This is a genomic window from Mycobacterium sp. ACS1612 (assembly GCF_001667505.1).
Taxonomy (GTDB): Bacteria; Actinomycetota; Actinomycetes; order Mycobacteriales; family Mycobacteriaceae; genus Mycobacterium.
Genome location: NZ_LZHZ01000025.1, coordinates 1 through 56,004 on the forward strand (window position 1 = coordinate 1; position 56,004 = coordinate 56,004).

The window sequence follows — 56,004 nt, forward strand, 5'->3', positions numbered from 1 at the left end:
GGGTTGGGCGGCGCTGGGGTCATCGGGCCTCTCGGGCTCGTCGGCGCTCGCCGCCGCGAGGGAGGGCGCCCCAGTAGGGACGGGGCCTTCGGTATAGGTGCCGTTGGTGCTTCCGAGCACCACGTTCGTCTTGTTGTCGGTGATCGTGTTGTTGACGATGGTGTAGTTCACGGTCTTCGCGTCGGTCCAGATGCCATAGCGCTTGTTGCCCGTGATGGTGTTCTCGCGGATGGTGGCGGAGTCGACGCGGTACAGCCGGATGCCGTCTCTGGTGTTGTCCTGCAGTCTGTTTCGTTCGATGAACAGGTTCTTCAGCGGCGCGAGGTCGGTTTGGATCCCGGTGTAGACGTTGTGGTGGAAGTAGTTGTCCTGGATGTAGGTGTTGTTGGTGTTGTTCATGGTTCGCAGGCCGTACGTGCAGTTGTAGACCTCATTGTGGTGCACCCAGTTGTTGGGTCCGGAGTTGTCGTGTGCGGTGGTCGTGCCAATGCGGCCGCTGTACTCGCCGAGTTCGATGCCGCCGCCGTTGGGGCTGACGTAGGTGCCGTTTCGGACGCAGTCTTTGACGGTGTTGTAGCGGATCTCGTTGCTGTATTCGTCCTCGCCGTGGAGGTCGATGGCGCCGGACACCGCGCCGGTGACCGTGTTCTTCTCGAGCAGATTGTGGTTGGCGCTGTACTGGATGAGGAGGCCGTGGCGAATGACCGGACCGAGGGTGTTGTTGCGCACCCAGTTGTTCGTGGACCGACTCTGGTCGATGATGACGCCGTAGCCAGAGCCGCCACCGCCCAGTGCACTGGCGTTCTTGATCGTATTGCCGTCCACCAGAACGTGATACGCGTTCTGCAGCAGGATGCCGAAGCGTTGGTGCTTCTCGATGAGCATGCCGGTGACAGCGATGCGGGACGTCAGCGGCCCGCTGCCTTGTTTCCCGAGTCGGACACCGGCCTGGTATTTGTACCCTGAGGAGTACTTGATTCGGCAGTTGGACAAGGTGAGGTTGGTGACGCCGGGGGCCGCGTACAGCACGGCGTGGGGCGCCCAGCTGTATCGTCCTGCCAGCACAGCGTTTTGCGACTGGCAGCGCACCGACACACCGCTCTTCAGATCGATACTGGCCTTGCCGCGCAGGTCGTATGTGCCGTCGGGAATGAAGACTTCGTCGCCTGCGACGGCGGCGTTTATTGCCTTCTGGATAGCGGTCACGTCGTTGTTGGACGAATTATTCGGCGTGGCACCGTAATCGAGGACGTTGATCGTCTTCCCGGTGGGAGGTGCGGGGTTCTCGAATGTGTCGGATAGGCCGGCGTCGATGGCCGCGGCGGCTTTTGGTGGTGCCACTATCGGCGCGGTGGCGAGGGTAAGGGTCAGTGCGCAGGCAAGTGCCGTGAGTCGAATCTTCGCGTTCATCGTCATCTCTACTCGTCGGCTGGGGTGATCGCTGGTGAAGTGACGCGCTGGCAATCACGGCGTCATTCGCGGCATGCGTGACGGCATCGGCGCCGCAAGTGGGGGTGCGGCTCGGTCCTTTCTAGGTGACGGCAGCCAGGGTGCTGAGAGCTTCCTGTGACGATAGTGACTGACGTGGTCAGCGTTATCGCTGAGACTGCTGAAGCGACACGGTTCCGTGACCGTGTCGTAGCCGAATCGAAGCGGTGGAGCCCGACCGGGCGATCTTAGAAGCTGTCCCGCACTGCCGGGGACCGGTAGCGGGGCAACGCGACTACAGGTTTGCTCGCGGCGCGGTCGGCGATCAGGCCGCGGGTCTGGCCGATATCAGTGCTCAGGTGTCGAGCATTACGCCGATGCGTGTTCTCTACGATCAGGCGAGGCCCCCATAGCCCAATTGGCAGAGGCAGCGGACTTAAAATCCGCCAAGTGTCGGTTCGAGTCCGACTGGGGGCACGCGAAAGGGCGGCTCATGATGACTCGAGTTGACCGGAGTTATCGCGGAAAACCTAGACTCCAGCCGCGGTAGATCCAGCCAGACCCCACATGGGGGCTCGGCAGAATCTGGATGTTGTGCCCGTCGCCGTACCCGCGCTTGAGTCCTTGGACGCCGCCGGAGATATACGTCCCATCACCACGGGCAATGTCAATGTGAGCGCCGTACGGGCTCTTGCTGAAGACGAGCGCTCCCCGCGGCGGATTCATGTCGGTGTGTATCTGGCCTTGCCGAAGAAGTGTTTGATACATGGTTTCCGCGGCGCCGTCCCAGCCGTACTGGGCCTGCGACACGCCGTAGGCCCAGGCCACGAAAGCCTCGCATCCGTATGGGCCGAACTGGTCTGACCCGAGCGCGCTTTCGGCCTTCGCGATCGCGTCCTCCGCTCCGGGAATCGTCTCAGCCGAGGCACTAGGTGCGAATAGAAGTGCCGCGGCAAGCAGGGTGGCGGAAAGCAACAGATAGGTTCGGGCGTTCAACTTGTGGCTCCGTTTCCGGCGTGCATCCTTGGGCGCGTGATCCGCACCGGCTTGTGCGAGATTTCAAATCCTTCCAGCATTCTTCAGGTGGTGCTCAACGTACCCACCGCGCGGTAGTCAAAACTGCTGAACAATTGGACCTCAACCCTCAGAAGTTCACGCCCGATGGACGGTGATGGACACGTTAGAGTCGGCGCGTGAGCGTTTCGATCCCGGCGCCTTTCGCCGATGTCATTCGGGTCGGAACGGTTCCAATCGCCGAGCCCGCCCATCGCTGACGAGTGACCGCGGTGACGACCGCCTGCCCGGTACTCCCGATCGATTCGAGCGGGGTCCGCGAACGAGGTATCTTCCGCTCCATGGCAGCATCGCCGACACCCCTGACGATCATGTTCTGGCCGGAATCGGCGTACGGGCCGACGAACCAGTGCATCGGACTTGCCGCGATCCTTCGCGATCGCGGGCACACCATCGTGTTCGCCGCCGAGAGTTCGTGGGCGGGCAAGCTGGCCCCGTTCGGCTTCATCGAGGAACTCGTCGACCTGGCTGAACCGCCGGCGGACGCGGACGAGCAGGACGCGGGCGCGTTCTGGACCGACTTCATCACCGAGACTGCTCCGGAGTTTCGCAAGCCGACCATCGAACAGCTCGGGTCGTTCATCCAGCCCACGTATCAGGCGCTCATCGACGGCGCCAAATTCTGCGAGCCCCGACTGCGCGAGATCATCGCCACTCACCGACCCGATGTCCTCGTCGAGGACAATGTGGTGCTCTTCCCGGCGCTCACCACTTCGGGCGCGCCGTTCGTGCGCATCGTGTCCTGCAGTCCGTTGGAGATCAGTGGGCCCGATGTGCCGCCGCCGTTCTCGGGACTGCCCAGCGCCGATCGGTCCCAATGGGACGCCTACCGAGCCGAATTCGAGCGCACCCACCGCGCGATGTGGAGCGACTTCAACTCCTGGGTGCAGGCGCAGGGTGCCGCCGCGCTGCCCGATCTCGAGTTCATGCCTCGCGGTGGAGCGTCCAATCCCGCCGCCAACCTCTACGTCTATCCGGCCGAGGCCGACTATCTCGAGGCGCGCCCGCTCGACGACAGCTGGGTGAGAATGGATTCCAGCGTGCGCGAGACCGACGAGGACTACGTCATCCCGCCAGCGCTGGCCGACCGACCTGACGACAGTGCCCTGATATACCTGTCGCTGGGCTCGCTCGGCGGCGCCGACGTCGAACTCATGCAGCGCCTGGTCGACATCCTCGGCACCACCCGGCACCGGTTCATCGTCAGCAAGGGTCCGCAGGCGGATCGGATCACGCTGACGGACAACATGATTGGCGCGCAGATGGTTCCGCAGACGAAGGTCATTCCGCAGGTCGACCTGGTGATCTCGCACGGCGGCAACAACACCGTGACCGAGACTCTGCACTTCGGCAAGCCTTTGATCGTGCTGCCATTGTTCTGGGACCAGTACGAGAACGCGCAGCGGATCGACGAACTCGGCTTCGGCGTGCGGTTGAACACGTATGGGTTCGCCGACGCCGAATTGACCGATGCCGTCGAGCGGCTGCTCAGCGATACCGCGCTGCGCACCCGGTTGGCCGAGCAGGGCGAAGCGATCCGCGCCCGCGACGGCTTGCGGGTCGGGGCCGACGTCATCGAGCAGGTCGGTGCAAAGTACCGGGCATCGCTTGACTGACGCTGACGACGTCATCGACGCGTTGGAACTTGCTGAGGGCAAACGGCTTTCGGTGCTCTCAAACCAGGCTGCCGTCCCGATGGTTCGCGATGGCTCGGGGCGGTGGCGGCGCGCTCATCCCGGCGACGGCGCCGCCGAGGCGTTGTTGGCCCTTCTGTCCACGGTCGACGAGAGTCGCATCGGTGACTTCTCCGTGCGCTCGTGGGTGCGGTGCGGGGCCGTCGCCGAGCGCTCCGTCGGTGTAGACCAGACCAACGAGTCCGTCATCGTCGGCGACGCCGCCGTGGTCAAGTGGGCGACCCACTTGCAGCAGGGACCGCATCCTGCGCCGCACCGGATCAGCGTGCTGCGCGACGCCGGATTCGATGGGATGCCCGCGCCCTGGGGAGTGGTCACCTGGCGAGCGCCCGACGGTACGGAGACGTTGGTCGCCAACGTGGACGAGTATCTACCCGACGCCGTCGACGGCTGGACCTGGGCCGTCGATCTGCTCACCCAAGCGGCTCGCGAACATCGCCCCCAAACGGCCACCGACACCATTCGCCAGCTCGGTCGTCTGATCGCCGACATGCACGACCACCTGAGCGCGACGACCACAACCGCCTCCGCGGAGGACGCGGACCGGTGGCGTGAGTCCGCGATCCACACCCTCGAAATCGTCTGCGCACTCGATGATTCAGCCTGCGTCGAGTTGACGCGCAGCCGCCGCGACGACATTGCATCCGCATTCGAGGGCCTCGGCGAATTCGCGGGCACTCCCGTCATCGAGGGCCACGGCGACCTGCACGTCGGTCAGGTCCTGCGCAGCGGCGAGCGCCTCTTGGTCACCGACTTCGACGGCAACCCCGTACTGCCTGCCTCGCAACGGGCGTTGCCGATCCCCGCAGCACTCGACGTGGCCGGCATGACCCAGTCGCTGGCGCACGCGGCGATCGTCGCCGCCAGATACACCGAACTCGACCCCGCGGCGCTTGCCGCGGTCGACGCCGTGGTGCGGGAGACGTTCTTAGGCGCTTACGCCTCGACCCTGCACCATCCCGAGTTGTACGACCCGGAACTGCTCAGGCCCTTCCGGCTGCAGCAGGTACTTCGGGAGATTGTCTATGCCGCACGCCATCTTCCTCGCTGGATGTATGTGCCTGATGCCGCCTTACCCGCACTGCTGGGGGACGCCATATGAAGCCCGATGGGTTCGCAACCGACCTCCAGCGCAAGCCCGAGGTGTTGCGGCGACTCGCCGCGACGCTGGAGTCGGGCAACCCGTGGGCGCAGGTTGTTCCGCGCGACGTCGAACGGGTGGTGCTGATCGGGATGGGGTCGTCGGCCTACGCCGGTGGGGTAGCTGCGGCGAGGATGCGGGCGGCCGGGCTGGTCGCCACGTCCGAATTGGCTTCGTCGCAACTGCTTCCGGCCTGGGACACCCGCACGCTGATCGTCGCCACGTCGGCCAGTGGCGGATCCGCCGAGACCTTGGATGCGCTGGGCCGGTTACCCGCACGAGTTCATGCCGTCGCCTTGACGAATACGCCGGGGTCGCCGGTCGCCGAGCATTGCGACGCGACCGTCATGCTCGACGCCGAACCGGAAGTCGGTGGCGTGGCGTGCCGCAGCTATCAGCACACGCTCGCGTTGCTCATGGCGTTGGAGTGTCAGCTCCGCGGCGCGAGTACCGGCCATCTAGCGAGTGTGATCGCGGCGGCGGCGGAAGCGTCCGCGCACCTCATCGCCACCGAATCCGATTGGCGCCAACGAGCTTCAGAGCCATTGCTCGGCCCGGACGGTACTCATTTGGCCGCCCCGGCACACCGACTGTGCTCCGCCCAACAAGGCGCGCTGATGCTCCGGGAAGGACCTCGCCGCCCCGCTGTCGCCTGCGAAACCGGCGATTGGAGCCATGTCGACGTCTATCTCACCAAGACCACGGATTACCGGCTTCTCGTCTTCGCGGGTTCCGAATGGGAGCCGCAACTGGCCGATTGGACGCAGGCGCGTGGCAGCACTGTCGTCGCGGTTGGCGGCGCTGTGCGCGGCGCGCAGTACGAGATCCGCTATGCCGGTGACACCCATGACGACGTCAGACTGCTCACCGAGGTTCTGGTGCCCGAACTGGTCGCGGCCGCTGCATGGCGGTCGACCGTCGACGAAAGCTAGACGACGCCTTGTCTTTCGGTGCTACCCAGGCGGTTTGAACCTCGGATGACTCGGTGGCGCTGTTGCAGGACCTGACCATGGGGCAGATGGCCGATGTCGTGGTGAACTCGGCCGGACGTGGATCCGGAGCGCAATGGGTCTCGTGTCTAGGAGAAGAGGCCTGGTCGCGAAGCGGTGTTCACTCGATCAGGTCAACGATGGCTGGCGTGATCTGGACCGGGGAAGCGTTGTGCGAGCGGTCGTCTCGATGTGATCAGCGGTGCAGGAAGTAGACCACGAGGCGTGGTGGGCCGTCGAGCGTCGAGACACGAAACCAACACCTCGGAACGCAACCCGACGACCCAGCTGAGCACGGCTTCGCACATACGTTGGGCCGAAAGCCCATGGTGTGTATCGGTGCACTGGCATGAAAAGCACTGACCCACAACGGAACCCACCGCGGCGGCGGTGACTTCGCAGGTCAGGCGGTGTAACCTGAAGGTCTGCTACTTATACAGAACTGGCGGCCGAGACAACCCGACAACTGGGAACGGCGCACTGAACGGCCGCCATGCGTGTTGTTCAACGGGATCGAACTCGACAGTTGAAATACCCGACGCTTCCTTTTCGTTTGAACCAAAGACCGAACAATTCCCATTGTCCGCGCGTCATGCGCGAGCAGTCAAACCCGTAGCTCTTGAAGCGCGCTGCAGGAGGTAACGCATGAATGACATGGGATCGCCCCCACCGCTGACCATCGTTCGGCCTGGCGAAGGCAGGGCAGGCAATCTAGGCCCGATCGGTGCGGTGTTCAAGCTGTGGGGCGAGGACACCGGCGGCGCGGTGGCTATCGTGGAGCACCCGTTCCCTGTGGGTGCGCTCGTTCCACCGCACCTACATACCCGGGAAGATGAATACTCGATCGTCATGGAGGGCGAAATCGGTTTTCGCTCAGGTGATCGTGAGGTCGTGCTCGGCGCAGGCGGCTACATCACGAAGCCGCGAGGCGAACTGCACACGATGTGGAACGCGGGTTCCACCCCTGCGCGCATGATCGAGGTGATCAGCCCAGCCGGCTTCGAAAAGTTTTTCCGCGACCTCACTGACCTGACGGTCGAGGGTGCCCCACCCTTCGAGGCAATCGCGACACTTGCCGAGGCTTACGGACTGCAGTTCGGCGAGCCCCCGTGGCTACCCGACATCATCGCCCGATACAACCTCACCCCGCCGTGACGGTGGGTACGCCCGCGCTTCAATCACTAAACGCGCCACCCGTCGCTGAAGCTACATTTATCAGGCGATCTCGATAGCTGACACCGCATCGGCCGGTGAAGACCGCGGGCACTTCAAGGTCACGAGGACGGCCGTCGCGGCCGCGAGTGTCGGAATTCGTCGGGATCTACCGGGCGTTTCTTCTTGGGAAGCCCTTCGACGACAAGCAGGTACGACTCGGTGACCAGATTGTCGACAAGTCGTGGTTCGATGCCGCCACCGGGATGAAGCGTGATCCAGTGCTCCTTGTTCATGTGGTACCCCGCGGTGATCTGCTCGTGGGCTTCGCGCAGGAACTTCGCATCGGCGGGATCAGCCTTCAGGATGACGACTGGTTCCCCGGGCATCGCGGTGTGCAGCATGAACACCTTGCCGCCAACCTTCCACAGGTCCCAGTCGCCGGAGGCCTGATGAGTACGCTCCGCGCCGGGGAGCTCGTCAGCACGGGTGGCCGACCGCGCCTGCAGCCGCGTGTCATGTTCCATTGTGATGCTCCTGGTGGTCGCGCCGCGGAGGCTCACGAGGCCGAGCCGACACGGCGCCGGGGTCCTAAAGGAAGGTGAACAGACGGTCGGGGTTCAACCTTGAGATCTGGGTCGTATAGGCCTTCTCCTGATGCGGGTAGCCCAGCCCCATGAGAAGCGTTGTCGTGTAACCAGTCCCGACAATTCCGAACGCCTCATCGACGCTGTCCCGGTCGAAGCCCTCGAAAGGTGTCGCCTCGACACCGAGCGCGGCGGCGGCCATCATCGTCATTCCGACAGCCATGTAGGTCTGCTTCTCCATCCAGTGGTCCAAATCCTTGAACTTCGAGGATCGAATGTTGAGGAAGTCTCGGGTCATGAATTCCCATAGCTCCTGCTTCGCCAGGTCGGGGAAGCGGCCGTCGGCCCGCTCTTTGGCAAAAACCGCATCCATGTGCTCGTCGGGCAGGTCGGTCAGCGTAGTAACGATGATGTCGTGCGACGCGTTCTGGACTTTCTCACCGTTGTCGCTGAAGCGTTCGCCCAAGTTGTTCGCGAGCTTCTCCTTGGCCTCCGGCGTTGCGAGAACGTAGAAATGGTTGGGCTGCACGTTGACCGACGTCGGAGCCGAACGCAGAAAACACAACAGCTGCTGCAACGTCTCTTCCGGGATGGTTCTCGTCGGGTCGAAATACCGGGTGAGGTGCTTGTCCATCAGCTTTGTGAGGTCCATGGGCTTCCTACTTTCTTCGTGAAACGGGTTTGGGTTATAGGCGGGGCGAGATCGTCAGTTCACCGGCTCCGCGAGGCCGCAGCGGTGTAAGCCAGTCATTCGCGCTATCTGTGGCACTCCTTGTTTTGTTTATCGACGGGTGCGAGCGTGATCGCCGATGTAACAGAGCGGCATCGCACTGGCGGCCCGGCGAGGATATCACGAAATGGACTAAAAGGTCCTTTCAATGCGTTCATTCCCGACCTCTCTGGCGTCCCGTTGGGCTTCGTCGCCAAGGCCTGCTGAACTGTCCGGATCGAAATGGCATTTCTCTGGTCAAGAGCCACCGGTTCAGATGTGCAACCGGGCCTTGCCATCGCCGATAGCCAAGGCACACACGATGATTCGTAATTCTTGGCGTATCCTCGCCCCTTATGGGTGTCATACCGATCCGCATCGTCGGAGATCCCGCTCTGCATACTCCCACCCGCCTGGTCTCCGTCAGCGCCGACGGGTTGTTACCGCTCGGTCTTGCGCATCTCATCGGAGATCTGTACGACACGCTCGCGGCATCGAAAGGAGTTGGCCTGTCGGCCAACCAGATCGGAGCCGACCTTCGCGTCTTCGTCTATGACTGCCCGCGAGCGCGTGCGGAATCCGCACGCATCCGGGGTTGCGTTGTCAACCCGGTGCTGGAGACTGCCGATTGGCCTGCGGGTCCACCCGATCCGGTCAGCGACGAGGAGGGCTGCCTATCAGTGCCGGGGGAGAAATTTCCGATCGCCCGCGCAAACTGGGCACGGGTCACCGGATTGGATGCGGACGGTGAGCCAGTCACGGTGGAGGGCGCTGGACTGATCGCGCGGATGCTGCAACACGAAGTCGGGCACCTCGACGGTGAGCTATACATCGATCGCCTGGCACCTCCCTACGCCGTCCGCGCCTCCGACGCTGTTACCGCACATGGCTGGGGGGGCCCGGGGCTTTCCTGGACGCCCGGTGTCGACCCGAATCCATTCGCCGATAACACGCGATAGTGGATTTCTGAACAGAGGCAGTCGCCACCAAGGCAGTTGCGTTGACCCCATCCGGCTGTGCGCGGGCGTCACGGTCGCTTTACCGCAGGTTTGGGAGTCGATCGAGCTGTCCACCATGACGAGCCTTTGTCAGCCATTGATCAGGTCGACGATGTGGCCGAAGTCCAGGTTTGATGCGAGCGCCGTGAGGTCTCCCTCGACTAGCCTCGCGGCCGCCTCTCGGGAGGCTCCGAGAGCGTGGGTGTAGGGGTCGACGCCAAGGCTGATTCGACGCACACCGATCGTCTGCAGTTCCGCGAGTGTAGCGGCATCGTGCGGGCTCACTAGGACATTGACCGGTTTGGGGGCGACAGCGTTGATGACTGCGCTAATCGAGGCGCGATCAGGCAGATTCGGTGCGTAAAGGACGTCAGCTCCTGCCTCCGCGAACGCGGCGAGGCGGCGGATGGTGTCGTCGAGGTCGGAAATGCCCCACAAGAAGTTGTCCGTACGGCCGGTCAAGACGATCCGTCCGCGCGCAGCTGCGGCGGCAGCCTCGATGCGGCGAACCGCATCATCGAATTCACGAATCGGCTTGGTGGGGTCACCGGTGGTGTCCTCGACTCCGATGCCAGCCAGACCGTGAGCGATTGCTGCCTCGACAGTGGCCCGGACGTCTTCGGGCGTCTCGCCGTAGCCGTCCTCGAAGTCGCCGTTGATCGGAAGTCCACTCACGGAGGTGAGTAGCGCGGCGTGATCGAGATGCTCGTCACGGCTGACGGCGTGGATGCCGTCGATCCGGCCAAGCGTCGCGGCGAGAACCGCGGATGAGGTGGCGATGGATTTGAATCCGGCTTCCTTGAAGAGCAGAGCCGACGGTCCATCCCATGCGTTGGGCATGATGAATGTTTCGGGAGCGCGGTGGAGTTCGGCGAACTCTTCGTAACGTGCCCGGGCTGCTGCGTCATTCATGGCGGAGCTGTCCTTTCAATGATGCGCGAAGTTCTATCCAGTGAGATGGGAAGTGCGAGAGACGGGGATGACCCACGCCGCGGATGTGGGCATGTGTGCTGGAATGTGGCGCCGCCGTTTCGCCTGTGGCGATATGTCTTCGCTGCGCCTGGTCGGCAACCAAGCCATGTTTTCGTCCGAGGTGGTCCATGAGTCAACCGCGCTTGCTCCGGGCCATGACGACCGGGCCGGTCTCTGGGGCTGCCGTAGATACCGCCATAGTTCCACGTCTTTCAGATGCTTGATATCGCTCGACCTCGAGCCAATCACCGTGGTCTTCGGCGGTCGGGCGGTCGTTGTGCCGTCGGGTCTGGACTGACTGGAAGTTGTTCTTGCTCTTCACCAGAGCTTCTCGCGAACAGGGTGAATAGTCATCACCCTCGGCACCTGTTCACCCGGGTGACTCCTACGGGTCCACCTTCGTCGCAGCCCTTGGGCCGGTAATTAACGCGCACTATGGGTCAACCGCAAGGTCAGGATCCTCACGCGGATTGTGGGGCAGGTCGACGGGTCACAGTGGGACTACCGGCCATTCGTTGTTGACGCGAGCCATGATGTTGAAGTAATTGGTCAGAGTGTTGAGCGCCAGGTTGGCCACGAGTTCTCCGACCTCTTCCTCGGTTACGCCGGCCTGACGCGCGGCGCTGATGTCGGATTCGTCGACGTCGCCGAAGTTGGCAGCGATGGTGTTCGACAGTTTCAGAAGAGCGGCTACGTGTGGATCGTCAGATTCGCACCTGCGAGCCTTCGCCAGTTCGGCCGCATCAACCTTGTTTATGGTTGCACCGACGTAGGTGTGCGACGACAGGCAGTACTCACATCCGTTGAATTCAGCCGAGGCGATGGCCAGACGCGTACGGGTGCCCGCTGGAATGGTCCCACCGGCTACTGCGGTGAACAAGGCGAGGTAACTCTTGAGTAGAGTGGGGCTGTTTGCCATCACTTTCGTCATGTTCGGGATGGAGCCCAACGTCTTCTTTACCTGGTTTAAGAGGTCGGCGGCTTCGCCGTGCGCTGCACCGGGCTCGATGGGGGTGAAGTAGGTCATTGCGGGTTCCTCTCGTAGGGATCGACGTCTAATGGGCGTGAGGGACAAATCGATTCGCCTCCATGCTCACGAGCTCTTTGTTCCTGCCCTTCTGCAGTAAGTGGGCAAGTTCGGATGACGAACCTCGCCGGCCCTGGAAGCCGTTCCTGTACAGCGCGAGAGCCTGACTTTCGCTGAGGCCGACCCCGACCACCTGAGGCTCGGTGTGAATAACCTGCAGCATGTCGTCGTAATAGCGGTCGATGGTGATGCCCCTGACGTCCATCTGCGGACCCATCGAGTGGCCGCGCTGCACCTGATGATCAACGCCTCACGATGTGGCTATCGGGACGTCTGGACCCCAAGTCTAACCTTGCACGGACCATATAGTCCACTAAATCTTTCCCTGTCCGACGACCAACGCCTCGAGTTGGCTTCCGACCAATCGAGCACAGGCTGCGCGAATCCTAGTGTGCAAGAGGAATATCGATGATGAGCAGAACATCGTCGTCGAGACCCACGGTCTTTGGGTCTACGCACAGCGAAGGCTTTGCGCTCACCCGGGTGAATTAGCTCGTGGGGTGATTCGGGGGTTGCTTGACCGAGCGCTCGGGTCCGCACTAGAAAGGATGCGCCTCGGGTCCGGTACTACGGAAGCCGTGTTGGTTGGTTAAATCGGTGATCAGTCAAAGCTTTAGGTACTGCTGGAGCGGGTCTGCGACCTCGGCCTCGAGCACGTCAGCGTACAGCCGCAGGCCGCCGCTGCGACGAGCGCCGACGAAGCCGCCAGTAGCGTGGGACGCGATTGCCGTTGGTAAGCTCGTCCGTCTCGCTTGCTAACCGGCGCGGTCTCCAGACGGATCCGGGTCGCAGCCGTATCGCCGACGTTCGGGCGACTGTTCGAGGGTGAGCGGGCGCGGTCGCGGGCTGGCAGTCTAGGAAATTCAAAAGGAAGGCAGACAGGAAATGACGCACACCATCGCCGACTGAAGGGGTAGAAGCATGATCGTGGCGGGCTCGGAATTCCTAGAAAAGCAGCGTCTCAGCGTGGAACTCGGAGCGGTGACGGCCCAGCAAGTCATCACCGAAGTCTGATGAGGGATCGCGCCAGACGGTGTGAATATGGTTGACGTCGCGTTGCGCGTTGTCGTACTCCGCAAGCAGGTGTGGTCCCTGTAACCGGTAGTAGTGCGGTTCTCCGCGCTCGAATCCGCCGGCCCACGCGAAGTGCACCTCGTCGAGTTTCGAACCGGCGAACTTCTGCGCTTCGCGCGCAGCGAGTTCGTCCGGAATCCTGGCGAGGAAGACGTCTAGCACCGCGCGTAGCAATTCGCGTTGGCTGGCGTTGAGCGTCAACGCAGCAACACCTTTCGGGACGACGGTGAGGCTGACTTCGTGATGATGTTGCAGTGTTAAGCCGGCTTTGGTCTCGCCACCTTCGTGAATTGCTACGGCCAGGTCGTGGAGTCGCGGTTCAAGTTTTCCTCGCCAGAGGTCCGGAAGGGGGATTACCTCATCGCCCTCCCTGAGCTGTGCGCGATTTCCCCCGACGATGTCAAGCGGCGCTACCGAGCTGATCAGTGCTCTGGCTAGTTGCCCTTCGTCGAGTGAGCGCACCAGCTCGCGGGCGAGGTCCTCTGCCGCGCCCAGAGGCCGCAGTATGTGTCCGCCGAGCAGTGGTGATTCGGCCGGGTCGGCGCCGAGAAAACACGGCGAACTCGATACGACTTCACCGTTGGACACCACGTGCTGAACCGACACGTGGTGTCCGCCGAATCTCCACGACCACGTGCCGTTCAGTCCGGGTTCGCCAAACACCTTGAGCCAGTAGAGCTGCGGATCGCGTCCGCGTTCACGGCCCCAATCGAGCCGCCAGTTTTCGGTCCGGTCGAGAACATTCTCGAGTCCCATGATAGTGGCGGCGGTGGTGTAACCGGGCTGTGAGAGTCCCGCGCTAAGAAGCTGCATCGCTCGTCCCTGTTGGGCCGGACTCATGGTGGCGAGTGGTAGGCCGCCATGGTTGGTGGGGGTGTAATACCATCGGCGCCGCTCGTCATCGGACGGCCATGGATCGGCCGCGGCCCGACGTTGGGATGCCGACAGACTGTCGAGCCATGCGCGTGCCGCATCGACCATCCGCTGCGCGGGTGTGTTGTCCATCCTGTTTACTCCTCGGCGTCTTGCAGAGCGATCTCTACACTACGTGACTGTCGAGGTATCCTATTTGCATACAGAGGATTTGGCGCTATGGGTGGTGGCGCTTCTGAAGCCACAGCTGAGAGGAATGTATCAGCGGCAAACACGTGCTAGTTAGCCGCGCTAGTGCGAAATCGCCAGTGCCGCACGCTGAGTCGGTTGGTTGACCGGAATCCTCACGTTGAGAGTTGTCCGGTGCCCAGGAGGCTTGCGATCGCCAAGTTTCCCGACACATCGTTGACGTTCCCTCCTCAAAGGTATTGCGTGCAGCGTGAATTGAGTGTCTTCTCACACGGCGTTACCGATGGCGTGGATCCGAGTAACGTCGAGAAGGTGACTGCAACAGAACACCATCCCGACAAAGGCGTGAGCTGATGCGCGAGTCGGCGGTGTGAAGTACTACTTAAGTACCGTATTCCTTCGCAGCAGGGACGTTTTAGAGGTAGCTGCCGCCGCCGACGAAATCGGCTTCCACGGTTTGGCAATTGCTGATCATGTGGTCAACATAGAGCAAATTTCGTCGCGGTACCCATACACCGGTGACGGCTGCCGCCGATGGCAGCCTTTCACCGAGTGGCCCGACCCGTGGGTGATGATTGGCGCATTAGCCCACGTGGCTCCCCGATTGCGCTTCGCGACGACCGTCTACATCGCCGCGATGCGTAATCCTTACGTGGCCGCCAAAGCCATTGGAACTGCGGCGCTGTTGTCCGGCGGGCGGGTTGAACTTGGCATCGGTATCGGCTGGTGCGAAGAAGAGTTCGCCGTTATGGGTCAACGATTCGACCGGCGGGGTGCCCGCACTGATGAAATGCTCAAGCTGTTTCGAGCGCTTTGGCAGCCCGGATGGACGGAGTTTGAAGGAGAGTTCTACCGAACACCCAAACTTGAAATGGAACCGAAGCCGCCACCGATACCATTCTTGGTCGGCGGTGAAACACCAGCGGCATTGCGACGAGCCGCTTCCAACGATGGGTGGGTGGGCACCTTCGGCTCTACCAGCGACCGCGCGATCGAGGTTGCTCGGCACCTGCGCGAGTTACGAGCCGGGCAGGGACTGTCGATGGATGGCTTCACTGTCCTCACTCCCCTCGTCGATGCTCGCACGCAGGGTGATTACGAGCGAGCAGAGGCGGCTGGCGTCACACACGCGATAGTGCGCCCATGGCTGCACTACGGCCGCGGTGGCACCAGTGGCGCAGAGATCATCGACGCTATGCGCAGGTTCAGCGACGATATCGACCTGACCGGCTGACCTACCGTGAGCTCGATCCGCCGACCGTCAGAGTTCGTCGGCACGATTGCCAAGGCGTCGCGACCGGACGACGAATCCCGTCCGGGTCTTACGAGTGTCACGAACCTAGACAACCTGCGCTGTGCCCAGCGTTCAGTCCTCGACACTTTCGCCTGCACCCCGCGGCTGCCAGCCCGCCAGCAGGCGTTCCATGTCGGTCACGCCTTCATCGAATACGTCTCGGCGGGCTCGCGGACCACACGCCTGCAACAGCCGGGTGAAGTCCCCGGCGGCTTTCGTGATCCGCTCGGACAGGCCGGCCGTCCCTTGCTGAGCACCGAAGTCGTCAGTCGCGGCGTAAACACCCGTGGGCGACACGACCGCATGTAGGTAGGAAAACATCGGCCGCAGTGCGTGTTCCAGCACCAAGGAATGTCGCTCGGTACCGCCGGTCGCTGCGATCAACACTGGCATGTCCGAGAGCGCTTCCTCTGGCAGCACATCGAAGAAGGACTTGAACAGCCCGCTATAGGAGGCGTTGAAAGCCGGGCTCACCGCGATCACCCCGTCGGCATCGGTGATTGACGCGAAGGCGGATTCCAGTTCAGGAGAGGCGAATCCGGTCAGCATTGCATCTATGATCGGTCGTGCGAGCGGGCGCAACTCGATCACGGAGGCATCGGTGGCCAGGTTCTGGTCACTCAACGCTGCCTCGACTGCCGCGGTGATTCGGTCGGCCAGCAGCCTGGTCGACGACGGTTCACGCAACCCGCCGCTGATCACCGCCAACTTCGTCATGACTGGACTTCCTCGCCGCTGACCGCCGCCTGGACCAGCGCTGCGTGGGTAGGGGCGTCGGGCACATGGTCCGGTCGACCGACCGAAAGTTCCTTGCGCAGCACCGGAATTACGTGTTCTCCAAGCAGATCGAGTTGCTCCAACACCACTTTCAACGGCAGTCCGGCATGATCGATGAGGAACAACTGCCGCTGATAGTCGCCGGCGTATTCCCTGAAACCGAGCGTTCGGTCAATCACCTGCTGCGGCGAACCGACGGTCAACGGGGTCTGCGCGGTGAACTCCTCCAGACTCGGGCCGTGCCCGTAGACGGGTGCGTTGTCGAAATAGGGCCGGAACTCGGCGACGGCGTCCTGACTGTTCGGCCGCATGAAGACCTGTCCGCCGAGACCGACGATCGCCTGATCGGCGGTGCCATGTCCATAGTGCTCGAACCGCTGCCGATACAACTGCACCATCCGTTTGGTGTGCAACGGAGGCCAGAAGATGTGGTTGGCGAAGAAACCATCGCCGTAGAACGCCGCCAATTCGGCCACCTCGGGTGTTCGGATGGAACCGTGCCAGACGAACGGCGGGACGCCGTCCAGCGGTCGCGGTGCCAGCGTGAAGCCTTGCAGCGCCGTGCGATACTCCCCGCTCCAATCGACGACCGTCTCTCGCCACAGTCGCCGCAGCAGCCTGTAATGCTCGACGGTCAACGGGATCGCCGCACGGATGTCCTGACCGAACCACGGGTAGACCGGCCCGGTGTTGCCGCGGCCAAGCATCACGTCCACCCGGCCACCGGACAGATGCTGCAGCACACTGAAATCCTCGGCGATTTTCACCGGATCGTTCGTGGTGATCAATGTGGTCGAGGTGGAAAGGATTAGCCGCTCGGTCTGCGCCGCGATGTAGCCCAACAGGGTGGTCGGCGACGACGGCACGAACGGCGGGTTGTGGTGCTCGCCGGTGGCGAACACGTCGAGACCCACCTCTTCGGCCTTCTTCGCGATTTCGACCGTGGCCCTGATGCGCTCGGATTCCGTGGGCGTGTCACCGGTCGTCGGGTCCTGCGTGACGTCTCCGACCGTGAAAATCCCGAATTGCATGCCTGACAAAACGCCCCTCGGCCCCTTTTTGGATGCGGCGCATCCGACGGCAACGCGGCCACGGTGCCAGCGAAGACGTTACGCCTGGCTCAAAGGGCGCGGGGAGTCGTTGACCGAACGAGCGCCGAGTCGTACTAGCGGGCCCGGCCGAGCCGCCACTTGGTCTTCTTCGGCGTCTGGTAGAGGTCATGTGTCCAGGCCTCCATCATGTCCTCGGCCTCACCGGTGACGGGGTTGTTCGTCACCTGCCATCCAAGGCTCTCGATGTGCGCTGTGCACCACCGGATCAACGAGCCGTCCGCACCGATCTCCTGCGCCAGCAGCACCCGCTCGTCGGAACCCAGCTTGTCGCTGAAGGCGTCCATACAGTTCTTGACCCGCCAGTAGGGGACGGCGCCGTCGAACTGTCGGCACAGATCCAGCAGTTCCTTGCGAGCCTGCGCGAGGAAAGGCGTCAGCGGTGTCTCTTCGGCGTCGCCGTGCACCTGGGCCGGCACATCGGCGGGCGGGGTGTCTTCGGGTCCTGCCAACGCGCGGTATTTGATACGCAGCTCTTCCAGTTCCGCCGTGGCGGTCTCGGCTCTCTCGCGCCACCATCTGAGGTGGTACTCGACCAACTTCGACTCACAGGCCGCGCAGACCGGTGCCGGCGGCCCGGCCGCCGGATCCAGCGGGGTCGGATTCGCGACAGCGGCCCCGCAGAGCGCCTGGTCATCGCGGCGGTTCAGATAATCCTGGTGGTGCACTACCGACGACGAGGTTTCCCGCAGATAGGTGTGGGGTGGTTCCACAAGGCGAACGTAGTCGACGGGTGCCACGACTCTCACCGGTTCTGTCAAATGTCCAGTGGCTCAACCTGATCCGAATGGCTGGTCAGGGTTGTATCGACGCGGGGGGACCTGGCGCCACGCCGGCGGCCGCAGGTCGCAGGCGCGCGATGATGCCGTCGAGGTCGAGGCGGAACATGTCCGGCCGGAAGATGTGGCCACCCGGCACCTCGTGCGGCTCATGCGGGATGCCGGCCGCCCTCAGCCGGTCGCGGAACTCCCGCTGACCGGCGAGCACCTGCGTCTCGTTGACGCTGTCGAACCAGTTGAGCGGATCCGGACTGGTGCCTGCGACCAGGAAGATCCGCTTGTTGCGGTAGCTGTCGATGCGCTCGATCGGGTTGTCGGCGCTGACCCGCGCCTGGTCCCACAGGGGCGCGCCGTAGACCGTGCCGCCGGCCAGGTCCAGGACCGCCGAGGTGATGTTGGCCCAGTGCACCACCAGGCCGAAGTCGCGCCGCAGGCTCGCCGGGCCGGAGTGCGAGCTGACCGACGCGAAGTGGCCGTAGTACTTGGCCGCGTACTTGAGCGCGCCGAACCCGCCCATCGAGAACCCGCCGACCGCGCGCCCGTCGTACTCGGCGTATGTGCGGAAATTCGCCTCGATCCAGGGCAGCAGTTGGGCGATGTGGAACGTCTCCCAGTTCCGCGGGCCGACGAACGAGGTGACCGGATTGGAGTACCAGCCTGCCTGCCCGCCGTCGGGCATCACGACGATGATCGGCTTACCGGCTGTCAGCTCGCGGATCCCGAGGAAATCGAACTGGCGGAAGTCGGCCGCGCCGCCGTGGAACATGTAGAGGACGGGATAGGTACGTCCGCTGGTGCGGTAGTCGTCGGGCAGCAGGACGTTGACGCCGGGGTTCCAGCCGATCGCCGCGGTCTGGAACCGGTAGTACCACAGCCGGGGATCGTTCTCGTTGCGGTCGACGATGCGTAATCCGAACCCGTCGCTGCGGCCGACGAAGATCACCAGCTTGTGCCCGACGTTGATGACGGCGGGGTCGGCGATCCCGTTGACAGCGGCGATCAGCGGATAGAACGCGGTGTCCCCGTAGAAGCGCAACGCCAAGGCGGACAACGTGTCGCCGGGCGCAACGGTGTACCTGGTGATGTCCGGGATGATGAGTTGCTGACCAGCGTTGAGGGGGCCCGACTCGGCGATGCCGGTGGCGTCTGCGATCAACTTGTCCAGTTCGGCGTCACCGTAGAACCTCGACGCCAACTCCGGCAGCGTGTCCCCCGTAGCCACCGAGTACCTGGTGAAGTCGGGCATCACGAGTCGTTGCCCCACGTTGATCAAATTCGGATTCGGGATGCCGCTGGCGGTGGCGATCAGCCGGTACAGATTCGCGTCGCCGTAATAGCGCAATGCCAAGGACGACAACGTTTCCCCGGCGACAACCGCGTGTGTTCTGACCATTGATTCGCTCTCTCTGTGGCACTGGCTCTGGCACTCGAGGTGGTGCTGTCGCGATTCGCTGTGAAGCAATCCGTGGCACTCGAACTGACCGAAATCCTATCCGGAAACTGCGACACCGTCGGCGATTCGGCGGTTACGCCGTTGAGTGATCTTGATTTCGGATGTCCGGAGCGACCATCGGCAATGTTTCGCCGACTCAGCAACTTTCGGGAACAGGCACGGCTGCCATGACTGCGACTGTGCCGGCGACGTTTGCCTCGTCGGCGACAGCTAACCATCGCAAAGTTGTCGAAACGATTGAGGCACAGCATCTTTCTCGGGTATCCCTGCGCGCGGTGCCTGTCCGATACGCTCGCCGTTGAGGCCGGTGTGTTGTCCAAGAAGGGAAATCGGTGGCTCAGACAGGACCGTGGACCGGCGACCCGGTGTGGCTCGCCGACGTGCTACGCGCCGAAAATGTCCGGCTCGTCGAGTATCCGGGGTGGCGCGATCGCGGGCACGGCGACTTCAAGGACATCCGCGGCGTCATGGTGCACCACACCGGATCCGACACCGCGAGCGCGGCGTCCATCGCCAACGGCAGACCGGACCTGCCCGGCCCGTTGTCGCAACTGCATCTCGCGCGTGACGGCACGGTGACCGTCGTCGCGGTCGGTGTCGCATGGCACGCCGGTGTCGGCATGTACCCGTGGCTGCCGACCAACATGGGCAACTGGCACATGATCGGCATCGAATGCGCCAACAGCGGAACCAGCCCGACCGCGCCGCACCGCACCAACTGGCCGGACGCACAGTACGACGCCCTGGTGCGTTGTTGCGCCGCCATCAATCGCCGGCTGGCACAGAACTCCAGTCGGACCATCGGTCACAAGGAGTACGCGGGCCGTTCACAGGGCAAATGGGATCCGGGCGCGATCAACATGGACCTGCTGCGCGGCGACGTGCAGATCCAGATCGGTGCGATCGACAAGCCGGCGCCCACGCCGAGACCCCCGGTGCCGGTCGGCGAGTACGCCCACGTCCTGCTGTTCCGCGGTTCCGAGGGGCCGCAAGTCGCGCAGTTGCAGCGTCAACTCAAGGAGGACTACGCGGCGTACGCCGGACACCTCGTCGTCGACGGAATCTACGGCCCGCAGACCGAGGCTGCGGTCAGGGAGTTTCAGCGCCGCACCCGTGGCTTGAAGGTCGACGGCGTCGTCGGTCCGCTCACCGCGGCCGCCATGAAGCTGCGGCTGGTGCCGCCGGTGCAGGCAGCCTGACTCACCACCAGTAGTGCGGGTACTTCGCCCGGTTGATCTTGTTGCCCACCACGCCCACGGCGACCAGAATGGTTGCCGCCGTGCTGATGAGGAGCACGAATTCCCAACGCGGTATGGCAGGTGCCACGCCGATCATCGCGGTCGCCGCCGCGGGGGAATGCGGCATCCGGATCAGCTTCATCACACCCAGGGCCAGCGCACCGGCAAGCGCGCCACCCCACAGCGCGTTGACGCCGACCGCACCGACGAGCACTCCGACGATCGCGGACGCCATGTGACCGCCGATCACATTGCGCGGTTGGGAAAGCGGGAAGTGTGCACCACCGATGACCAACGCCATGCTGGCCGCCAAAGGCGGAATCAGCCACGGCTCGCGGGTCAACGCGGTCAGCGCGGCCACGATGCCCAGCGCCACCAGACTGACGACTGTCTCGACAACGATGACGACGAATCCCTGCCTTGGCGGCGCTGAACTCGCATACCAGGGCGAACTGGTCGGGGCTGGCGCCTCGGCCTGCGTCACGGAAACCTCCCGAATGGTCAAGCCGTCCTGGAGAAAGTTAGGTTGCCGGTTTACCTGTCCGCAACAATCCCGCGATTCACGCTAGTTATCAAGTGGCGCAACGGATGTCGACAGCGTTTGCGGTTACCTTCCGGCAGTTGATTCACGGGGGTTATCGCCCCTTGTCGTGGCGACAAACCGGCGATCTTGCGCCTGCTCGGCGCTGGTAGCCCACTCGGCGAGCAACTCTTCGAACTCGTCGTCTAGCGATTTCCGGTTCCGCTTGCCAACCCGGGCGACCTCGGCGATCAGCGCGACGGTTGCGAACTGCGCGGCCCCCAGCGCCAGCAGTGGCCACACCGCGCCCGCTGCCACGACCATGCCCACCCGACCGGCGCGCCCCTGAGCGGTCAGCGGCAGGCCGATCGACGTGACGGCCCAGCCGATCACGTAGCAGTACAGAACTGTGTGGGTCACTCTTCGGCTCCTTGAGCGGGGCCGGTCTGGCCTCGTGCTGCCCAGTGTGGAACCGGCTCCTTGGCAGATCCTTGGGGACTGCCAAGCTCGTTTGCTGAAGAGATGGATCGCAAAACCGCTGATGCGTTGAATTTCTGCCGTTTTCGCACATTCGTTCCCCGCGGATGCGAGAGTGGCGCTGGGTCGGGGATGCATCAGAAGTAATTAGGGGAGCAATGGGTGCATCCGCGTATGTAGGCCGCGTTGGCGGGCTGGCCGTGGCTCTGGGGGTGGGCGTGGCCGTAGCTACTGGTAATGGCGTTGCCTCGGCGAGTCCGTCGACGACGGGTTCGTCGCCATCGGATACGTCGACGTCGGCCGATACGTCGGCGCCTGCCAAGACGTCGACCACGGAATCGAGCACCAAGGTCGACACCGACGGCCTCGAACCGAAGGGGCAGGTGGAGCCGACGCCCGCCGCCGAACCTGAAACCAAGGCGGCGGGGTCCGAAGCGGACGACGTCGACGATGCGAAGGATGCGCCGCCGACACGCAAATCGCACAAACCCAAGAATGTCCAAATACGCATCGCGAAGAAGCCGGCCACCGACCTCACGAAAAAGTCGTCGGTCAGCGAGGCGCCGCCCACGTCGGCCCTCGCCACCACTGCCCCGGTCAGCGACACCAGCGATGAGCAGCCGGTCGTGCAGCGAACCATGGCGGCCCCCGAGCCCGTCACATTCACAGACGTCGCGGTGGTCGCGATTCAGGAAGTCCGGCCCAAGGTCGCAACTACTTCGCGGCCGTCGTTCGTGCAGCGCGCGGTGTCCAGCATCGTCTCTCAGGTGTTGTCCGCTGTCGGTCTCGGCTCGCTGGCGTCGAACGCCCCGGGCGGTCCGAGTTGGTCGCCACTGGGACTGGCGCTGCTCGCACTGGGGGCGCGCCGAGAAACGGAGCAGACGCTCGCGGCCGTGCGGACGACGAGCACCGGAACGCCGGCGGCCGCGTTGGCGCTTGTCCCGACCGCGGCGGTGACGTCGGAGCCCGCCACCACGCGGACTCCCGTGGCAGTCAGCGGCAACACCCAATTCATCGAGTTTGTCACTGGCGCAGGCAATTTGAACGATACGCAGAAGCGTTTCGGCATCGGGGGAACCGACCTGGGCATCATGTGGGACAACGGGATCGCAGACGATCCGGCCACCGAAGTCAACGAGCACCAGGTGTTGATCGCATTCGGTGACACGTTCAGCAGCAGCTTCCCGGTTCGCTCAGGTATCTGGCGGATGAACACGCTGTTCCGCAGCACGGATACGACGCTGTCCAACGGCATGTACATCCCCGACGGGATTCCGCATGACCCGGGGATGTACAGCGGTTCACCGATGAGCGACCCCAACTTCTCGCGGGAGATCATCGGGCACCCCCGGTATGCCATCGGACCGGAGGTGACGATCATTCCGACCGCCGCGATCTCGGTGCCCGGTGCGGGCGCCAACGGCGCGACGCGGCAGTACATCAGCTTCATGTCCGTCAGGTCCTGGGACACCCCGGGAAGCTGGACGACGAACTACTCGGGGATCGCGTATTCCGATGACAACGGCCAGAATTGGCGATCCGAACTGGTGCCGTCGTCGTCGATCCGCACGGCCGCATCCGGTCGCTCGACGGTGCCGTACGTCTCGGGGAACCAGAATTTCCAGCAGAACGCATTCGTCAAACCGCCTGCGGGCTCGCAGGAAGCCGCCGAGGGCTGGGTCTACATGTACGGCACGCCGTCGGGCCGTAACGGCACGGTGTACGTGTCGCGGGTGAACCAGTACCAGATCATGGACCAGACGAAGTATCAGTACTGGAACGGGTCATCATGGGTGGCGAACAAGCCGTCGGCGGCCAAGCCGATCTTGCCGGGGACCACCACCAGTTTCTACGGCTTCTTCAAGTCGACGACATATCCCAGCGCCGGTGAGATGTCGGTGCAGTACAACCCCTACTTGAAGAAGTACGTGATGCTCTACGCCGACAAGAACAACAACGTCGTGATGCGCACATCGAATACGCCGCAAGGGACATGGTCGGCGCCGACGGCGCTGGTGACGTCGACGAAGGTGCCGGGCTTGTACGCGCCGATGATCCATCCGTGGTCCGGCACCGCCGATCTGCCGCAGTCGGAAAGCCAATACCTGTATTGGAACCTGTCGACGTGGGGTGACTACCAAGTGAGGCTGATGCGCACGGACCTGACCAAGGTTTGATAACAAGCCGGTCAACCGGAGCGCGTCGGCGGCGCCACGCCGCTATCCCGCTGCTAGCTTGCCGACGTGACGTTACGGCTCGGCAGAATCTGCGGCGTGCTCCTGGCGGCACTGCTGCCGGTATTCGCCTCGATCGCAGTTGGCACACCGACGGCCGCGGCGTATTCACGCCAGGGGCTGCCCGTCGAGGATCTCGAGGTGCCCTCACCGTCGATGGGGCGCAACATCAAGGTGCAGTTCCAGGGCGGTGGGCCGCATTCCGTCCTGCTGCTCGACGGGCTTCGGGCTCAGGACGACGCCAACGGTTGGGACATCAACACCGCGGCCTTCGAGTGGTTCTACCAATCCGGCGTCTCGGTCATCATGCCCGTCGGCGGGCAGTCCAGCTTCTACTCGGACTGGTATCAGCCCGCCACCGGGAATTCGGGCACGCTGACCTACAAATGGGAGACGTTCCTGACACAGGAATTGCCTGCCTGGCTCGCGGCCAATAAGGCGCAGGCGCCGACAGGAAACGCCGTTGTGGGGCTTTCGATGTCGGGCAGTGCCGCGTTGACGCTGGCGATCTGGCATCCGGCGCAGTTCATCTTCGCCAGTTCGTTGTCCGGTTATCTGAACCCGTCGATGGGGTTGTGGCCCACGCTGATCGGGTTCGCGATGAAGGATGCGGGGGGCTACAGCGCCGCGAACATGTGGGGGCCGACATCCGACATCGCTTGGCGCCGCAACGATCCGATGGTCAATATCAACACATTGGTGGCCAACAACACCGCGCTGTGGATCTACTGCGGCAACGGTGTCACCTCGGAACTGGACGACGGCGCGAACTTCGGCAATCAATACAGTGCGCAGGTGCTGGAGAACATAACGTTGTCGACCAACAAGGAGTTTCAGCAGAAGTATCTCGCGGCGGGCGGTCGCAACGCCGTGTTCCACTTCCCGACAGACGGCACCCACAGTTGGGGGTACTGGGGTTCACAACTGCAGGCCATGAAGCCGGACCTGGTGCGCATCATCAGCGCCCCACCGCCCCCTCCGCCTCCGGTTGCGGCTCCGGCACCCGTTCCGGCTCCGGCTGTGGCTCCGGCGGGCTAGCCGAAGTGCGTGCGCGGGCGCGGGAGTTGCACACCGTCGACGGTGATGTCGAGCTTCTCGTTGTAGAAGGCGACCATGCTCGTGACCGGCGCGACCGCTTGCAGCGGGTAGTCGTAGGTCCACGCGAGGTCGCGATGAACGGCATCGCCCGCCCGCACTGACCAGTAGCCCGACGTCACGCCCTTGTACGGGCACAGCGTCTGGGTGTCCGACGGCTCCAAATGCTCGAAGGCGACGTCGGTGCGGTCGATGTAATATCTTGTCGGCAAACCTGTTTCGAACACCAGCACCGGACTGCCCGTTTCGGCGAGCAACACGCCGTCCAGCGCGACCGTGACATGACGGTGTGACCGAAGCGCATCCACCCGAACGTAGGGATTACGGGGATGCCCCCAGATCGGCTCATCCTCCTCGTACCAGTGCAGTCGGTCCCACTCGAAGCGCACCAGTCCGGCCACCGGTCCGTCACCGTCGTCGAACACGCGCGCCGCAGACTCGTGGGTCTGGGCGTCGTCGACCAACGAGAACGTGCGCGACGGCCCGAGTTGCACCCGCTGCGGGTGGTTTTCGTCGCGTAGGAACTCGGCCCGCACGTCGGCGAGCGGGATGTAGTACTGCGGGTAGTACGGGAACTCCCAGACATAGCGCGCCGAGGTCGTATCGAAGACCAGCTGATTACCGAGGAAGCCGCGGACCCGTCGCGGTGCCGGCTCGACGCGTCCGCGGGCCGCGGCCATCTGCGGATAGTCGGTGGATGTGTCGCTCACACCTCCATCATGACGACTGCGGTCACCCGTCGCTGCCGCTGCCCGCCGTTTTCGCCGGGCTCGTCGCCGTTGCTGATGAAGATGGCGATGAAGTCGCCGATGAAGCTACCCGCGGTGCTCGGGATCACGGGCAGCGCCAGCGTCGCGGGCGCGCCGTCGCCGGTCGGCGGAACCAGGGCTGAGCCGATCAGCCGCGAACCGACAGGACGCTCAAAAAGAAATCTGCCGCAAGTCATTTCGGACGCTTGTCAACTTCAGTGCGGATGGGAAGCGAAAGAGCGGACCGGTTTCACCGGCCTGCGCCGGCTGCGGAGTCGATGGCGTCCGTTTCCGCGACGACGAGTACGCAGTACTCTTCGCCGGGTCCTTCCCCTCCCGCAGGTCAACGCTCGCAGCGAGTTCCCAGGTTCGTAGCGATCGGTACGGTCGTCGTCCGCGCACCTAGAGTGGGGGAATGCGCATTGCCACCGCCGTCATCGGCGTCGTCGTTTTATTGTTCGGCACGCTGTGGGCGTTGCAGGGTTTCGGCGTCGTCGGCGGCAGCCCGATGAGCAACACCACGACATGGTCGATCATCGGGCCGATCGTCGCGCTGATCGGGATCGCACTGGTCGTGGGTGCGCTGCGCCGCCGCAAATAGCGTGTCTGACCTGCGATAAAGCCGCGGGTTGGGCGTTACAGTGCCAGCGGGCGCCGCGCAGGTGATCGCCGCCGTGGCCAACGGCTTCGCCTTCCGTGCGATCAACCGCCGACAGGTTAGTAGCCGTCGATCCAAGCTCTTGTTTGCAGCTAGTTGGTGGCCTCGACAGCGGTAGCGGCGCCCACAGCTGGAACCGCGCGCGTGCTGAAATACCGTGACCGGCAGAGGATTACGTAGAGCAGGGCCGGCACAACCAAACCCACCAGCCACGACAGGTCGAACCCGATTGCCGTGGCGATCGGTCCCGTCCAGAACGTGGTCGATATGAAGGGCGCCAGGGCCAGGCAACCGACGCCGTAGGCGATCAGTCCGGGCCCGTTGAACTTCCCGTAGCGGCCCTCTGGTTCGAACAGGTCGGCGATGTCGTATTGACCGCGGCTGATCAGGTAGAAGTCGGCCAAGTTGATCGCCGACCACGGCACCAGGAATGTGATCAGGAAGAAGATGAAGTCCTCGTAGGACGAGATGAGATCTTCGGCGACGAGCGTCGCACCCACGGTGCCGATCATCCCGAGGACCAGCATGAAGCCGACGCGAAATCCGCGGGTGACGCGCAAGGTGCGCATGAAGCTGGTGAGGATCGTCAAGGTGGACATGGCGGCGCCGTAGATGTTCAGCGCGTCGATGTTGACCACCCCGACGATCAGCACCACAAGCGCGAGGATTCGAAGCCAACCGCCCGCGGTGTCGGCCGACGCTGACAGCGCTTCCACGATGGAGAGCTTGCTGTAGGCGATCTGGAGCGCGGCGCCCAACGTCATGATCCAGATTCCGGCGGCGGCGATGCCGATGTACGTGTACCAGAAGGTGGCCCGATGGCTCGTGCCCGCCGGTAGGTAGCGCGAATAGTCGGCGACATAGGGGCCGTAGGTGATGTGATAGGCGGCCACGACGCCGAGGATGAAAAAGAAACCGGTGACCGAAAACCCGCCGTGGGCCACCGCGCGCGTCCCGCTGCCCGGCCAGTGCGTGGCCAACACGATCGTCAGAACGCCGAAGGTCGCGATGAACAGCGGCGTGATCACCTTGGCGACCTTGTGCAGCACGTCGTAGCCGAAGATGACCAGGACCACCGACGCCAACGACGTGGTGAAGATCCCGAATCTTGTGCTCACACCCAACAATTCGGACATCGCCTGAGCGGCCAACACGGCCCCTCCGCCGAAGAACCCGAGATACATCGCCACGACGACCAGCATCGGGATGTTGGCGCCAAAGAAGCCGAACTGGGCGCGGCTTTGAATCATCTGAGGAAGTCCGAGGACGGGCCCTTGGGCTGAGTGGTATGCGACGAACACCGCACCGATCAGCGTGCCGACCGCGATGGCCACGACACACCACAACAGGCTCAGGTCGGTGAGGATGGCCAGCGAACCGGTGAGCAGCGTGACGCCCATGGCGTTGGCGCCGAACCAGAGGCTGGCAAGGCTGCGGGGGTGACCGTGGCGCTCATCGTGCGGGATGAAGTCGACACTGCGCGATTCGAGGAGTGGACGAGGCGAGGTGGTGTCTGGCGCGCCGGCGGGGACAGTGCCACTCATCGTTGGTCTCCAATCCATTTCGCATCGCTGCACCGTGGGGAAAGCGTGCGCCTCGTCACACCATTGGTCAAACGCATGTTTTCGATCATCTGCATGCGAAAATCAGATGATGAGTGGAATGCCGGGGACGCGGTGACGGAGCCGGCGTTCACGTTGACCCAGCTCCGATATTTCGCCGCCGCTGCCGAGCATCAGAGCATGACGGCGGCGGCGAAGGCGTTGATCGTCTCGCAGTCGGCAGTCTCGACCGCGGTCGCGCAACTCGAAAAGGAGTTGGGCGTTCAACTCCTGATCCGCCATCACGCCCGTGGTCTCACGCTGACCGCGGCCGGTGAGGCATTTCATCGCGAAGTTCGCGGACTGTTGGCACATACCCACGATCTCGCCGAAGCCGCGCGCTCAGCTGGTGAGTCGCTGACAGGCGCCTTGAGCTTCGGCTGCTTCAGCACGCTCGGCCCGTTCGAGTTGCCGCGCCTGCTGGCCGCCTACGAGGAGCAGCATCCTGGAGTCGATGTGCAGGTGGTGGAAGCCGAGCACGCGAAGCTGATCCAGTTGCTTCGGCAGGGGCGATGCGAAGTCGCACTGATGTACGGCTACGACCTGGACGAGGATCTCGACTACGAAATAGTCAACGAAGTCCGGCCCTACGTTCTGGTGGGAGCCCAGCATCGACTCGCCCGCCGTCGACAAGTGTCGTTGAAAGAGTTGGCGGACGAACCGATGGTGATCCTGGACCTGCCGAGTACCGCGAACTACATGAGCTCGATCGTGTCCTCGACCGGGCTGGCTCCGCGCATCAAGCACAGGACGACCGGTTTCGAAACGGCGCGGGCGATGGTCGCTCACGGGCACGGATTCGCGATCCTCAATCAGGTTCCGACACACGACTTGACCTATGACGGCGGACAAGTCGTGGCATTGAATATTCGCGACGAGGTCCCCGCGCTCAACATGGTGGCCGTATACATGCGCGGGGTCCGGTTGACGGCCCGAGCGCGGGCGATGGTTCAGATCTGTCAGGACCACGTCGGAAGGTGGCGAGCATCAACCGGACGCCGCTAGATCGGTTTTACAGATGTCGTGCATCGAATCTATGCGCTGTACAGATGCAGGTGGCGACTGAATCATGGAGCAATGTCGAGCCAGGAGATAGAGGTTCTCGTCGTCGGCGCCGGGCAGGCCGGGATCGCGATGAGCGAGCACCTCAGCGCGCAGGGCATACCGCACCTGGTGGTCGAACGCGACCGCATTGCCGAGCGGTGGCGCACCTCGCGGTGGGACTCGCTGGTGGCCAACGGCCCCGCATGGCACGACCGGTTCCCCGGTCAGGAGTTCAACATCGAACCCGACGCGTTCGCCACGAAGGAGCAAGTCGCGGACTACTTCGTCGCCTACGCAGAGAAGATCGACGCGCCGATCCGCACCGGGGTGGAGGTGACGTCGGTGCGAAAGGTCGAAGGCCGCATGGGGTTTCACGCCGAAACCTCCGACGGGGTCATCGAGGCGCGCTATGTGGTGGCGGCAACCGGAGCATTTCAAAAACCGATCATCCCGAACGTCGTCCCCGACACCGCGCCAGTGCGTCAGATTCACTCCAGCGAGTACCGCAATCCGCGGCAACTGCCGAACGGCGCCGTCCTGGTCGTCGGAGCGGGTTCGTCGGGAGTGCAGATCGCCGACGAACTCCACGACGCGGGCCGCAAGGTGTACCTCGCGGTCGGGCCACACGACCGGCCGCCGCGAAGCTATCGCGGTCGCGACTTTTGTTGGTGGCTGGGCGTACTCGGCAAGTGGGACGCATCGGCGCCGCCGCGCGGCGCGGAGCACGTCACCATCGCGGTCAGCGGCGCACACGGCGGACACACAGTCGACTTTCGTGCTCTCGCGTCCAGCGGCGTCACGCTGCTCGGCCTCGCCGGCGAATACACCGACGGGATCATGCATTTCGCACCGGACCTTCGGGCCAACATCGAAAAAGGCGACGCGAACTACCTGAACATCCTCGCCGAGGCCGACGCCTATATCGCCCGAAACGGCCTCGATCTTCCCGAGGAACCGCAGGCTCGCGTTCTGGGCCCGGACCCTGACTGCATGAAAAATCCGATTCTCGAACTCGACCTCGCCGCCGCCGACGTGCAATCCATCGTGTGGGCAGTCGGTTTCGAAAGTGACTACAGCTGGCTCGAGGTTGACGCATTCGACGAGAACGGAAGACCACGCCACCAACGCGGGGTGTCCTGCGAGCCCGGGGTCTATTTCCTCGGGCTACCGTGGCTGTCCCGGCGCGGATCCAGTTTCATCTGGGGCGTGTGGCACGACGCCCGATACCTCGCCGACCAGATCGCCATTCAGCGCAGCTATCTCCGCTACACCGGTGCCGAACTGGTGGGTCAGGCGGCGGACAAATGAGTACACCGCGACCGACCACGCACACCCGGATCCGCCCGTTCAACACCAAAGACACCTACCCGGAACAGAACCTCGACAACGACCTGTGCCAAGCCGTCGTGGCAGGAGGCGTGGTCTACCTGCGCGGCCAGATCGGCCAGGATCTCGATACGCGGGAATCGGTGGGCATCGGTGACGTCGAAGCGCAAGCGGAGAAAGCGATGAGCAACATCGCGATGCTGCTCGACGAGGCAGGCAGTCGGCTGGAGGACATCGTCAAGGTCACGGTGTATCTCGTCGACATCCGTTACCGCGAATCGGTGTACCGCGTGATGGGACGCTGGCTCAAGGGTGTGTATCCGGTGTCGACCGGCGTGGTGGTCGACGCGCTCGCCCGCCCCGAATGGCTGGTGGAAATCGACGCCACGGCGGTGATCAGCCAGCAGGACGACGCATCATGACGTTCTCGCTCGTCGTCCGCGACGGCTCCGCATTCGGCATGGTCATCTGTTCGTCGAGTCCTGCCGTCGCTTCTCGCTGCGCGCATCTGCGTGCCGGCGTCGGCGCCGTCGCCAGCCAGAACGTCACCAATCCACACCTGGGTGTCGTCGCGCTCGACGCACTGGCCGGCGGTGCGAACGCACAATCGGCTCTGGTTGCCGCGGTGGCCGCCGACCCGCACCACGCTCATCGCCAGTTGGTCGTCGTCGGTCGAACCGGCGGTGCCGGTGTGTACACCGGTGGCAAAGCGCTCGGCACACACCACGCGGCTATCGCGAAAGACGTAGCCGCGGCAGGCAACATGCTCCGCAGCGAGAACGTCATCGAGGAGATGCTGGCCGGATACCTCGGTTCGACGGCGCCGACGTTGGAGCGACGATTGCTCGAGAGCCTGATGGCGGCCAGTGCCGCAGGCGGTGAAGCGGGCCCGGTGCATTCGGCGGGTCTGCAGGTCACCGAGGATGTGCCGTGGCCGGTGACGGACCTGCGAGTGGATTGGCACGATGACCCGGTCGGCGAACTGCAGCGGTTGTGGGCCATCTGGGAACCCCAGAAGAGCGATTACCGCACCCGCGGCCTCGATCCCACTGTCGCACCGTCCTACGGCGTGCCGGGCGACCTATGACCGCCACCCTCGAGGACGCCGTCCGCGCGGCATGCGCCAGCACGGCCGAGCGCATCCTCGCACTGTCGCACGATCTGCACGCACACCCCGAAATCGCCTGGGAGGAAGTGCGATCGTGCGCGCGGGTCGCCGAAGATCTCGACCATGCCGGTTTCACCGTGGAAGCCGACTACACCGGGCTGCCGACCGCGTTCGCCGCGCGCCGCGGCACCGGACCGCTGCACCTTGCCGTGTGCGCCGAGTACGACGCGCTCCCCGGTCTAGGACATGCGTGCGGGCACAACATCATCGCGGCCATCTCGACCGGAAGCGCGATAGCGCTCGGACCGTATGTCGACGACCTCGGGATCACGCTGACCGTCTTCGGCACACCGGCGGAGGAAGGTGGTGGCGGCAAGATCGAGATGCTCGATCGCGGCGGCTTCACCGGGGTGCACGCCGCGGCGATGCTTCATCCCGGTCCGGTCGACGTCGCGCGCGCCGAGCCGTACGCGGTGGCGCACAACCACATTCGCTATGACGGGAAGGCCGCGCACGCAGCGGCCTATCCGGATCGGGGTGTCAACGCCGCCGACGCCTTCACCATCGCCCAGGTCGCGATCGGACTGCTTCGTCAGCAACTCCCCGGCGATGCCCGGGTACACGGGCTGATGACGAACGGAGGGGAGGCGCCCAACGCGATTCCGCAACGCACGGAGGGCCGCTGGTATGTGCGGGCCTCTTCGCTGGCCGAACTGGCCGAGCTCGAGGAGCGGGTGAACCGCTGTTTCGCGGCCGGCGCGTTGGCCACCGGATGCGAACTGACCGTTACGCCGGAGAGCAAGCCGTACGCCGAGTTCTGCAACGATGACGGCCTACTAGCCGCCTACGTCAGCCGGGCCGAACAGCTGGGTAGGCACTTCACCACCGGGCCGGACTCGTTGATGAATCGCGCGTCCACCGACATGGGCAACGTTTCCCAACAGATTCCGGCAATTCACCCCTATATCGGCATCGGATCCTTGCCCGCGGTCAATCATCAACCCGAGTTCGCGGCGGCTGCCGTCACAGCGGCGGCCGATCGCGCAACGGTGGACGGCGCCTGTGCACTTGCGCTCACGCTTCTCGATGTTGCGTCCGACTCCGGCACCCGAAGCCGGCTCATCGGCGCTGCGTGAAGAACGCTGGCGAACGGCGCAGCTGTGGTCAAGACCTGACTGTGGCGGCTGAACTAAATGTGAACGCTTGTGATCCAGCTAACACCGCGGAGGCCGCGGATCGTTTCCCATGGCGCCGGCGGCTGGGCGGTCACGCACAGGTGAGGGACGGGTGAGCGCCGGCGCGAAGTTTGCTGGCGTGTCGGGTGTGATCTACGGCTCACTTTCGCCCGCAAACATAAGAAAGCGTTACCGAAGCGTTGTCGGCAATTGATCTCTAACCGATTGCCAGGGCGACGAATATGCATGTTGACAGGGTGAGTTGGATTGCCGGTCAAACGTAACGACTACATAACGAAGAGTTTCCTAAGCGCCGTCTGAGAGGATCGGCGGTATTTCTGCGGATCGACGAAGTCACCCGGCCGTAACACACATTTCCGTCGCTAGACTCGTTTCAGATCGCGCTGAACAGGCGCTGATAGACGTGAAATCTAGGGCCGGTGCACGCCATACCGGCGGAGGTACCTATGAAGATGGCTAACTTTTTGTTGCCCAAGGGCATTAGCGAGTCGCATGTGAATGCTGAGTCGATCGAGGACCCGCACGCCGAACTTGTAGGCACGGTCGCGGTTCAGCGCGGCCCGATCGGCGGCATCGCGACGGGCGACGTCGTCGTCGTCACCAACTACGGCGACGACAGCGTCTCATTCCTCAACCCCCACACCATGGCCGTCGAGAAGACCATCGGCGTCCCCGGTGAGCCGTTCGGCGTCGTTCTCTCGAACGACCGCGCCTACGTCAGCACCTCGACCGAGAACCACGACATCGTCTCGGTGATCGACACGACCGCCGGGACCGTCATCGCGACCTATCCGTTGGCGTTCGGCATCACGGCGCTGGCGATCAGCCCGGACGGTAAGCGGGTCTACGCCGGCAGGACCGCCGATGACCATGTGGACGTCGCGGTCATCGACACCACCGCCGAGCGGGTGGGCACCATCGACGTCGCGGCGGGCGGGGGCATCGGTATCGACGCTGTCATGGTCGATCCGAGCGGTAAGCGGCTGTATGTCGCCACCACCGACGTCCGCGGGAGCCAACTCGTCGTCATCGACGCCGAAACCACCCGCGTCGACCGCAAGGTGTCGGTCGGCGCCCCCATCCGCGACATCGCCTTCGCTGACGGCAGTGTGTACGTCCTGACTTCCGATCGCACCCACGGCGGTGCGATCAGCGTCGTCGACATGTCGAGCAGCTATGTCACCGACATCATCGAACTGGGCATCGGCGCGCCGACCCAGATGGTGCTTGGACCGGACAAGACCCGTGCCTACGTGGTCGACTACGACCGCGTCGCGGTAGTCTGCACGCTGTCGCACGACATCGTCACCGATATCACCGTCGGAGCCCGCCCCTCTTGTGTGGCAGTCGATTCCGACGGTGACCGGCTCGTGATCGCCGACTACGCGGGCACTGTCAGCGTGTTCGCCGTTGCATCGACGCTGCCGCAGCTGTATTCGCAACTGGTGGCCACCGAGCCGATCGCGCAACTGTTGCCGGCTGCCGGCTAGTCACTCCCTTCGCGAGCGACCGCACGGGGCTCAACGCCAGGTGTAGCGGGTCTTTGGTCGCCCGGCCTTGCCGTAGTCGGTCTGCCGGACGACGGTGCCCTCGTCGGCGAGCCGCTCCAGGTAGCGCCAGGCGGTCACTCTCGACACACCGACCTGTTTGGCCACCGCGTCGGCGGTGATGCCCTCGGCGGAATCCCTTACGGCGCGGGCGATCTCGTCGTTGGTGCCCGGCGCCGCACCCTTCGGGGCGGCGGATTTGTCGGAGCTGACCCGTAATTCGGCCAGTGCCCGGTCGACCTCGGCCTGGCTGGCCGCGTCGGTGCCCGCGGGCAGGGCCTCGCGGTAGCGCTGGTAGCGCTCCAACCGGTCGCGGAAGGCCGCGAAGGTGAACGGCTTCAGCAGATACGCCAACGCGCCGTGGCCGACCGCGGCGCGCACCATCTCCAGGTCGCGTTCGGAGGTGATCGCGATGATGTCGGGCGCGGGACGCAGCCCAGACAGTCCCGATGCCAGTGCGATGCCGTTCGCGTCGGGCAGCCCGATGTCGAGCAGCACCAGATCGATCGGCGTCTCGGAGGCCACCGCCTCCGATGCGGCCCGCATGGCATCGCGTGCGGTGTGCGCCACCGCGGCCACCGAAAATCCCTGCAGCCGACCAAGATACGTCCGGTGCGCCTCGGCGATCAGCGGCTCGTCCTCGACGATCAGGACGCTGATCACGATGTCACCGTCACCGTCACCACCGAGCCGTATGTCACGTCGGCACTCAACGTCCCGTGGTGGCGCTTCACCACTTGCGCCACCAGGGCCAGCCCTAGGCCGTGCTGTTCGGGATCCGAGCCCTTCGTCGAATAGCCGCGCTGCATAGCCTTTTCGAACGTTTCCGCATTCATGCCTGGCCCGCTGTCGGCCACCCGCATCAGCAGTGTGCCGTTGTGCTGGGCGACGGTCACCTCTACCCAGGGATTGTCGCGGTCGCAGGCGTCCATTGCGTTGTCGATCAGGTTGCCGAGCACGGTGACCATCTCCTGCGCTGTCAGGGCGAGTTCGTCGGAATTCGACGGCAGATGCGTCTCCTCGGTGACGGTCAACTCGATGCCGCGCTCGTCGGCCTGCGCGGTCTTGCCGAGCAGCAGCGCGACCAGGGCGGGCTCACCGACGGCCTCGGACAACCGGTCCACGAGTTGTTGTGACAGCGCCAATTCATTGGTCGCGAACTTGACCGCTTCGTCGGCCCGGCCCATCTCGACCATCGTGACGATCGTGTGCAGTTTGTTGGCCGCCTCGTGTGCCTGCGATCGCAGCGAGTCGGTCAGCACCTTCAGCGAGTTGAGTTCGCCTAGGGCGCCCTGCAATTCGGTGCGATCGCGGATGGTGACGACTTCGGACTCGTTCGGTCCGTCCGTGACAGGGGAGCGGTTGACCACCAGTACCCGATCGTCGGTCACGTGCACCTCGTCACGCGCACCCGGGTTGTAGCTGCGCAGGAACTGCGGCAGGTCCGCTTGCGCGACGGGGCCGGGCGGCAGCCCGAGCAGCCTGCGGGCTTCGTCGTTGACCAGCGCGACACCGTTGCGGTTCAACACGATCAGTCCCTCGGACACCGAATGCAGGATCGCGTCGTGGTGTTCGTACATCACCCGCAGCTCGCCGGGGCGCAGGCCGTGTGTCTGCCGCAACAACCGGCGCCGGATGGCCCACACCCCCACCAGCGCGATCGCCAGCGCGGCGAGGCTGGCCGCGACGATGATCGGGATCTGCGAGCGCCAGCGGTCGGCCAGGCTCTGCTGCAGGATGCCCGCCGACACCAGCCCGACGATGCGGCCGGTGCCGTCGCGCACGGGCGCCACCGCGCGGATCGACGGGCCCAGCGTGCCCGTGTACACCTCGGTGAACGTTTCGCCGCGCAGCGCGGGTTCGATGGTGCCGATGTATTTCAGGCCGATCTGGGTCGGGTCGGTGTGAGTGAAGCGGGTGCGGTCCGGCGCCATGATTGTGATGAACGCGATATCGGTGTTCATCCGGACGGCCTCGGTGACGGGCTGCAAAGTCTCGGTCGCTCTTCCCGATTCGATCGCAGTTGCCGTCGACGGCGAGTCGGCCAGCGCGGTGGCGATGCCGAGCACCTGCTGACGCGCGGCGGCGTCCCCGTCGTTGCGGGCGTCGACCAAAGCCAGCGCACTGCCGACCAGCACCACCACCGCGATCACCAGGATCTGCAGCGCGATCGCCTGGGTCGCCAGAGACCAGGGCCGCCGTCGGTTCACGGATTCATCTTCGCCGCCCGTCGGGCCGATCGCGGAGGATCGGCGCGCGTGGATAGCATCGGCGGCTATGTGGCCACCTCCGCAGCCGCCAGGCTGGTACCCAGATCCTCGAGGTGTGCCTGGCCAGGCCTATTGGGACGGTACGCAATGGCAGTTCCCGCCACAGCGGCGCTCGGGTTCGCGTTGGACGGTCGCCGCCATCATCTTCGGCGTCATCGCCGCGGCCGTGGGCCTCCTCTACATGTCAGCGGTCGGCCAAAAGGCCATTCAGAAATCGACATCGAACCAGTCGAGTGAGTCAGCGCCAGCGCCGCAGAAACCGGTCGAGGTGCGACTCAACCAGGAAGGCCGCGACGGCAACCTGGCGTTCGTCGTCACTGGCGTCGACACCGCGCAGCGGACCGTCAACGTCCACCTCACAGTGAAGAACGCGGGCAACCGCCACGCGGTGTTCTGGACCGACAACCAGCGATTGTGGATCGGCGGGCAGTGGTTCATGCCCGATAAGGCCGCCGCGGCCAAGGCGGGCACGACGAGTGTGAAACTGGATCCCGGCAAGTCGGCAACCGTCGTGCTGGCGTTTCAAGTGCCGTCGGGGAACGCCGCCGTCGACCACATCGAACTGCACGACGCTGCGGTGTCCGCAGGCATCACCGTCGTCGCGCACCCCTAGCCGAGTTCCTCGGCCGCGATGGCAAAGATTTCGTCGCCGGACCCGATGGCGACGAAATGGCCTGCGCCTTCGACGGGATGCCACACCGCACCCGACATGGAGTCAGCCACTGCCTTGTTGATGGGGTCGGGCACCAGTCGGTCGTCGAGTCCCTGCCACATGTGCACAGAACGGTTGATCACAGAGACATCAAAAGACCAACGGCGATAGAGCACTTCGGCGTCGCGCACAAGTCCGTCACAGCCGTGTGCGAAGCATTCGGCGCACGCGTCGGCGAAGCCTGCCGCGATGTCTGGTTGAAGCAAGAGTTTACGGTCGTAGTCGTTGAGGTTGTTGCGGATCTGCTTGACGAAGCCGGCGGGGAAGCGTTTCGCGGACACGCCGAGCATGGCGTACATGAGCCGGAAGCCAGGTTTGAAACGCAATGCCAGGCTTGCACCCAGCGCGTCGATCTTCGAAAGATATTGCGCCGCAGAGTTGTCGCCGAACGCCCCGTAGCTTCCCGGAGCGATGCTGCTGACGTGGCGAAGGCGGGCCGGATCGATGTAGGCGGCAGCCGCCAGGGCCCATGGGCCGCCCTCGGACCAGCCCGTCACTCCGAATTCGCGGTATCCCAGTTGATCGGCGACTGCGACGAGGTCGTCGGCCCAGCCGGAGTAGCTGCGTTGCTTCTGCGGACTCGACTGGCCCATGCCCGGCCGATCGACGCAGACCAGTCGCAGCCGATTGTTGGCCGCTGAATCTGCGAGGAGGTGGGCCTCGAGCCGGCTGCTGGGCCCGCCGTGGTTGTGCAGGACGAGCGGCCCATTTCGATCTCCCACTTCGAGGCATGACAGCCGACGGCCGTCGGGGAGGGTGACTTCGGTAACCGACTCGTCCACGTTGCACAGGCTAGGACGACGCAGCGAGCACAATGCGCAAAACTCGGAAAATGGCTGTTACGCGGGTTGTGCGCACGACCGAGCCACCGGCGCTGCGAGTCCATAGCGTCTTGTGCAGACCGAAGAACCAACCTCGCGAAGGGATATCGAAATGACCGCAATGCTGAATGAAGTCGCCGCGTGGTTCCGCGTCGGATACCCGGCGGACGCACCGCGGGCTGGCCACGCTGCGCTTTTCGCGTTGTGCCCTGCGGCCGCCGGAGTGGTAGGGCGGTCGCACGCAGTCTAACGGGCGGGCGGGAAGCGGGGGCTGGTGACACCGACCGGCCCCCGCTTCTTTTTGTGGCGAACCCTTTGCGGTGCTGGGGTATTGGTCCTTACGCGTGCCGATGCCCTCTGGCCCGGAGTTTCGGCGGCGCGAACTTAATGAACTAAAACGTGACCTGGCTCACCATCTGGCCGAGAGTCCTTGCAGACCACTTTTCGGATCTGCTTGGAGGGAACGACCGTGACCACGCAACTGGACAGGCCGCCGGTAGACGAGCCGCCGCGCCGCCGCGACCGCACCCACTGGCTCTACATCGCCGTCATCGTCGCGGTGCTGGCAGGCATCGTCGTGGGTCTGGTGGCCCCCGAGGTCGGCAAGAGCGTCGGCGTGCTCGGCACTATGTTCGTCAACCTGATCAAGATGATGATCGCGCCGGTCATCTTCTGCACGATCGTGCTTGGCATCGGGTCGGTACGCAAAGCCGCCACCGTCGGCAAGGTGGGCGGCCTGGCGTTCGTCTACTTCCTGGTGATGTCGACGTTCGCGCTGGCGATCGGCCTGGTGGTCGGCAACCTGATCCACCCCGGCAGCGGCATGCATCTGACCGAGAGCGCCGCGGGTAAGGGCGCCGAACTCGCCGAGAAGGCGCACGAGGCCGGCGGTCTGATGGACTTCGTGCAGGGCATCATTCCGGAGACCCTGTTCTCGTCGCTGACCGCAGGCAGTGTGCTGCAGGCGCTGTTCGTGGCGCTGCTCGTCGGGTTCGCGCTGCAGGCGATGGGCCGCACCGGTGAGCCGATCCTGCGCGGCATCGAGTATCTGCAGAAGCTGGTCTTCAAGGTCCTGGTGATGATCCTGTGGCTGGCCCCGATCGGCGCGTTCGGCGCGATCGCCAATGTCGTCGGCCAGACCGGCTGGACCGCGGTCACCCAGTTGTTGACGCTGATGCTCGGGTTCTACGTGACGTGCGTGCTGTTCGTGTTCGGCGTGCTTGGTGTGCTGCTGCGGGTGGTGTCCGGCGTCTCGATCTTCAAGCTGGTGCGCTACCTGGCCCGCGAGTACCTGCTGATCTTCTCCACTTCGTCGTCGGAGTCGGCGCTACCGCGGCTGATCGCCAAGATGGAGCATCTCGGCGTCGACCGCAGCACCGTCGGTGTCGTGGTGCCGACCGGCTACTCGTTCAACCTGGACGGCACGGCCATCTACCTGACCATGGCGTCGCTGTTCATCGCCAATGCGCTGGGCGCGCCGCTGTCCGTGGGTCAGCAGATCGGCCTGCTGGTCTTCATGATCGTCGCGTCCAAGGGCGCCGCCGGTGTCACCGGCGCGGGGCTGGCCACGCTGGCAGGGGGGCTGCAGAGCCACCGCCCGGACCTGCTCGACGGCGTCGGCCTGATCGTCGGCATCGACCGGTTCATGTCGGAGGCGCGCGCGGTGACGAACTTCTCGGGTAACGCGGTCGCGACGGTGTTGGTGGGTGCCTGGACCAAGACGATCGACCGGGACAGGGTGAACGCCGTTCTGGGTGGATCCGACCCGTTCGACGAACTCACCATGGTTGACGACGATCGCGCGCCGCACGCCGCAGAGCCGACGCAGGAGCGAATCCCTGTGCCGGTGTAGGGCGTGCGAAAGAAGGGCCCGGCCGCGCCCCTCCGGCCGGGCCCTTCTGCTGTCTCGAAAACGCAATCTGCCCGCAGTTTCGGCGGTGTTACGAAGTTTTTGAAATTCCTTTGAACCCCCTGCGACCTCCCCCCGTTGAACCGGCTGACACCGACCCAACGGACAGAACGGAGGCTCGCAATGCGTGCCATCTTGCTCACACTCATCGCCATGGCCACAGCGGCCTGCGGATTGATCCTTGCGCCTGCAGGTTTCGCGGAAGCGGCGGAATCCGCAGTGGTGACCATCGGCGAACTCGAGGCCCAGGGGTTCGACGTGAAGGTCGACCGCGTCGGCAGCGCGCCGCTGTCCCAATGTGTGGTCACCAACGTGCGGAACCCAAGGAACCGAACGGAATTCGTGCCGGTGCTGGGTGATCGCGATCGAGACGGCGTCGTCCCTGTGATCGTCGACCGCACGGTCACGGTTTCACTGGACTGCTCGGCTCGCTGACCCGATGAAGACCCGGCTTGGAGTGTTCCGGCCGGGTTTTCTTCGGCCGCCTACTGCCCGGCGATACCCTGAAAGAGGTTGTCCACCAATGCGTCAACGAATTCGTCGGTCAGCTGTTGATCGGGAAGAAGTAATCGGTGATAGCAGGCGCCCCACAGCTGATCGACGACCGTCTCCGGATCCAGCGTGGCGCGCAGCTGGCCGCGGGTCTTGGCTGTTTCCATGGCCGCCACGGCTTTTTCCCGCCGCGGTCCCGAATAACGTTGTAAATAGGCTGCTTTCAGCTCAGGATCCGATTGCGCCTGGCCGATCAACTCGCCGATCACCCGGCCCGCGGGGCTGTCGCGGATGACGCCCAGGAATGTGTGCAATTGCACCCGCAGATCGGCCTCGACGTCGCCGGTGTCCGGGAAGTCGAGTTGCGGGTCGACCCGATGAAAGTAGCCGTCGAGCGCCAACGCGCCCTTGGAGGGCCACCACTTGTAGATGGTCATCTTGCTGGCGCCGGAGAGCCTGGCGACCTTGTCGATGGTGAAACCCGCCATTCCCTCGTCGAACAGCAGCACGGCCGCGGCCTCGAGGATCTGCGCGCGCACTTCTGCCGCGGGGCGACGACCGCGCCCGCGACGGTGTGGTTCGGCCAAGAGCGACTCCTCCTCCGGGAATATATGGACGGATCGTACACTTGCTGTCTGATATGGACGCAACGTACACAACGAAGGAGATCGAAATGACCGACCGTATTGCCATCGTCACCGGCGCCTCAGGCGGAATCGGCCACGCTGTCGCGGTCGGTCTGGCCGAGGCGGGGATGGCCGTCGCAGTGCACTACGCAGGCAACCGTGACCGGGCCCAGGCCGTCGCCGACGAGATCACCGCGGCAGGAGGCCGCGCCATCGTCTTCGGCGCGGACGTCGCCGACGAAGCGGAGGTCGCCGCGCTGTTCGACCGGGTCGAGGCCGAGTTCGGCGGTGTCGACGTGGTGGTCAACACCGCGGGGATCATGCTGCTGTCGCCGCTGGCCGAACTGGATCTCGACGACTTCGACCGCATGCACCGCACCAACGTGCGTGGCACATTCGTGGTGAGCCAGCAGGCCGCGCGGCGGGTCCGCAAGGGCGGCGCCATCATCAACTTCTCGACCTCGGTCACCAAGTTGGCCGTACCGGGCTACACCGGCTACGCCGCCACCAAGGGCGCCGTCGACGCGATGACGCTGATCCTCGCCAAGGAGATGCGGGGCCGCGACGTGACCGTCAACGCCGTCGCACCCGGACCCACCGCCACCCCGCTGTATTTCGAGGGCAAGTCGCAAGAGGTGATCGACCGCGCCGCGGCGGCCTCTCCGCTCGAGCGCCTCGGTGAGCCCGCCGATATCGCCGAGGCCGTCGCCTTCCTCGCCGGACCCGCCCGCTGGGTGAACGGACAAATCATCTATGTGAACGGAGGAGTGATCTGATCATGAGCACACCGAAAGTCGTTCTCGTCACCGGCGCCTCGAGCGGATTCGGTGCGATGACGGTCCGCGCCCTCGCCGACGCCAAACACCTTGTCTACGCGGGGATGCGGGACATCGCAGGCCGGAACGCACAGGCCGCGGCGGCGGCCAGGCGCTACGCCGACGAGCACGGCGTGACGCTGCGGCCGATCGAGATGGACGTGACTGACCAAACCTCGGTCGACGGCGCGGTGGCGGCGGTGCTCGCCGAGGTGTGCCGTGTCGACGTCGTCGTGCACAACGCCGGGCACATGGTGCTCGGCCCGACGGAGGCGTTCACGCCTGAGCAGGTTGCCGACGTTTACGACATCAACGTGTTGTCCACCCAACGCGTCAACCGGGCGGTGTTGCCTGCCATGCGAGCCCGGCGCGACGGGCTCGTGGTGTGGGTCGGTTCGTCGAGTTCACGCGGTGGCACGCCGCCGTACCTCGGACCGTACTTCGCGGCCAAGGCGGCTGAGGATGCGCTGGCGGTCAGTTATGCCGCGGAGCTGACCCGGTTCGGGGTCGAGACGACGATCGTCGTGCCCGGGGCGTTCACGTCGGGCACCAATCACTTCGTCAACGCGGGAGCCCCCGCCGACCGGTACATCGCGTCCGCCTACGAAGCCGAGTACGCCGGGTTGATGGACGAGGTCGGCAAGAGGCTCGCCGAGCTGGAACCCGACGACGCGGACCCGGTCGAGGTGGCCAGGCAGATCGTGAAAGTCGTTGACACACCGAAGGGTTCGCGGCCGTTCCGGGTGTACGTCGATCCTGCCGACGATGGCGCCGAGGAGGTGTTCCGGGTCGGCGACCGCGTGCGTGAGGGTTTCTTTCAGCGGATCGGGATGCCGGATCTGCTCACTGTGAGCAGTTCAGCGTCACCGAGATCGACTGGCTGGTGACCACCTGGACGAGCACGCGATCGCCGTCCCGGCCCGGCCCGGAGTAGGGCAGCCACTGCTTGACCTGCTGCGGGTTCCTGACGTTGGTCACCACGCACTGGTCCATCGACCCGGTGCCGATCTTGTCGATGTTGACCGTGTAGCCCTCGCTCTGCAGCCGGTTGATCACTTCTTGCGCAGTCTCTTCGGCGTACGCGACGCCCGCCGGGGCAACGACCGCTCCACACACACCCACGACCCCGAGCATCAACCTGGTCCGCATGGTCCTATGGTCCTCCCTCTGCCGAGCAGACGCAAAGGACCCCTACCGCTCGGCGCGCTGGTAGGCCGTCACCACCGCGGCGCCCCCGAGGCCGATGTTGTGCTGCAGCGCGGCGGTGACGTTGTCCACCTGACGTTTGTCGGCGGTGCCGCGCAACTGCCACGTCAACTCCGCGCACTGCGCGAGCCCGGTCGCCCCGAGGGGGTGGCCCTTGGAGATGAGCCCGCCGGACGGATTGACCACCCAGCGGCCGCCGTAGGTGGTGTCGTTGTTGTCGATCAGCTTCGGGGCCTCGCCTTCCCCGCACAGCCCGAGCGCCTCGTACAGCAGCAACTCGTTGGCCGAGAAGCAGTCGTGCAGCTCGATCACCTGGAAGTCGCTCGGCCCGAGACCGGACTGCTCGTAAACCTTTTGTGCGGCTTGCACATTCATGTCGTAGCCGATCAGGTTCTTGGCGCTGCCGTCGAAGGTGGACTGGAAGTCGGTGGTCATCGCCTGCCCGACGATTTCCACTGCCTTCTCTGTCAGCCCGTGCTTGTCGACGAACGCCTCGCTGGCCACGATCGCCGCGCCGGAACCGTCCGACGTCGGTGAGCACTGCAGCTTGGTCAGCGGGTCGGAGATCATCTTGGCCGCCAGGATGTCGTCGAGCGAATACTCCTCCTGGAACTGCGCGTACGGGTTGTTCACCGAATGCTTGTGGTTCTTCAACCCGATCTTCGCGAAATGCTCTGCGGTGGTGCCGTATTGACGCATGTGCTCGCGTCCGGCCGCGCCGAACATCCACGGCGCGACGGGGAAGGCGAACTCGTCGATCTCGGCCATCGCCTTGACGTGCCTACCCATCGGCGACTCCCGGTCCTCGGCGCCGCCCTGCAGCGGGCCGGGTTGCATCTTCTCGAAGCCCAGTGCAATCGCGCAGTCCGCCAGCCCGCCGCGGATCGTCTGCGCCGCAAGGAACAACGCGGTCGAACCCGTCGAGCAGTTGTTGTTGACGTTGACGATCGGGATGCCCGTCATGCCGAGTTCGTACAGCGCGCGGTTGCCGGAGGTCGAGTCGCCTGCGACGTATCCGACGAAGCCCTGTTCGACCTCGGAGAAGTCGATGCCCGCGTCGTTCAATGCGTTGGTGCCCGATTCGCGCGCCATGTCGGGGTAGTCCCAGCCCTCGCGGCGGCCCGGCTTTTCGAACTTCGTCATCCCCACACCGACGACGAACACTTTGTTTGGCATGCCATCGACAGAAACACACAGCGGGCGAACTGTCTAGATGCTCTATCCGCCGAGGCTGCAACGGCGCACGGAAAGTTCGAGTAACAGCGTGCCGGAATGCCGTTTCGGCGCAAAAGGGGGAGGTGCGGGGGCCCCCCCGCCCCCGCGGGGCCCCCCGCAGGGGAGGGGGCTATTCGAAGTAACCGGTGTACTCGGGGCAGTAGATGTCCACCGCGGTGACCACGAACACCGCGGCCTGGTGGGTGCTCAGGTCCGTGTGGGCCAGGATCTCGCGGCCGACGTCGATGGGATCGGCGCCGTCGTCGAGCGCACTGCACACATCGTGGGCGTTGCCGATGGCCGCCTTCGGGGTGTCATACGAGATTCCCTCGGCACTGATCTCGGTCAGGAAGGTGTTGTCCGTCGAACTGACCGCGCCTGCGGTGCCCGCGGTGGCCACGGCGGCGAGTCCGAACGCGGCCGCGACGAGCGCGGTGCCTGCGAACAAAGTGAGGCGCTGCGTGGCGGACATGGGACTCCTCCGTGATGTCGTATCGGTCCGGTTGTCTCCGGTCTGACATCAGCGTCGGACAGCGCCCTTGGCGGATTCTTGACGAAATCTTGGCGGCCTGCGGTCCTACGATTCGGGCGGCGCGATCTCGAACGTGAACTCGTGAGCACAGATGCGCACCCGGTCTCCGTCGACGAGCGTGGCGGTGCCGCGGATGCGCTGATTGCCGACGTCCACACCGTTCGCCGAACGCAAGTCGGTGATCACGAAACTCGTGCCGGTGTCGATGATGACGGCGTGGTGGCGACTGACGTTGGCGTCGGCGAGCACGATGTCGTTGTCGGGCAGTCGGCCGATGCGGGTGGCGGCGGCCAGCAGCGGATAGACCCGCCCGTCCGCGGCCCGCAAACTGGCCTGCGCGCGCGACGCGTTGACCTCGGTGCGCAGTTTGATGTCGTGGACGGTGTGCGCGGCGGTGGTCTTGGCGGCCTTCTTCGCGTCGAGCGGTTCCTGACGCAGAATGCGTTCGTGCAGGGCCCGCACCGTCGGCCCGGGGTCGATGCCCAAATCATCGGCGAGCGTGGTCTTCAACCGCTGATACGCGTCGAGCGCCTCCGACTGCCGCTCAGCCAGATAGTAGGCGGTGATCAGTTGCGCCCACAGCGGCTCTCGGTACGGATGCTCGGCGGTCAGCGATTCCAGTTCACCGATGACGGCATAGCCACGGCCGCAGGCGATTTCGGCTTCCGCGCGGGCGGTGTGGGCGACCACCTTGTCTTCGGTCAGCGCGGTGGCGAACGCGTCGACGAACTGGAAGTCGCGCAGATCCTCCAGCACCGCTCCACGCCACTCTGCCAGCGCGGCCGTCAGATGCCGGCTGGCCTCCTCGAATCGTCCCGCGGCGGCGGCCTGCACGCCCGCGGTCTTCTCGATGACGAACCGGCCGATGTCACACGCACTGTCGGCCGCCGTCAACCGGTATCCCGGCGGCGCGTTCTCCAGCATCGAGCGCGCATCGCCGAGCAGCCTGCGCAGGTTCGAGATGTAGGAGTGCAGACTGGCCCGCGCCTCCGACGGCGGCCACTGCTCCCATGCCGCGGTGATCAGCGAGTCGATCGCGACCGGCCGGTTACGGTTCATCACCAGCATCGCCAGCACCGCGCGCTGTTTCGGGGTGCCCAACGCCACAGGTAGGCCGTCGATGGTGACCTGTAGCGGCCCCAGCACACCGAACCCGATCTTGTTGTCGGTCATTCGCAGTTCTTATCGCGAACTGCCGACGTTCGCCCTGACAAGGCCGGAAATTGGGGGCAATTCACATCCGGCGCGGCGGCGGGGCGAGCACCGCGGTGGGCACCGGCGCCCAACTGCCATCCGCCTCCACCCGGCCGAACGGCTGATCGCCGAAATGGAAGCCGAAGCCGAGCGTGTCTGGTGCGGTCAGTTCGGCGAGCAGTCGGCGCCGCGCGGTGACGACCTGGGTCTCATCCCATTCGGCGGCCGACATCCATTCGGGGTGCACGAACTGGGCGGTGATGTGGAAGGCGTCGCCGAACACGACAAGCCGTCGGCCCGCACGCGAAGTGATCACGTACGACGTGTGGCCAGGAGTGTGCCCCGGGGTGACGATGGCGCGCACTCCCGCGACGACCTCGTCGCCGTCGTTGATCCGCTCGATTCCGTCGCGATCGGCGAGCAACTGCGTGATGGTGCGCCGCGGCACTGCGGCACCCTCGTGGGGCGTACCACCGTCGTGCGGTGCCCACTCCTGGGCGGCCAGCACGTAGCGGGCGTTCGGAAAGGTCCGGTGGCCGCCCGTGTAGGCCCAGCCCGCATGGTCGAAATGCAGATGGGTGAGCGCCACCACGTCGATGTCCTCGGGTCGACGGCCGAGCGTGTCGAGCACGTCGAGCAATGAGCCGCAGTCGATGGTGCCGAACACGAAATCCGTTGTGCTGCTGCCCACTCCGGTGTCGATCAAAAGTGTGGTGTCACCGCGTTCGACCAGCAGCCCACCGGCGCTCATCACCAGCTCCTGCGTCGACCAGTGCTCGCTGGGGATGTCGGGAAAGAACTTGGCGGGCGGCATCTTGATCACTCCGTCCACCACGTAGGTGGCGACCACGTCGTCGAATGTCAGTCGTCGCACCGCCGCCGGATCGTCCAGCCGCCCGGCGGAGGTCATGCCGCGATGCTTCCGCCGCCGTCAGCCCGGATGATCTGGCCGGTGATGTAGCCGGCGTCCTCGTCGAGCAGCGCACAGATCGCGTGAGCGATCTCGCGTGGTGTGCCGACCCTGCCCAGCGGGATGCTGTTCAAGAGGCGGGCCTCGCGTTCCGATCCGACCGGGCTGCCCTTCCGGTACAACTCGGTTTCGGTGGGCCCCGGCGCGACGGCGTTGACCGTGATACCCGTCGCCGCGAGTTCCTTGGCCCAGATTCGGGTCGCCGTCTCCAACGCGGCCTTCGATGCGGCGTACGGGGTGCGCTCCGCGGTGCCGAGCGTGGTCAGGCTGCTGACGTTGACGATCCGGCCCCACCCGGCGGCCAGCATCCCCGGCAGCACCGCCTGCACGACCTGAACGGGGGCGCGCACATTCAGGTCGTAGGTGGTGAACAGGTCGTCGAGGTCGATCGAGCCGAGTCGGCCGAACCGCGCGACGCCGGCATTGTTGACCACACCGTCGACCGCGCCACTTTCCAAGATGCGGTCGAGCACCTCGGCGGTCGCGGCACGGTCGGCAAGGTCGGCCTCGTAGAACTCGCCGGGGAATTCGGCGGGCGCGGTGCGGGCGAGCCCGATCGGAGTGTGTCCTGCCGCTGCCAACCGGTCGGCGACGGCTCGCCCGATGCCTTTTGAAGCGCCGGTGATCAGTACTCGTCGTGATGACATGTGTCCTCCTGTTGCGTGATTGCTCATTACAACAACGCCCTGCCGGGACTAAATCACATACCAACGTCGATATAGAGGTATGGCGTTGAACGTATGCCGGGAGGTCCTATGTCGACTCTGTTGCAATTGAAGGCGTTTGTGGCGGTGGTCGATCAGGGTGGGTTCACCGCGGCCAGTCATGAATTGGGGCTGTCACAGCCCGCGGTCAGCCGGGCCGTCTCGACGCTCGAGAAGGAGTTGGACGTCGCGCTGCTGGTCCGTCGCCGCGACGGGATCACGCTGACCGAGGCCGGTTCCCTCGCGTTGGCGCACGCGCGTGAGGCGGTGCGGCACCTGATAGCGATGCGCACGGAAGTCGTTGCGCTGTCGGGCCAGATCACCGGGGCGCTGAGTTTGGCGAGCCTGCCGAGCGTCACCGGAACGCTTATCGCGCCGCAATTGCAGAGTTTCACTCAACGGCATCCTGCGGTCACCGTCCGCCTGCTGGAGGGCAGCGAGCAGGAGGTGCGCGACTGGCTGGACCAGGGGGCCGCGGAGGCTGGGGTGGTGTCGCTACCGATCAAGGGCCTGGCCGCGGCGGTCCTCGGTGATCAGGACATGGTCGCAGTGGTGCCTGCGGACAACCGACTGGCCGACTGGGCCGAGGTCAGCTATGCGGAGTTGGCCAAGGAGCCCTTCATCCGGTCCACCGGCGGGTGCACCGAGGTGTTCATGCCGGTGGCCCGGCGGATGGGCGTCGAGTTCGAGGTGGCGTTCGAGGCCCGCGAGATGTCGGCGGTGCTGGAGATCGTCCGCGCGGGGCTCGGAGTCAGCATCCTGCCCAGTGCCGGCATGCCCAAACTGCCGGACGGCGTGGTCGCGCGCCCGCTGACGCCCAAGACCCTGCGGCGGTTGGGTGTCGCGGTTTCCGCCAGCGCATCCGCACCCGCCCGCGCCTTCCTCGAGCAGATCGCCGCGCTGAACCTCCGCTGAGTGGTAGAACGTGTTCTAGTTCTGCCGCTTTCGAAGGGAGAGAGATGGGTCTGCGCGTCGTGCAGTGGGCGACCGGAGGCGTCGGCGTCGCCGCGATCAAAGGGGTCCTCGAGCATCCCGACCTCGAACTCGTCGGCTGCTGGGTGCACTCGGAACCCAAGGCGGGCAAGGATGTCGGCGACATCATCGGCACCGAACCGCTAGGCGTCACCGCCACCAACAGTGTCGACGAGATTCTGGCGCTGGATGCCGACGCCGTGGTGTACGCCCCGCTGCTGCCCAACCCCGACGAGGTGGCCGCGCTGCTGCGGTCAGGCAAGAACGTGGTAACCCCCGTCGGCTGGGTTTACCCCAGCGACCGGCAGGGTGCACCGCTGCTGGAGGCGGCGCTGGCAGGCAATGCGACCTTGCACGGTACCGGCATCGCGCCGGGGGGCATCAGCGAGAAGTTCCCGCTGATGTTCTCGAGCATGTCGACGGGCGTGACTTTCGTTCGCGCCGAAGAGTTTTCGGACCTGCGAAGCTACGAAGCGCCGGACGTGGTGCGCCATGTGATGGGCTTCGGTGAAGTGCCGGACAAGGCTTTGTCGGGGCCGATGCAGAAGTTGCTGGACGGCGGCTTCATTCAATCGGTCCGGATGTGCGTCGACAAGTTGGGCTTCAACGCCGACCCGAAGATCCGCTCCTCGCAGGAGATCGCGGTGGCCACCGCACCGATCGACTCGCCGATCGGCGTCATCGAACCGGGTCAGGTGGCGGGCCGGAAGTTCCACTGGGAGGCCCTAGTCGACGGTGAGCCCGTCGTCCGCGTCACCGTCAACTGGCTGATGGGTGAGGAAAACCTCGATCCGGCATGGACTTTTGGTCCCGAGGGCCAACGTTACGAAGTCGAGGTCCGTGGCAATCCGGATATCTCAGTCAGTATCAAGGGTTTTCAATCCGAGATCGGCGGCGAAGGGCCGGAGTACGGCGTCGTCGGGACGGCCGCACACTGCGTGAACTCGATTCCCGCGGTGTGCGCGGCCGAACCGGGCATCGCCACCTACCTCGACCTGCCACTGATCAGCGGTAAGGCGGCCCCGACGCTTCGCTAGCGGTCAAGCGGGTTGTGCCGGTTGACGATCAGCGGGTCGGACTTGGTGAACGGGAAGTCCGGCAGGTCCTCGATGTGGGTGTTGAACGTGGCGGCCAGCACCTCACGCGAGTACGCGCTGATCGACGTGCGGTAGCCGATGTCGGCGGGGAAGGGCTGATCGAAGAAGATCAGGAAGTGCCACTCCGGCGCATCGAACACCTCGATGTGATGTGGGTAGGCGCGGGGGATGAAGTAGACGTCGCCCTTGTTGAGGTGCCACGTGTCCAGCGTGCCATCAGGATCCATCACGGTCATGCGCGCCGAACCGCTTTCCACGTATCCCATTTCAGCAGTGACGGGGTGCCAATGCGGTTCGCGCATCCCGTCTTCGCGGATACGCAGCGAGTACATCGAAAGGTCTTTGAGGGCGGGCCAGAACTGCACGCGTGCGGTGCGCGCGGAGCCGACCGCGGCCTGCACCGGCGGCGTCATGGCTTCCACCGAGAACTTGTGCGGATCGTTGAAATGCGCGGTCGACGGCACCACCGGGTCGCCGGTCCTGCCAGCGATCGCTCGGTCGACGAGGTTACGGCGGATCGCCGCGAAGTCGGAGGCGTCTAGGTCATACGTGTTGCCCAGCACCGCATCTGTCATCGCGCCGAATGCGCCTGCGAGACCGAAATCCTGGGGGCGCTCGTGCCTGAAGGTGATGATGAACTCGGCGGGCTCGGTGCCGATGTTCTCGATGTGGTGCAGCGAGCCCGAGTCGACGTGGAACATCTCGCCCGCGCTGATGGTGAAGCTGGCGAACTGGCTCCCGCTGTCGAGCACGGTGACCAACGCGTCGCCCTTTACGCAGTAGGTGAGTTCGTTGGCGTTGGCGTGCCAGTGCGGGGTGCGCATGGCGCCGGGGTTGATCACCACGCGCTTGATCGACAAACCGTTGAGAATCGGGAAGTTGTCGGCGGTCAGGCGCTGAATCACGCCGAGATCCGACTCTTCGACGATCTCGCCGTTCAGCAGCGACGCGGCATGGATGCTGCGGTCAAGGGACAGCGTCATGAAGTTGCTCCTTTTGCTCGTGTGGCTAGAACCTTCGCCCACAAGCGCGCAGCGCAACATCGCCGCTGGCAACCAAAATGCGCTACCAGCTAGCCGGTAGTCTGCGGTCAGCGCGGCAGAATGCCGCCGTCAAGCGTGACCACCTTGCTCGTAAGGTATCCGTTGCGCAACATCGCGATAGCCATTTCGGCCACCTCCGAGGGCTGACCGGCCCTGCCGACGGGGATGGGTATCGGGGCGTCGGCCGTCTCCGGGTCGCCGGGGAACATGCCGGTGTCGCCGATCAACGCGGGCGCCAGTGCGTTGACGGTGACGCCGTCGGAGGCCACCCGCGGCGCCAGATGATGCATCAGGCCGTGCAGTCCGGCCTTGCTCGCCGCGTAGTGTGCGCCGACCACGCCGCCGTTGAGGCCCGCCACCGACGAGATGAACAGCACCCGCCCGAACCGGTTGGCGACCATCGCGGGCAACACCTGCTGTGCGAGCAAAAACGGTGCGGTCAGGTTGACCGCGAGCGTGCGGTTCCAGGAGTCGAGATCGATGTTCTGCCAACCCTTTACGTCGGCGGTGCCGGCGTTGGCGACCAGGATGTCGACGCAGCCGAACGCGGCTTTGGCCTGCTCGACGAGGTGGGCCGGCGCGGTGGGATCGGCGAGATCGGCCGATGTGACGACGGCGCGCCTGCCACGCCTGCGGGCATAGTCGGCGGCCGTCTCGGCGTCGTCGCCGTGGCGCCCGTAGGCCAGCACCAGATCGACGCCGTGGTCGGCGAGTCCGCGGGCGATGCTCTTGCCGATGCCGCCGGATGCGCCGGTCAGCAGCGCAACGCGGCCCGTCAACTCCGTCACGGTTTGACCAGGATTCGGATCGGGTTGCCGTCCTGGCGCTCCAGCATCTCGATGCCGTCCCTCACGTCTTCGAGTGAGACGATCTCGCTGATCCACCGGGACAGGTCGAGTCGGCCCAGCGAGACGAGTGTCGCCAAGGTCTCGATGTCGACGTTCTGATAGCCGAGGTGGCCGAGCACCTGCTTTTGGATGAGGCCGAACATGCTGGTCGACCCGATGCTGGGTGTCTCGGCGCTCATCCCGACGCCGACCAGACCTCCGCCGCCGGTGATCTCGGCGATATTGTCGCGCAGGTTCGGATCGGTGGCGCCCAGCGCGTCGGCAGTTCGGACACGTCGTGCACGGCCTGCCCGCGGCGACGTCGACCCCGCCGCCTCGTGACCCTGCGTCACGACCGGTCGCTGGGCGGGGAAGGTGCGGTTGATCAGGCTGAGGTCCGAATGGCAGATGCCGCAATACGCGACCTTGACAAGCACTTCGCCGGGGCCCGGCTCGGGTATCGGAACATCTTCTACCGCAACTGTTTTGGAATCGGCAAAGGATCGCTCGGCTCGCATGGTGTCGACCATTTCGTCACGCTACCATCGAAAGATGTGCCGGCTGTTCGGCCTTCATGCCGACAAGAGGGTGACCACCGCGACGTTCTGGCTGCTCGATGCGCCCGACAATCTCGTCCTGCAGAGCAGGCGCAACCCCGACGGCACCGGGCTTGGCGTCTTCGGCCCCGACGGCCAACCCGTGGTCGACAAGCAGCCGATCGCCGCGTGGCACGATCGGGCGTTCGCCACTGAGGCGCACGCGTTGACCGGGACGACCTTCATCGCGCATGTGCGCTACTCATCGAGCGCCGCTTTGGAAGTGCGCAACACACATCCGTTTCTGCAGGACGGCCGGATCTTCGCGCACAACGGGGTGGTCGAGGGTCTCGAAGTGATCGAGACACGGCTCGCCCAGTTGGGTGTCAGCGACCTGGTGCACGGCGAGACCGACTCGGAGCGGATCTTCGCGTTGATCACCGGGTGCGCCCGTCGTCGAGGCGACGTGGGCGCCGGGGTGGTCGAGGCGGTCGGTTGGCTGGCGGCAAACGTGCCGATCTACGCCGTCAACATCCTGCTGAGCACCGCGACCGACATGTGGGCGCTGCGCTATCCGGAGACCCACGAGTTGTACCTGCTCGACCGCCGCGACGTCGACCACAGGAAGCTGAGGATGCGCAGTCACCGCATCACCGCGCATTCCGAGGAACTGAGCGCCTCGGTGCTGTTCGCCAGCGAGCCGATGGACGGCGACGACTGGCAACCGCTGGCGCCGGGCGAGTTGGTGCACATCGACGCGGATCTGCGGATCGATCGTCGCATCGCGTTTCCCGATCCGCCCAAACACTTGTTGCGCCATGACGATCTGACCGGGCAGGCCGCGGCGTCCCAGCACCCGTCGGTGGCGTGAACCCGCGCGCCGAGATCGACGAAATGGCGAGATTTACTCGAACTTTCTTGCCCATATGTCCGGTTGGGCGCGTCAGGGGATCCGGTAGAACGGGTTCGGCAGCAGGAAGGTCCGCTCGGCGAATCCGCCGTCGAGGTCCGACGGCTGGTCACCGATGTTGGCGATGATCGTGAAGCCACGCTGCTCGATCTGCTGGCGCTGCGGCGCCTTGAAGTCAGCAGCCGAAACATAATGTGCGCCAGCAGGTTCCATAATCAGCTCGGCGTAGTCGGTGTATCCGACGGCGCGCAGATTGCGCTCGGTCGCCGTGCGCTGAGCCTCGTCGCGGCCGGTGATGAAGAAGACGGCGGCGCTGCGATCCCTGGCGGCCTGATAGACGTCCATCGTCGGCTGGATGATGGTCGACTGCGCCCGCTGGTCCCAGGCGACCAGACCGCACGGGCCTTGCGGTAACCGGTCACACGACCCGTCGAGTATTCGCCCGAAGTCGTTGGCTTTCAACGCTTCCCAATTTGACAACGCGGTCTCGTCGATGTCGAACACCACCGCGGGCCGGTTCACCCGCGGTGCTTCCTCGTTGATCCACTCGACGGCGGGAGCGGCGGCGATCTGCAGGTCGGTCAGATAGGCGCCGCTGTTGTAGTAGTCGACGACCGCGAACTTCAGATCGCCGATGTTGGGCGGCTGCACCGGCGGCGGGATGATGGGCGCGGGCGGTGCAGGGGGCTCGGCGACCGCGCCTGGCGCGAACGCGATCAGCGCGCCTGCAACCAGGGCAACGACGATGCGCATGTCTGGACCCTAGCGGCGGTTTGGCACACTCGCTGCCGTGGCAACGAAACGGGCTCTGGTGCTGGCAGGCGGGGGACTGGCAGGCATCGCATGGGAGACGGGCATCCTGCGCGGCATCGCCGACGAGTCGCAGGCAACAGCGGACGCCCTGCTGGCCGCCGACGTACTGGTGGGCACCTCGGCAGGCTCCGCGGTCGCGGCGCAACTGGGCAGTGGGCTCGGGCTCGATGCGCTGTTCGAGCGTCAGACCGCCGATTCGTCGGCCGAACTCAACCCGAACGTCGGGATCGAGGAGATCACCGAGCTGTTCCTGGCCGCGATGACGGCGTCGGACACCAGTAAGGCGGAGAAGCTCCAGAAAATCGGCGCGGTCGCGTTGCAGACGCGGACCGTGACAGAGGCGGTGCGTCGCGACGTGATCGCACAGCGGTTGCCGTCGCACCAATGGCCGGATCGGGTGCTGCGCATCTCCGCGGTCGACACCGGGACGGGTGAGGTCGTCACGTTCGACAAGGATTCCGGCGTGGAGCTGATCGACGCGGTCGCCGCCAGCTGCGCGGTGCCAGGCGTCTGGCCGCCGGTGACGATCGGCGGCCGCCGCTACATGGACGGCGGCGTTGGCAGCATCGTCAACATGGCGCTGGCCGACGACTGCGACGCCGCGGTGGTGCTGGTGCCGTCGGGCCGGGACACCCCGTCGCCGTTCAGCGCGGGCGCAGGCGAGGAGGTCGACGCGTTCGGCGGCACCACCCTCGGGGTATTCGCCGACGAGCAGTCGCTGGCCGCGTTCGGGCGCAATCCGCTGGACCCCGCCTGCCGGGTGGCGTCGGCGTTGGCGGGTCGCGAGCAGGGTCGCCGGATCGCGGCCGCAGTCGCTGACTTTCTCAGTTAGCTTTCCTGCGTGGGCTTTTCGAGTTCATCGAGCATGGTGGCGGCCAGTTCCCTGCCAATGTCGATGACTTCGGCGGCACGGTGGAACTCGAGGCTGCGGCACACTGTGCGCGGTACCTCGATCAGCAGATCGGGTGGATGGGCCGCGAGAGTGTGCCGCGCCAGCGCGGCCTGTGCGATGTCGATGGTGCGGTTCATCACCTCGAAGCTGCCGAGCCTCGGCACGGGTTCCTCTCTGGTTGTGTCGATCAGTTCTTCGACGCTGCCCGTTTCGTCGGCAGTGGTGCCGGTGCGGTCGAACAGGGCGGTGGTACTTCGCCACATTCGGCTCAACCATTCGGGGGTGGCTCTGGGTTCGGCGTCGGTCGGTTCGTAGCGTCCGCCTACCTCGTTGCCTGCGAGGCTGACCGCGATGGTGAGGTCGGCGCTGACGGCGGCGATCGGCGCCATCGGCAGCGGGTCGAGGATGCCGCCATCGGCGAGCAGGCGTCCGTCGAACACATGCGGTGTGATGACGCCGGGGATCGCGATCGAGGCCCGGATCGCCGCGTCGACCGGACCGCGTTGCAGCCAAACGGATTTCCCCGACAGCAGATCGGTCGACACCGCGGTGTAGGGAATGGGCAGATCCTCGATCGTCACCTCGCCGAGGATGTCGCGGACGGCGTCGAGGATCTTCTCCGCCCGCAGCACCCCGGCCGCGGTGATCGACGGATCGAGCAGTCGCAGGACGGCGCGTTGCGTCAAAGATCTGGCCCAGTCGGCGAATTCGTCGAGCTTGCCCGCCGCTTGTAGTCCGCCGACGAGCGCTCCCATCGACGATCCGGCGATCCCCACGATCTGGTAGCCGCGGTCACGCAGTTCGTCGATCACCCCGATGTGGGCGTACCCGCGGGCGCTGCCGCTGCCGAGGACAAGCGCCACACGCTTCGAACGCATACCGCTATTTTGCGCCGCGGCAACTACTCGCACTCGCCGTTGGCGGCGCCGGTGACCGCCATGATGACACCGGCCTGCTGTGCGGGAGTCAGCTTGGCCCACGGGGTGTTGAAGTTGCCCGGCCCGCTGAAGTCGGGCTGCTGCAGCATCTTCAGGTACGGCTCCACGAGCGTCTTCGGGTCCGCCTGCTGACCGTCCATCCACACCTTGGCCGCATGACAGGCCTGGCCGTACTGCGACTCCGTGGCGTCGGACGGGACGTCGACCCTGGTGGTGACCCCGCCGGGAGAGACGCCGATGGCGCCCGGTTCGGCAGGCTCCGCGGGCAGCGGCGGCGGCTCAGTGGTCGGCGTCGACGACGTCTGTGTCGGCGACGTCGCCGGTGGCTGCTCGTTGGA

At 64.9% G+C, this 56,004-nt stretch carries 59 protein-coding genes and 1 tRNA gene (1 of these 60 only partly in view); 27 read left to right on the forward strand and 33 right to left on the reverse strand.

Annotated elements, in window-relative coordinates; all coding sequences use genetic code 11:
- Positions 1–1,416: nitrous oxide reductase family maturation protein NosD (locus A5724_RS09955; protein WP_197518606.1), on the reverse strand; the 1,416-nt coding region annotated here is incomplete at its 3' end.
- Positions 1,417–1,831: 415 nt separating this feature from the next.
- Between A5724_RS09955 and A5724_RS09960 the strand changes: the two genes are divergently transcribed.
- Positions 1,832–1,905: transfer RNA gene (locus A5724_RS09960), tRNA-Leu, on the forward strand.
- A 39-nt stretch (positions 1,906–1,944) separates the two neighbouring features.
- On the opposite strand, the gene A5724_RS09965 is transcribed toward A5724_RS09960, so the two are convergent.
- The gene (locus A5724_RS09965; RefSeq protein WP_067800128.1) at positions 1,945–2,424 is read right to left on the reverse strand and encodes a hypothetical protein; all 480 of its coding nucleotides are present in this window, start codon (positions 2,422–2,424) and stop codon (positions 1,945–1,947) included.
- A gap of 359 nt (positions 2,425–2,783) precedes the next feature.
- Here A5724_RS09965 and A5724_RS09970 point away from each other — a divergent pair, with 359 nt between their 5' ends.
- The 4 genes from A5724_RS09970 to A5724_RS09985 all read left to right on the forward strand — a co-directional run bounded on the left by A5724_RS09970 (position 2,784) and on the right by A5724_RS09985 (position 7,481).
- Positions 2,784–4,118, forward strand: a complete 1,335-nt coding sequence (locus A5724_RS09970) for a glycosyltransferase (protein WP_067800442.1) — start codon at positions 2,784–2,786, stop codon at positions 4,116–4,118.
- The gene (locus A5724_RS09975; RefSeq protein ID WP_232004767.1) at positions 4,111–5,298 is read left to right on the forward strand and encodes a glucosamine kinase; all 1,188 of its coding nucleotides are present in this window, start codon (positions 4,111–4,113) and stop codon (positions 5,296–5,298) included. Before A5724_RS09970 ends, A5724_RS09975 begins: the two co-directional genes overlap by 8 nt.
- Positions 5,295–6,269: an SIS domain-containing protein gene (locus A5724_RS09980; protein ID WP_067800131.1), complete on the forward strand. Its 975-nt coding sequence runs from the start codon at positions 5,295–5,297 to the stop codon at positions 6,267–6,269. The genes A5724_RS09975 and A5724_RS09980 overlap by 4 nt, the downstream gene beginning before the upstream one ends.
- Before the next feature lie 711 nt (positions 6,270–6,980).
- Positions 6,981–7,481, forward strand: a complete 501-nt coding sequence (locus tag A5724_RS09985) for a cupin domain-containing protein (protein WP_067800448.1) — start codon at positions 6,981–6,983, stop codon at positions 7,479–7,481.
- 119 nt (positions 7,482–7,600) lie between these two features.
- On the opposite strand, the gene A5724_RS09990 is transcribed toward A5724_RS09985, so the two are convergent.
- The gene (locus A5724_RS09990) at positions 7,601–8,005 is read right to left on the reverse strand and encodes an MmcQ/YjbR family DNA-binding protein (RefSeq protein WP_067800451.1); all 405 of its coding nucleotides are present in this window, start codon (positions 8,003–8,005) and stop codon (positions 7,601–7,603) included.
- A 64-nt stretch (positions 8,006–8,069) separates the two neighbouring features.
- Complete coding sequence (locus tag A5724_RS09995; RefSeq protein ID WP_232004768.1) at positions 8,070–8,699, reverse strand: nitroreductase family protein; 630 nt, start codon at positions 8,697–8,699, stop codon at positions 8,070–8,072.
- Between the two features lie 431 nt (positions 8,700–9,130).
- Here A5724_RS09995 and A5724_RS10000 point away from each other — a divergent pair, with 431 nt between their 5' ends.
- Positions 9,131–9,733 (forward strand): peptide deformylase, encoded by a 603-nt coding sequence (locus A5724_RS10000; RefSeq protein WP_067800136.1) that lies wholly within the window; start codon positions 9,131–9,133, stop codon positions 9,731–9,733.
- 129 nt (positions 9,734–9,862) lie between these two features.
- On the opposite strand, the gene A5724_RS10005 is transcribed toward A5724_RS10000, so the two are convergent.
- The 4 genes from A5724_RS10005 to A5724_RS10025 all read right to left on the reverse strand — a co-directional run bounded on the left by A5724_RS10005 (position 9,863) and on the right by A5724_RS10025 (position 13,910).
- Complete coding sequence (locus tag A5724_RS10005) at positions 9,863–10,684, reverse strand: isocitrate lyase/phosphoenolpyruvate mutase family protein (RefSeq protein ID WP_067800139.1); 822 nt, start codon at positions 10,682–10,684, stop codon at positions 9,863–9,865.
- A 550-nt stretch (positions 10,685–11,234) separates the two neighbouring features.
- Entirely contained in the window at positions 11,235–11,771 is a 537-nt protein-coding gene (locus A5724_RS10015; RefSeq protein WP_082964948.1) for a carboxymuconolactone decarboxylase family protein, read from the reverse strand.
- A 28-nt stretch (positions 11,772–11,799) separates the two neighbouring features.
- Positions 11,800–12,036 carry a hypothetical protein gene (locus A5724_RS10020; protein ID WP_156752215.1) on the reverse strand — a complete coding sequence of 79 codons (237 nt, stop codon included), beginning with the start codon at positions 12,034–12,036 and terminating at the stop codon, positions 11,800–11,802.
- Between the two features lie 740 nt (positions 12,037–12,776).
- Entirely contained in the window at positions 12,777–13,910 is a 1,134-nt protein-coding gene (locus tag A5724_RS10025) for a DUF3500 domain-containing protein (protein ID WP_067800148.1), read from the reverse strand.
- Positions 13,911–14,337: 427 nt separating this feature from the next.
- Here A5724_RS10025 and A5724_RS10030 point away from each other — a divergent pair, with 427 nt between their 5' ends.
- Positions 14,338–15,201: a TIGR03619 family F420-dependent LLM class oxidoreductase gene (locus tag A5724_RS10030; protein WP_067800151.1), complete on the forward strand. Its 864-nt coding sequence runs from the start codon at positions 14,338–14,340 to the stop codon at positions 15,199–15,201.
- A 132-nt stretch (positions 15,202–15,333) separates the two neighbouring features.
- Here the strand turns inward: A5724_RS10030 and A5724_RS10035 are convergent, their stop codons facing one another.
- The 4 genes from A5724_RS10035 to A5724_RS10050 all read right to left on the reverse strand — a co-directional run bounded on the left by A5724_RS10035 (position 15,334) and on the right by A5724_RS10050 (position 19,319).
- Positions 15,334–15,978: an FMN reductase gene (locus tag A5724_RS10035; RefSeq protein WP_067800154.1), complete on the reverse strand. Its 645-nt coding sequence runs from the start codon at positions 15,976–15,978 to the stop codon at positions 15,334–15,336.
- Positions 15,975–17,069, reverse strand: a complete 1,095-nt coding sequence (locus A5724_RS10040; protein ID WP_067800157.1) for an LLM class flavin-dependent oxidoreductase — start codon at positions 17,067–17,069, stop codon at positions 15,975–15,977. The genes A5724_RS10035 and A5724_RS10040 overlap by 4 nt, the downstream gene beginning before the upstream one ends.
- Positions 17,070–17,203: 134 nt before the next feature.
- Positions 17,204–17,860 (reverse strand): hypothetical protein, encoded by a 657-nt coding sequence (locus A5724_RS10045; protein ID WP_232004769.1) that lies wholly within the window; start codon positions 17,858–17,860, stop codon positions 17,204–17,206.
- Between the two features lie 82 nt (positions 17,861–17,942).
- A complete protein-coding gene (locus A5724_RS10050) occupies positions 17,943–19,319 on the reverse strand; it encodes an alpha/beta hydrolase-fold protein (RefSeq protein ID WP_067800160.1) in 1,377 nt (458 codons plus the stop codon).
- Positions 19,320–19,334: 15 nt separating this feature from the next.
- Here A5724_RS10050 and A5724_RS10055 point away from each other — a divergent pair, with 15 nt between their 5' ends.
- Together A5724_RS10055 and A5724_RS10060 are read left to right on the forward strand one after the other, a co-directional pair.
- Entirely contained in the window at positions 19,335–19,550 is a 216-nt protein-coding gene (locus A5724_RS10055) for a hypothetical protein (RefSeq protein WP_067800165.1), read from the forward strand.
- A 161-nt stretch (positions 19,551–19,711) separates the two neighbouring features.
- Complete coding sequence (locus A5724_RS10060; RefSeq protein WP_067800169.1) at positions 19,712–20,578, forward strand: N-acetylmuramoyl-L-alanine amidase; 867 nt, start codon at positions 19,712–19,714, stop codon at positions 20,576–20,578.
- 1 nt (position 20,579) lies between these two features.
- Here the strand turns inward: A5724_RS10060 and A5724_RS10065 are convergent, their stop codons facing one another.
- Positions 20,580–21,101 carry an HPP family protein gene (locus A5724_RS10065; protein WP_067800172.1) on the reverse strand — a complete coding sequence of 174 codons (522 nt, stop codon included), beginning with the start codon at positions 21,099–21,101 and terminating at the stop codon, positions 20,580–20,582.
- A gap of 123 nt (positions 21,102–21,224) precedes the next feature.
- Entirely contained in the window at positions 21,225–21,557 is a 333-nt protein-coding gene (locus A5724_RS10070) for a hypothetical protein (RefSeq protein ID WP_067800176.1), read from the reverse strand.
- 275 nt (positions 21,558–21,832) lie between these two features.
- Here A5724_RS10070 and A5724_RS10075 point away from each other — a divergent pair, with 275 nt between their 5' ends.
- On the forward strand, positions 21,833–23,791 hold the full coding sequence (locus A5724_RS10075) for a DUF4185 domain-containing protein (RefSeq protein ID WP_232004770.1): 1,959 nt from the start codon (positions 21,833–21,835) through the stop codon (positions 23,789–23,791).
- A 66-nt stretch (positions 23,792–23,857) separates the two neighbouring features.
- Positions 23,858–24,886 (forward strand): esterase family protein, encoded by a 1,029-nt coding sequence (locus A5724_RS10080; protein WP_067800182.1) that lies wholly within the window; start codon positions 23,858–23,860, stop codon positions 24,884–24,886.
- Here A5724_RS10080 and A5724_RS10085 read toward each other — a convergent pair.
- Both A5724_RS10085 and A5724_RS10090 read right to left on the reverse strand, forming a co-directional pair.
- Positions 24,883–25,623: a DUF427 domain-containing protein gene (locus tag A5724_RS10085; protein ID WP_067800459.1), complete on the reverse strand. Its 741-nt coding sequence runs from the start codon at positions 25,621–25,623 to the stop codon at positions 24,883–24,885. The two genes, A5724_RS10080 and A5724_RS10085, sit on opposite strands and share 4 nt — an antisense overlap.
- Before the next feature lie 26 nt (positions 25,624–25,649).
- The gene (locus A5724_RS10090) at positions 25,650–25,889 is read right to left on the reverse strand and encodes a hypothetical protein (RefSeq protein ID WP_067800185.1); all 240 of its coding nucleotides are present in this window, start codon (positions 25,887–25,889) and stop codon (positions 25,650–25,652) included.
- Between the two features lie 218 nt (positions 25,890–26,107).
- Between A5724_RS10090 and A5724_RS10095 the strand changes: the two genes are divergently transcribed.
- Positions 26,108–26,293, forward strand: coding sequence for a hypothetical protein (locus A5724_RS10095; protein WP_067800187.1), 186 nt, complete (start codon positions 26,108–26,110; stop codon positions 26,291–26,293).
- Positions 26,294–26,442: 149 nt separating this feature from the next.
- Here A5724_RS10095 and A5724_RS10100 read toward each other — a convergent pair whose 3' ends face one another.
- On the reverse strand, positions 26,443–27,894 hold the full coding sequence (locus A5724_RS10100; protein WP_067800189.1) for a cytosine permease: 1,452 nt from the start codon (positions 27,892–27,894) through the stop codon (positions 26,443–26,445).
- Positions 27,895–27,987: 93 nt separating this feature from the next.
- On the opposite strand from A5724_RS10100, the gene A5724_RS10105 reads away from it, so the two are divergent.
- From A5724_RS10105 to A5724_RS10130, 6 genes are all read left to right on the forward strand, one after another.
- A complete protein-coding gene (locus A5724_RS10105; RefSeq protein WP_067800461.1) occupies positions 27,988–28,956 on the forward strand; it encodes a LysR family transcriptional regulator in 969 nt (322 codons plus the stop codon).
- Between the two features lie 72 nt (positions 28,957–29,028).
- On the forward strand, positions 29,029–30,303 hold the full coding sequence (locus A5724_RS10110; RefSeq protein WP_067800193.1) for an NAD(P)/FAD-dependent oxidoreductase: 1,275 nt from the start codon (positions 29,029–29,031) through the stop codon (positions 30,301–30,303).
- The gene (locus tag A5724_RS10115; RefSeq protein ID WP_067800194.1) at positions 30,300–30,743 is read left to right on the forward strand and encodes a RidA family protein; all 444 of its coding nucleotides are present in this window, start codon (positions 30,300–30,302) and stop codon (positions 30,741–30,743) included. The genes A5724_RS10110 and A5724_RS10115 overlap by 4 nt, the downstream gene beginning before the upstream one ends.
- Positions 30,740–31,408: a DUF1028 domain-containing protein gene (locus A5724_RS10120; RefSeq protein ID WP_067800197.1), complete on the forward strand. Its 669-nt coding sequence runs from the start codon at positions 30,740–30,742 to the stop codon at positions 31,406–31,408. Before A5724_RS10115 ends, A5724_RS10120 begins: the two co-directional genes overlap by 4 nt.
- A complete protein-coding gene (locus tag A5724_RS10125; RefSeq protein WP_067800200.1) occupies positions 31,405–32,565 on the forward strand; it encodes a M20 family metallopeptidase in 1,161 nt (386 codons plus the stop codon). Before A5724_RS10120 ends, A5724_RS10125 begins: the two co-directional genes overlap by 4 nt.
- A gap of 506 nt (positions 32,566–33,071) precedes the next feature.
- Positions 33,072–34,115 carry a YncE family protein gene (locus A5724_RS10130; protein WP_067800202.1) on the forward strand — a complete coding sequence of 348 codons (1,044 nt, stop codon included), beginning with the start codon at positions 33,072–33,074 and terminating at the stop codon, positions 34,113–34,115.
- A gap of 30 nt (positions 34,116–34,145) precedes the next feature.
- Here the strand turns inward: A5724_RS10130 and A5724_RS10135 are convergent, their stop codons facing one another.
- The gene (locus tag A5724_RS10135; protein ID WP_197518607.1) at positions 34,146–34,835 is read right to left on the reverse strand and encodes a response regulator; all 690 of its coding nucleotides are present in this window, start codon (positions 34,833–34,835) and stop codon (positions 34,146–34,148) included.
- Positions 34,832–36,382 (reverse strand): sensor histidine kinase, encoded by a 1,551-nt coding sequence (locus tag A5724_RS10140; RefSeq protein ID WP_067800208.1) that lies wholly within the window; start codon positions 36,380–36,382, stop codon positions 34,832–34,834. The genes A5724_RS10135 and A5724_RS10140 overlap by 4 nt, the downstream gene beginning before the upstream one ends.
- A gap of 67 nt (positions 36,383–36,449) precedes the next feature.
- Here A5724_RS10140 and A5724_RS33675 point away from each other — a divergent pair, with 67 nt between their 5' ends.
- The gene (locus A5724_RS33675; protein ID WP_156752222.1) at positions 36,450–37,055 is read left to right on the forward strand and encodes a DUF4352 domain-containing protein; all 606 of its coding nucleotides are present in this window, start codon (positions 36,450–36,452) and stop codon (positions 37,053–37,055) included.
- Here A5724_RS33675 and A5724_RS10150 read toward each other — a convergent pair.
- Positions 37,052–37,936, reverse strand: a complete 885-nt coding sequence (locus tag A5724_RS10150; RefSeq protein ID WP_067800211.1) for an alpha/beta fold hydrolase — start codon at positions 37,934–37,936, stop codon at positions 37,052–37,054. The two genes, A5724_RS33675 and A5724_RS10150, sit on opposite strands and share 4 nt — an antisense overlap.
- 508 nt (positions 37,937–38,444) lie before the next feature.
- On the opposite strand from A5724_RS10150, the gene A5724_RS10155 reads away from it, so the two are divergent.
- A complete protein-coding gene (locus A5724_RS10155; protein ID WP_067800212.1) occupies positions 38,445–39,827 on the forward strand; it encodes a cation:dicarboxylate symporter family transporter in 1,383 nt (460 codons plus the stop codon).
- 180 nt (positions 39,828–40,007) lie between these two features.
- Entirely contained in the window at positions 40,008–40,319 is a 312-nt protein-coding gene (locus A5724_RS10160; RefSeq protein WP_156752218.1) for a hypothetical protein, read from the forward strand.
- Between the two features lie 50 nt (positions 40,320–40,369).
- On the opposite strand, the gene A5724_RS10165 is transcribed toward A5724_RS10160, so the two are convergent.
- Positions 40,370–40,903 (reverse strand): TetR/AcrR family transcriptional regulator, encoded by a 534-nt coding sequence (locus tag A5724_RS10165; RefSeq protein WP_156752223.1) that lies wholly within the window; start codon positions 40,901–40,903, stop codon positions 40,370–40,372.
- A 146-nt stretch (positions 40,904–41,049) separates the two neighbouring features.
- Between A5724_RS10165 and A5724_RS10170 the strand changes: the two genes are divergently transcribed.
- Both A5724_RS10170 and A5724_RS10175 read left to right on the forward strand, forming a co-directional pair.
- A complete protein-coding gene (locus A5724_RS10170) occupies positions 41,050–41,778 on the forward strand; it encodes an SDR family oxidoreductase (protein WP_067800470.1) in 729 nt (242 codons plus the stop codon).
- 2 nt (positions 41,779–41,780) lie between these two features.
- The gene (locus A5724_RS10175) at positions 41,781–42,704 is read left to right on the forward strand and encodes an SDR family oxidoreductase (protein ID WP_067800217.1); all 924 of its coding nucleotides are present in this window, start codon (positions 41,781–41,783) and stop codon (positions 42,702–42,704) included.
- On the opposite strand, the gene A5724_RS10180 is transcribed toward A5724_RS10175, so the two are convergent.
- From A5724_RS10180 to A5724_RS10205, 6 genes are all read right to left on the reverse strand, one after another.
- On the reverse strand, positions 42,661–42,966 hold the full coding sequence (locus A5724_RS10180; RefSeq protein WP_067800220.1) for a hypothetical protein: 306 nt from the start codon (positions 42,964–42,966) through the stop codon (positions 42,661–42,663). The genes A5724_RS10175 and A5724_RS10180 overlap by 44 nt on opposite strands.
- A gap of 42 nt (positions 42,967–43,008) precedes the next feature.
- Complete coding sequence (locus A5724_RS10185; protein WP_067800223.1) at positions 43,009–44,199, reverse strand: lipid-transfer protein; 1,191 nt, start codon at positions 44,197–44,199, stop codon at positions 43,009–43,011.
- 169 nt (positions 44,200–44,368) lie between these two features.
- Positions 44,369–44,710 carry a DUF732 domain-containing protein gene (locus A5724_RS10190; protein ID WP_067800225.1) on the reverse strand — a complete coding sequence of 114 codons (342 nt, stop codon included), beginning with the start codon at positions 44,708–44,710 and terminating at the stop codon, positions 44,369–44,371.
- Positions 44,711–44,815: 105 nt separating this feature from the next.
- Entirely contained in the window at positions 44,816–45,943 is a 1,128-nt protein-coding gene (locus tag A5724_RS10195) for a BTAD domain-containing putative transcriptional regulator (RefSeq protein ID WP_067800228.1), read from the reverse strand.
- 61 nt (positions 45,944–46,004) lie between these two features.
- The gene (locus A5724_RS10200) at positions 46,005–46,874 is read right to left on the reverse strand and encodes an MBL fold metallo-hydrolase (protein ID WP_067800231.1); all 870 of its coding nucleotides are present in this window, start codon (positions 46,872–46,874) and stop codon (positions 46,005–46,007) included.
- The gene (locus A5724_RS10205) at positions 46,871–47,581 is read right to left on the reverse strand and encodes an SDR family oxidoreductase (RefSeq protein WP_067800234.1); all 711 of its coding nucleotides are present in this window, start codon (positions 47,579–47,581) and stop codon (positions 46,871–46,873) included. The genes A5724_RS10200 and A5724_RS10205 overlap by 4 nt, the downstream gene beginning before the upstream one ends.
- Positions 47,582–47,689: 108 nt before the next feature.
- Between A5724_RS10205 and A5724_RS10210 the strand changes: the two genes are divergently transcribed.
- Positions 47,690–48,553 (forward strand): LysR family transcriptional regulator, encoded by an 864-nt coding sequence (locus A5724_RS10210; protein ID WP_067800237.1) that lies wholly within the window; start codon positions 47,690–47,692, stop codon positions 48,551–48,553.
- A 44-nt stretch (positions 48,554–48,597) separates the two neighbouring features.
- Entirely contained in the window at positions 48,598–49,647 is a 1,050-nt protein-coding gene (locus A5724_RS10215; protein WP_067800241.1) for a dihydrodipicolinate reductase, read from the forward strand.
- Here the strand turns inward: A5724_RS10215 and A5724_RS10220 are convergent.
- From A5724_RS10220 to A5724_RS10230, 3 genes are all read right to left on the reverse strand, one after another.
- The gene (locus A5724_RS10220) at positions 49,644–50,690 is read right to left on the reverse strand and encodes a cupin domain-containing protein (protein ID WP_067800245.1); all 1,047 of its coding nucleotides are present in this window, start codon (positions 50,688–50,690) and stop codon (positions 49,644–49,646) included. The two genes, A5724_RS10215 and A5724_RS10220, sit on opposite strands and share 4 nt — an antisense overlap.
- A 107-nt stretch (positions 50,691–50,797) precedes the next feature.
- A complete protein-coding gene (locus tag A5724_RS10225; RefSeq protein ID WP_067800249.1) occupies positions 50,798–51,538 on the reverse strand; it encodes an SDR family NAD(P)-dependent oxidoreductase in 741 nt (246 codons plus the stop codon).
- Positions 51,535–52,107 (reverse strand): alcohol dehydrogenase catalytic domain-containing protein, encoded by a 573-nt coding sequence (locus A5724_RS10230; RefSeq protein WP_156752219.1) that lies wholly within the window; start codon positions 52,105–52,107, stop codon positions 51,535–51,537. Before A5724_RS10230 ends, A5724_RS10225 begins: the two co-directional genes overlap by 4 nt.
- Positions 52,108–52,129: 22 nt before the next feature.
- Between A5724_RS10230 and A5724_RS10235 the strand changes: the two genes are divergently transcribed.
- Positions 52,130–52,984, forward strand: a complete 855-nt coding sequence (locus A5724_RS10235) for a class II glutamine amidotransferase (protein ID WP_067800473.1) — start codon at positions 52,130–52,132, stop codon at positions 52,982–52,984.
- A 72-nt stretch (positions 52,985–53,056) separates the two neighbouring features.
- Here A5724_RS10235 and A5724_RS10240 read toward each other — a convergent pair whose 3' ends face one another.
- The gene (locus tag A5724_RS10240) at positions 53,057–53,776 is read right to left on the reverse strand and encodes an HAD family acid phosphatase (RefSeq protein ID WP_067800251.1); all 720 of its coding nucleotides are present in this window, start codon (positions 53,774–53,776) and stop codon (positions 53,057–53,059) included.
- 37 nt (positions 53,777–53,813) lie between these two features.
- On the opposite strand from A5724_RS10240, the gene A5724_RS10245 reads away from it, so the two are divergent.
- Entirely contained in the window at positions 53,814–54,668 is an 855-nt protein-coding gene (locus A5724_RS10245; RefSeq protein WP_067800254.1) for a patatin-like phospholipase family protein, read from the forward strand.
- On the opposite strand, the gene A5724_RS10250 is transcribed toward A5724_RS10245, so the two are convergent.
- Positions 54,665–55,606, reverse strand: coding sequence for a patatin-like phospholipase family protein (locus A5724_RS10250; protein ID WP_197518608.1), 942 nt, complete (start codon positions 55,604–55,606; stop codon positions 54,665–54,667). The two genes, A5724_RS10245 and A5724_RS10250, sit on opposite strands and share 4 nt — an antisense overlap.
- A gap of 23 nt (positions 55,607–55,629) precedes the next feature.
- A protein-coding gene (locus A5724_RS10255) for a lipoprotein LpqV (RefSeq protein WP_067800261.1) crosses the window boundary here: on the reverse strand, positions 55,630–56,004 show its 3' portion. The gene runs 66 nt beyond the window's last position; only the last 375 of its 441 coding nucleotides appear in the window; the start codon falls outside the window, past its right edge; its stop codon occupies positions 55,630–55,632.

Bases quoted from the DNA above. Each gene is read 5' to 3' on its own strand.
- A5724_RS10115 (WP_067800194.1), top strand. From the start codon at position 30,300: ATGAGTACACCGCGACCGACCACGCACACCCGGATCCGCCCGTTCAAC.
- A5724_RS10095 (WP_067800187.1), top strand. From the start codon at position 26,108: ATGCGCATTGCCACCGCCGTCATCGGCGTCGTCGTTTTATTGTTCGGC.
- A5724_RS10205 (WP_067800234.1), bottom strand. From the start codon at position 47,581: ATGTCATCACGACGAGTACTGATCACCGGCGCTTCAAAAGGCATCGGG.
- A5724_RS10160 (WP_156752218.1), top strand. From the start codon at position 40,008: ATGCGTGCCATCTTGCTCACACTCATCGCCATGGCCACAGCGGCCTGC.
- A5724_RS10110 (WP_067800193.1), top strand. From the start codon at position 29,029: ATGTCGAGCCAGGAGATAGAGGTTCTCGTCGTCGGCGCCGGGCAGGCC.
- A5724_RS09995 (WP_232004768.1), bottom strand. From the start codon at position 8,699: ATGGACAAGCACCTCACCCGGTATTTCGACCCGACGAGAACCATCCCG.
- A5724_RS10230 (WP_156752219.1), bottom strand. From the start codon at position 52,107: ATGGTCGACACCATGCGAGCCGAGCGATCCTTTGCCGATTCCAAAACA.
- A5724_RS10200 (WP_067800231.1), bottom strand. From the start codon at position 46,874: ATGACCTCCGCCGGGCGGCTGGACGATCCGGCGGCGGTGCGACGACTG.
- A5724_RS10085 (WP_067800459.1), bottom strand. From the start codon at position 25,623: ATGGCCGCGGCCCGCGGACGCGTCGAGCCGGCACCGCGACGGGTCCGC.
- A5724_RS10250 (WP_197518608.1), bottom strand. From the start codon at position 55,606: ATGCGTTCGAAGCGTGTGGCGCTTGTCCTCGGCAGCGGCAGCGCCCGC.
- A5724_RS10190 (WP_067800225.1), bottom strand. From the start codon at position 44,710: ATGTCCGCCACGCAGCGCCTCACTTTGTTCGCAGGCACCGCGCTCGTC.
- A5724_RS10125 (WP_067800200.1), top strand. From the start codon at position 31,405: ATGACCGCCACCCTCGAGGACGCCGTCCGCGCGGCATGCGCCAGCACG.
- A5724_RS10175 (WP_067800217.1), top strand. From the start codon at position 41,781: ATGAGCACACCGAAAGTCGTTCTCGTCACCGGCGCCTCGAGCGGATTC.
- A5724_RS10015 (WP_082964948.1), bottom strand. From the start codon at position 11,771: ATGACCTACTTCACCCCCATCGAGCCCGGTGCAGCGCACGGCGAAGCC.
- A5724_RS10240 (WP_067800251.1), bottom strand. From the start codon at position 53,776: ATGCGCATCGTCGTTGCCCTGGTTGCAGGCGCGCTGATCGCGTTCGCG.
- A5724_RS10180 (WP_067800220.1), bottom strand. From the start codon at position 42,966: ATGCGGACCAGGTTGATGCTCGGGGTCGTGGGTGTGTGTGGAGCGGTC.
- A5724_RS10170 (WP_067800470.1), top strand. From the start codon at position 41,050: ATGACCGACCGTATTGCCATCGTCACCGGCGCCTCAGGCGGAATCGGC.
- A5724_RS10025 (WP_067800148.1), bottom strand. From the start codon at position 13,910: ATGGACAACACACCCGCGCAGCGGATGGTCGATGCGGCACGCGCATGG.
- A5724_RS10215 (WP_067800241.1), top strand. From the start codon at position 48,598: ATGGGTCTGCGCGTCGTGCAGTGGGCGACCGGAGGCGTCGGCGTCGCC.
- A5724_RS10220 (WP_067800245.1), bottom strand. From the start codon at position 50,690: ATGACGCTGTCCCTTGACCGCAGCATCCATGCCGCGTCGCTGCTGAAC.
- A5724_RS10130 (WP_067800202.1), top strand. From the start codon at position 33,072: ATGAAGATGGCTAACTTTTTGTTGCCCAAGGGCATTAGCGAGTCGCAT.
- A5724_RS10035 (WP_067800154.1), bottom strand. From the start codon at position 15,978: ATGACGAAGTTGGCGGTGATCAGCGGCGGGTTGCGTGAACCGTCGTCG.
- A5724_RS10000 (WP_067800136.1), top strand. From the start codon at position 9,131: ATGGGTGTCATACCGATCCGCATCGTCGGAGATCCCGCTCTGCATACT.
- A5724_RS09990 (WP_067800451.1), bottom strand. From the start codon at position 8,005: ATGGAACATGACACGCGGCTGCAGGCGCGGTCGGCCACCCGTGCTGAC.
- A5724_RS10120 (WP_067800197.1), top strand. From the start codon at position 30,740: ATGACGTTCTCGCTCGTCGTCCGCGACGGCTCCGCATTCGGCATGGTC.
- A5724_RS10090 (WP_067800185.1), bottom strand. From the start codon at position 25,889: ATGACTTGCGGCAGATTTCTTTTTGAGCGTCCTGTCGGTTCGCGGCTG.
- A5724_RS10235 (WP_067800473.1), top strand. From the start codon at position 52,130: ATGTGCCGGCTGTTCGGCCTTCATGCCGACAAGAGGGTGACCACCGCG.
- A5724_RS10100 (WP_067800189.1), bottom strand. From the start codon at position 27,894: ATGAGTGGCACTGTCCCCGCCGGCGCGCCAGACACCACCTCGCCTCGT.
- A5724_RS10050 (WP_067800160.1), bottom strand. From the start codon at position 19,319: ATGGTCAGAACACACGCGGTTGTCGCCGGGGAAACGTTGTCGTCCTTG.
- A5724_RS10210 (WP_067800237.1), top strand. From the start codon at position 47,690: ATGTCGACTCTGTTGCAATTGAAGGCGTTTGTGGCGGTGGTCGATCAG.
- A5724_RS09980 (WP_067800131.1), top strand. From the start codon at position 5,295: ATGAAGCCCGATGGGTTCGCAACCGACCTCCAGCGCAAGCCCGAGGTG.
- A5724_RS10105 (WP_067800461.1), top strand. From the start codon at position 27,988: ATGCGAAAATCAGATGATGAGTGGAATGCCGGGGACGCGGTGACGGAG.
- A5724_RS10040 (WP_067800157.1), bottom strand. From the start codon at position 17,069: ATGCAATTCGGGATTTTCACGGTCGGAGACGTCACGCAGGACCCGACG.
- A5724_RS09985 (WP_067800448.1), top strand. From the start codon at position 6,981: ATGGGATCGCCCCCACCGCTGACCATCGTTCGGCCTGGCGAAGGCAGG.
- A5724_RS10185 (WP_067800223.1), bottom strand. From the start codon at position 44,199: ATGCCAAACAAAGTGTTCGTCGTCGGTGTGGGGATGACGAAGTTCGAA.
- A5724_RS33675 (WP_156752222.1), top strand. From the start codon at position 36,450: ATGTGGCCACCTCCGCAGCCGCCAGGCTGGTACCCAGATCCTCGAGGT.
- A5724_RS09970 (WP_067800442.1), top strand. From the start codon at position 2,784: ATGGCAGCATCGCCGACACCCCTGACGATCATGTTCTGGCCGGAATCG.
- A5724_RS10005 (WP_067800139.1), bottom strand. From the start codon at position 10,684: ATGAATGACGCAGCAGCCCGGGCACGTTACGAAGAGTTCGCCGAACTC.
- A5724_RS10195 (WP_067800228.1), bottom strand. From the start codon at position 45,943: ATGACCGACAACAAGATCGGGTTCGGTGTGCTGGGGCCGCTACAGGTC.
- A5724_RS10020 (WP_156752215.1), bottom strand. From the start codon at position 12,036: ATGGACGTCAGGGGCATCACCATCGACCGCTATTACGACGACATGCTG.